The 57,671-nt window shown below is 39.6% G+C and carries 48 protein-coding genes, 1 tRNA gene, 1 pseudogene and 2 riboswitches; of the genes and pseudogenes, 43 read left to right on the plus strand and 7 right to left on the minus strand.

What is annotated here, in order from left to right; translation table 11 throughout:
• Nucleotides 1-1,487: MucBP domain-containing protein (locus tag DSY56_RS00005; RefSeq protein ID WP_160109901.1), on the plus strand; the 1,487-nt coding region annotated here is incomplete at its 5' end.
• A 521-nt stretch (nucleotides 1,488-2,008) separates the two neighbouring features.
• On the opposite strand, the gene DSY56_RS00010 is transcribed toward DSY56_RS00005, so the two are convergent.
• Complete coding sequence (locus DSY56_RS00010) at nucleotides 2,009-2,350, minus strand: type II toxin-antitoxin system RelE/ParE family toxin (protein WP_112443418.1); 342 nt, start codon at nucleotides 2,348-2,350, stop codon at nucleotides 2,009-2,011.
• On the minus strand, nucleotides 2,340-2,627 hold the full coding sequence (relB, locus tag DSY56_RS00015) for a type II toxin-antitoxin system RelB/ParD family antitoxin (protein WP_112443419.1): 288 nt from the start codon (nucleotides 2,625-2,627) through the stop codon (nucleotides 2,340-2,342). Before relB ends, DSY56_RS00010 begins: the two co-directional genes overlap by 11 nt.
• A gap of 325 nt (nucleotides 2,628-2,952) precedes the next feature.
• On the opposite strand from relB, the gene DSY56_RS00020 reads away from it, so the two are divergent.
• From DSY56_RS00020 to DSY56_RS00035, 4 genes are all read left to right on the plus strand, one after another.
• The gene (locus tag DSY56_RS00020; RefSeq protein ID WP_112443420.1) at nucleotides 2,953-3,945 is read left to right on the plus strand and encodes an ABC transporter ATP-binding protein; all 993 of its coding nucleotides are present in this window, start codon (nucleotides 2,953-2,955) and stop codon (nucleotides 3,943-3,945) included.
• Between the two features lies 1 nt (nucleotide 3,946).
• Nucleotides 3,947-4,765, plus strand: a complete 819-nt coding sequence (locus DSY56_RS00025; protein ID WP_112443421.1) for an ABC transporter permease — start codon at nucleotides 3,947-3,949, stop codon at nucleotides 4,763-4,765.
• A 1-nt stretch (nucleotide 4,766) separates the two neighbouring features.
• Nucleotides 4,767-5,552, plus strand: a complete 786-nt coding sequence (locus DSY56_RS00030) for an ABC transporter permease (protein WP_112443422.1) — start codon at nucleotides 4,767-4,769, stop codon at nucleotides 5,550-5,552.
• Nucleotides 5,553-5,652: 100 nt separating this feature from the next.
• A tRNA-Thr gene (locus DSY56_RS00035) sits at nucleotides 5,653-5,725 on the plus strand.
• Between the two features lie 190 nt (nucleotides 5,726-5,915).
• On the opposite strand, the gene DSY56_RS12140 is transcribed toward DSY56_RS00035, so the two are convergent.
• Nucleotides 5,916-6,056, minus strand: a complete 141-nt coding sequence (locus tag DSY56_RS12140; protein WP_234990534.1) for a hypothetical protein — start codon at nucleotides 6,054-6,056, stop codon at nucleotides 5,916-5,918.
• A gap of 478 nt (nucleotides 6,057-6,534) precedes the next feature.
• Between DSY56_RS12140 and DSY56_RS00040 the strand changes: the two genes are divergently transcribed.
• Complete coding sequence (locus DSY56_RS00040; protein WP_112443423.1) at nucleotides 6,535-13,104, plus strand: S8 family serine peptidase; 6,570 nt, start codon at nucleotides 6,535-6,537, stop codon at nucleotides 13,102-13,104.
• A 481-nt stretch (nucleotides 13,105-13,585) separates the two neighbouring features.
• Nucleotides 13,586-13,894, plus strand: coding sequence for a hypothetical protein (locus tag DSY56_RS00045; RefSeq protein WP_112443424.1), 309 nt, complete (start codon nucleotides 13,586-13,588; stop codon nucleotides 13,892-13,894).
• An 82-nt stretch (nucleotides 13,895-13,976) separates the two neighbouring features.
• On the opposite strand, the gene DSY56_RS00050 is transcribed toward DSY56_RS00045, so the two are convergent.
• The gene (locus tag DSY56_RS00050; protein ID WP_112443425.1) at nucleotides 13,977-14,336 is read right to left on the minus strand and encodes a DUF3397 domain-containing protein; all 360 of its coding nucleotides are present in this window, start codon (nucleotides 14,334-14,336) and stop codon (nucleotides 13,977-13,979) included.
• Between the two features lie 91 nt (nucleotides 14,337-14,427).
• On the opposite strand from DSY56_RS00050, the gene DSY56_RS00055 reads away from it, so the two are divergent.
• From DSY56_RS00055 to DSY56_RS00135, 17 genes and pseudogenes are all read left to right on the plus strand, one after another.
• Nucleotides 14,428-15,384, plus strand: coding sequence for a TIGR01212 family radical SAM protein (locus DSY56_RS00055; protein ID WP_112443426.1), 957 nt, complete (start codon nucleotides 14,428-14,430; stop codon nucleotides 15,382-15,384).
• Entirely contained in the window at nucleotides 15,368-15,925 is a 558-nt protein-coding gene (locus DSY56_RS00060) for a tRNA (mnm(5)s(2)U34)-methyltransferase (protein WP_200832301.1), read from the plus strand. The genes DSY56_RS00055 and DSY56_RS00060 overlap by 17 nt, the downstream gene beginning before the upstream one ends.
• A complete protein-coding gene (locus DSY56_RS00065) occupies nucleotides 15,918-16,172 on the plus strand; it encodes a hypothetical protein (RefSeq protein WP_000361085.1) in 255 nt (84 codons plus the stop codon). The genes DSY56_RS00060 and DSY56_RS00065 overlap by 8 nt, the downstream gene beginning before the upstream one ends.
• Nucleotides 16,173-16,183: 11 nt before the next feature.
• The gene (locus tag DSY56_RS00070) at nucleotides 16,184-18,238 is read left to right on the plus strand and encodes a cation:proton antiporter (protein ID WP_112443428.1); all 2,055 of its coding nucleotides are present in this window, start codon (nucleotides 16,184-16,186) and stop codon (nucleotides 18,236-18,238) included.
• Between the two features lie 178 nt (nucleotides 18,239-18,416).
• On the plus strand, nucleotides 18,417-19,277 hold the full coding sequence (locus DSY56_RS00075) for a YihY/virulence factor BrkB family protein (RefSeq protein WP_200832303.1): 861 nt from the start codon (nucleotides 18,417-18,419) through the stop codon (nucleotides 19,275-19,277).
• A 210-nt stretch (nucleotides 19,278-19,487) separates the two neighbouring features.
• Nucleotides 19,488-20,198 carry a thiol-disulfide oxidoreductase-associated membrane protein CcdA2 gene (gene ccdA2, locus DSY56_RS00080; protein WP_112443430.1) on the plus strand — a complete coding sequence of 237 codons (711 nt, stop codon included), beginning with the start codon at nucleotides 19,488-19,490 and terminating at the stop codon, nucleotides 20,196-20,198.
• 19 nt (nucleotides 20,199-20,217) lie between these two features.
• Nucleotides 20,218-20,784: a TlpA family protein disulfide reductase gene (locus DSY56_RS00085; protein ID WP_050105147.1), complete on the plus strand. Its 567-nt coding sequence runs from the start codon at nucleotides 20,218-20,220 to the stop codon at nucleotides 20,782-20,784.
• 10 nt (nucleotides 20,785-20,794) lie between these two features.
• Nucleotides 20,795-21,907, plus strand: coding sequence for a peptide-methionine (R)-S-oxide reductase MsrB (gene msrB / locus DSY56_RS00090; protein WP_112443431.1), 1,113 nt, complete (start codon nucleotides 20,795-20,797; stop codon nucleotides 21,905-21,907).
• A gap of 70 nt (nucleotides 21,908-21,977) precedes the next feature.
• Nucleotides 21,978-22,715, plus strand: a complete 738-nt coding sequence (locus DSY56_RS00095; RefSeq protein ID WP_112443432.1) for a response regulator transcription factor — start codon at nucleotides 21,978-21,980, stop codon at nucleotides 22,713-22,715.
• The gene (locus DSY56_RS00100; RefSeq protein WP_112443433.1) at nucleotides 22,712-24,403 is read left to right on the plus strand and encodes a cache domain-containing sensor histidine kinase; all 1,692 of its coding nucleotides are present in this window, start codon (nucleotides 22,712-22,714) and stop codon (nucleotides 24,401-24,403) included. The genes DSY56_RS00095 and DSY56_RS00100 overlap by 4 nt, the downstream gene beginning before the upstream one ends.
• A gap of 115 nt (nucleotides 24,404-24,518) precedes the next feature.
• Nucleotides 24,519-25,082, plus strand: a complete 564-nt coding sequence (locus DSY56_RS00105) for a TIGR01440 family protein (protein ID WP_200832305.1) — start codon at nucleotides 24,519-24,521, stop codon at nucleotides 25,080-25,082.
• A 21-nt stretch (nucleotides 25,083-25,103) separates the two neighbouring features.
• On the plus strand, nucleotides 25,104-31,058 hold the full coding sequence (locus tag DSY56_RS00110; protein WP_112443435.1) for a ZmpA/ZmpB/ZmpC family metallo-endopeptidase: 5,955 nt from the start codon (nucleotides 25,104-25,106) through the stop codon (nucleotides 31,056-31,058).
• A gap of 69 nt (nucleotides 31,059-31,127) precedes the next feature.
• Entirely contained in the window at nucleotides 31,128-32,849 is a 1,722-nt protein-coding gene (gene pabB, locus DSY56_RS00115; protein ID WP_112443436.1) for an aminodeoxychorismate synthase component I, read from the plus strand.
• Entirely contained in the window at nucleotides 32,850-33,467 is a 618-nt protein-coding gene (locus tag DSY56_RS00120) for an alpha/beta fold hydrolase (RefSeq protein ID WP_112443437.1), read from the plus strand. It begins immediately after the preceding gene.
• Nucleotides 33,468-33,516: 49 nt separating this feature from the next.
• Nucleotides 33,517-34,203 (plus strand): annotated as a pseudogene (locus tag DSY56_RS12625) (excalibur calcium-binding domain-containing protein); the annotation flags it as partial.
• 116 nt (nucleotides 34,204-34,319) lie between these two features.
• A complete protein-coding gene (locus DSY56_RS00130; RefSeq protein WP_112443439.1) occupies nucleotides 34,320-35,279 on the plus strand; it encodes an ROK family glucokinase in 960 nt (319 codons plus the stop codon).
• Between the two features lie 96 nt (nucleotides 35,280-35,375).
• Nucleotides 35,376-36,215: a thymidylate synthase gene (locus tag DSY56_RS00135; protein WP_112443440.1), complete on the plus strand. Its 840-nt coding sequence runs from the start codon at nucleotides 35,376-35,378 to the stop codon at nucleotides 36,213-36,215.
• A 47-nt stretch (nucleotides 36,216-36,262) separates the two neighbouring features.
• On the opposite strand, the gene DSY56_RS00140 is transcribed toward DSY56_RS00135, so the two are convergent.
• A complete protein-coding gene (locus DSY56_RS00140) occupies nucleotides 36,263-36,433 on the minus strand; it encodes a DUF3042 family protein (RefSeq protein ID WP_001051780.1) in 171 nt (56 codons plus the stop codon).
• A gap of 120 nt (nucleotides 36,434-36,553) precedes the next feature.
• On the opposite strand from DSY56_RS00140, the gene miaA reads away from it, so the two are divergent.
• The 5 genes from miaA to DSY56_RS00165 are packed head-to-tail and all read left to right on the plus strand — an operon-like array spanning nucleotide 36,554 to nucleotide 41,005.
• The gene (gene miaA, locus DSY56_RS00145) at nucleotides 36,554-37,438 is read left to right on the plus strand and encodes a tRNA (adenosine(37)-N6)-dimethylallyltransferase MiaA (protein ID WP_112443441.1); all 885 of its coding nucleotides are present in this window, start codon (nucleotides 36,554-36,556) and stop codon (nucleotides 37,436-37,438) included.
• Complete coding sequence (gene hflX / locus DSY56_RS00150; protein WP_112443442.1) at nucleotides 37,431-38,669, plus strand: GTPase HflX; 1,239 nt, start codon at nucleotides 37,431-37,433, stop codon at nucleotides 38,667-38,669. Before miaA ends, hflX begins: the two co-directional genes overlap by 8 nt.
• Nucleotides 38,662-39,285 (plus strand): cystathionine beta-lyase, encoded by a 624-nt coding sequence (locus DSY56_RS00155; protein ID WP_112443443.1) that lies wholly within the window; start codon nucleotides 38,662-38,664, stop codon nucleotides 39,283-39,285. The genes hflX and DSY56_RS00155 overlap by 8 nt, the downstream gene beginning before the upstream one ends.
• Nucleotides 39,286-39,299: 14 nt before the next feature.
• The gene (rnz, locus tag DSY56_RS00160) at nucleotides 39,300-40,229 is read left to right on the plus strand and encodes a ribonuclease Z (protein WP_112443444.1); all 930 of its coding nucleotides are present in this window, start codon (nucleotides 39,300-39,302) and stop codon (nucleotides 40,227-40,229) included.
• A gap of 20 nt (nucleotides 40,230-40,249) precedes the next feature.
• Complete coding sequence (locus DSY56_RS00165) at nucleotides 40,250-41,005, plus strand: SDR family NAD(P)-dependent oxidoreductase (RefSeq protein WP_112443445.1); 756 nt, start codon at nucleotides 40,250-40,252, stop codon at nucleotides 41,003-41,005.
• A gap of 53 nt (nucleotides 41,006-41,058) precedes the next feature.
• Here DSY56_RS00165 and DSY56_RS00170 read toward each other — a convergent pair whose 3' ends face one another.
• A complete protein-coding gene (locus tag DSY56_RS00170; protein WP_049501939.1) occupies nucleotides 41,059-41,967 on the minus strand; it encodes a LysR family transcriptional regulator in 909 nt (302 codons plus the stop codon).
• 63 nt (nucleotides 41,968-42,030) lie between these two features.
• Here DSY56_RS00170 and DSY56_RS00175 point away from each other — a divergent pair, with 63 nt between their 5' ends.
• Nucleotides 42,031-42,300, plus strand: a complete 270-nt coding sequence (locus DSY56_RS00175) for a YqgQ family protein (RefSeq protein ID WP_112443446.1) — start codon at nucleotides 42,031-42,033, stop codon at nucleotides 42,298-42,300.
• Complete coding sequence (locus DSY56_RS00180; RefSeq protein ID WP_112443447.1) at nucleotides 42,300-42,683, plus strand: rhodanese-like domain-containing protein; 384 nt, start codon at nucleotides 42,300-42,302, stop codon at nucleotides 42,681-42,683. The genes DSY56_RS00175 and DSY56_RS00180 overlap by 1 nt, the downstream gene beginning before the upstream one ends.
• A gap of 33 nt (nucleotides 42,684-42,716) precedes the next feature.
• Here the strand turns inward: DSY56_RS00180 and DSY56_RS00185 are convergent, their stop codons facing one another.
• On the minus strand, nucleotides 42,717-43,442 hold the full coding sequence (locus DSY56_RS00185) for a 16S rRNA pseudouridine(516) synthase (RefSeq protein WP_112443448.1): 726 nt from the start codon (nucleotides 43,440-43,442) through the stop codon (nucleotides 42,717-42,719).
• Between the two features lie 161 nt (nucleotides 43,443-43,603).
• Here DSY56_RS00185 and typA point away from each other — a divergent pair, with 161 nt between their 5' ends.
• The 12 genes from typA (at nucleotide 43,604) to thiE (ending at nucleotide 57,366) form a co-directional block, all read left to right on the plus strand.
• Nucleotides 43,604-45,445, plus strand: coding sequence for a translational GTPase TypA (gene typA / locus DSY56_RS00190; protein WP_000164111.1), 1,842 nt, complete (start codon nucleotides 43,604-43,606; stop codon nucleotides 45,443-45,445).
• 19 nt (nucleotides 45,446-45,464) lie between these two features.
• Nucleotides 45,465-45,719, plus strand: coding sequence for a DUF3165 family protein (locus DSY56_RS00195; protein WP_112443449.1), 255 nt, complete (start codon nucleotides 45,465-45,467; stop codon nucleotides 45,717-45,719).
• Nucleotides 45,720-45,833: 114 nt separating this feature from the next.
• Complete coding sequence (gene murD, locus DSY56_RS00200) at nucleotides 45,834-47,186, plus strand: UDP-N-acetylmuramoyl-L-alanine--D-glutamate ligase (protein WP_112443450.1); 1,353 nt, start codon at nucleotides 45,834-45,836, stop codon at nucleotides 47,184-47,186.
• 1 nt (nucleotide 47,187) lies between these two features.
• Nucleotides 47,188-48,246 (plus strand): UDP-N-acetylglucosamine--N-acetylmuramyl-(pentapeptide) pyrophosphoryl-undecaprenol N-acetylglucosamine transferase, encoded by a 1,059-nt coding sequence (locus tag DSY56_RS00205; RefSeq protein ID WP_060627867.1) that lies wholly within the window; start codon nucleotides 47,188-47,190, stop codon nucleotides 48,244-48,246.
• A gap of 9 nt (nucleotides 48,247-48,255) precedes the next feature.
• Nucleotides 48,256-49,476, plus strand: coding sequence for an FtsQ-type POTRA domain-containing protein (locus tag DSY56_RS00210; protein WP_112443451.1), 1,221 nt, complete (start codon nucleotides 48,256-48,258; stop codon nucleotides 49,474-49,476).
• Between the two features lie 232 nt (nucleotides 49,477-49,708).
• Nucleotides 49,709-50,404 carry an orotidine-5'-phosphate decarboxylase gene (gene pyrF, locus DSY56_RS00215; RefSeq protein ID WP_112443452.1) on the plus strand — a complete coding sequence of 232 codons (696 nt, stop codon included), beginning with the start codon at nucleotides 49,709-49,711 and terminating at the stop codon, nucleotides 50,402-50,404.
• 39 nt (nucleotides 50,405-50,443) lie between these two features.
• Nucleotides 50,444-51,076: an orotate phosphoribosyltransferase gene (gene pyrE / locus DSY56_RS00220; RefSeq protein WP_112443453.1), complete on the plus strand. Its 633-nt coding sequence runs from the start codon at nucleotides 50,444-50,446 to the stop codon at nucleotides 51,074-51,076.
• A 372-nt stretch (nucleotides 51,077-51,448) separates the two neighbouring features.
• Nucleotides 51,449-52,939, plus strand: a complete 1,491-nt coding sequence (gene lysS / locus DSY56_RS00225; protein ID WP_112443454.1) for a lysine--tRNA ligase — start codon at nucleotides 51,449-51,451, stop codon at nucleotides 52,937-52,939.
• Nucleotides 52,940-53,563: 624 nt separating this feature from the next.
• Entirely contained in the window at nucleotides 53,564-54,700 is a 1,137-nt protein-coding gene (gene lctO / locus DSY56_RS00235) for an L-lactate oxidase (protein ID WP_049531486.1), read from the plus strand.
• 148 nt (nucleotides 54,701-54,848) lie between these two features.
• Nucleotides 54,849-54,937, plus strand: a riboswitch (TPP riboswitch).
• A gap of 217 nt (nucleotides 54,938-55,154) precedes the next feature.
• Nucleotides 55,155-55,823: a TenA family protein gene (locus tag DSY56_RS00240; protein ID WP_112443455.1), complete on the plus strand. Its 669-nt coding sequence runs from the start codon at nucleotides 55,155-55,157 to the stop codon at nucleotides 55,821-55,823.
• Between the two features lie 129 nt (nucleotides 55,824-55,952).
• On the plus strand, nucleotides 55,953-56,735 hold the full coding sequence (thiM, locus tag DSY56_RS00245; protein WP_200832307.1) for a hydroxyethylthiazole kinase: 783 nt from the start codon (nucleotides 55,953-55,955) through the stop codon (nucleotides 56,733-56,735).
• A gap of 1 nt (nucleotide 56,736) precedes the next feature.
• On the plus strand, nucleotides 56,737-57,366 hold the full coding sequence (thiE, locus tag DSY56_RS00250; protein WP_112443457.1) for a thiamine phosphate synthase: 630 nt from the start codon (nucleotides 56,737-56,739) through the stop codon (nucleotides 57,364-57,366).
• A gap of 209 nt (nucleotides 57,367-57,575) precedes the next feature.
• Nucleotides 57,576-57,664, plus strand: a riboswitch (TPP riboswitch).
• Nucleotides 57,665-57,671: the final 7 nt, after the last annotated feature.

Here is a 57,671-nt window from a genome sequence, read left to right on the forward strand (position 1 = left end):
ATACAACAGTAAACTTTAATAAAGGCGATGAAGAAGTTGAGCTTGATAAATCTACTCTGACATTAGTTGATAAAACTGGTAAAGAAGTGAAAGAAGTTGTAGTTCCAGGAGAAGGAACATATGTACTTAAGGATGGAGTCGTTGAATTTACACCAGAAAAAGATTTCGTAGGCAAGGCAACTCCAGTAACAGTTCAAGTGAAAGACGTCAATGGTAAAGTAGTTTCTGAAACTTATACTCCAACTGTGCGTCCTGTAACGGAGTTTAAAGACACAGATGGGAATGTTGTTTCAGGAAGTACTACAGAAGATGGCAAAGTTGATAAGAAGGACTTCCCGGGCTATAGATTTGTTGAAACTAAAGTTGATAACAAAGGTAATACAACTCATATTTATGAAAAAGTAACAACAACATTCAAGGATAAGGAAGGCAATCTTATTACTGTTGATAAAGACAACAATCCTGTGAAATCAACAGAAAAAGGAGAAATCCTAGCTAAAACGATCCCAGGTTATAAATTCGTAGAAACGAAGAAATTACCAAATGGTGATATTGAGCATATCTATGAAAAAGTAACAACAACATTCAAGGATAAGGAAGGCAATCTTATTACTGTTGATAAAGACAACAACCCTGTGAAATCAACAGAAGAAGGAGAAACCCCAGCTAAAACGATCCCAGGTTATAAATTCGTAGAGACTAAGAAACTTCCAAACGGAGATATCGAACACATCTACGAAAAAGTAACAACTTCATTCAAAGATAAAGACGGAAACGAGATTCCAAACTATCCAAGTGAGCCAGGTACAGTCGATAAGAAAGACATTCCAGAATACAGATTCGTAGAGACTAAGAAATTACCAAATGGTGATACTGAACATATCTACGAAAAAGTAAGTACCTTCTTCAAAGATAAAGAAGGCAAAGAGATTCCAAACTATCCAAGTGAGCCAGGTACAGTCGATAAGAAAGACATCCCAGGCTACCGCTTCGTAGAGACTAAGAAACTGTCAAATGGAGATACTGTTCATGTTTATGAAAAAGTAACACCACCAGCTCCAACACCTTCACCTGTTCCTCAACCAAATCCAGGTAAGCAAAATACAACTACTTGGACTGATGAGAATGGAAATCCATTGAAACCAACTGAGCCAGGTTCTAAAGAACCGGGAACAATTCCAGGTTACGAATATGTGAAGACTGTGACAGATTCAAATGGAAATATCAGACATATCTTCCGTAAAGTTGAGATGCCAACTCCAACACCGGTTGAACCGACTCAACCAGCACAACCGGTAGAGCCAGCAACTCCAGCAATACCTGAACAGCCAGCTAAACCTCAAATGCCAGCAACACCTAAATATGTTGATGGTCAAAAAGAATTGCCTAACACAGGTACAGAAGTTAACGCTAGCCTCGCAGCACTTGGACTTCTTGGAGTTTTGAGTGGATTTGGATTTCTTGCTCGCAAGAAGAAAGAAGACTAATCTTTCTAATGGGTATAATTTGTTTGCAATGAACAGATTGTCCTTAATGAGGATGGGCAAAAACTTCATTTCAGGATAAAATGAAGTAAATATTCCCACAATAAAACGCATAGTATCAAGTTTCAAGACCTGATATTATGCGTTTTTTAATTTTACAGACTTTTTTCAGTCTCACTTATTGTACAGTGAAATGAGATAAAAAATGGACAAGTTGATTGGGGGATTTAAACCAATTTCTAACAATGTTTTAGAAAACTCGGCGGACTATTCCAGATTCAATCAACTAGAATGTTAAAAGTTATTGGGCCTGTAGAGGTTCCACAATCTCGTCATTTTGAGTCTAAAAAGAGAATGGTTTCCATGCTGTGATTGCTGCTCTCTACAAACGTGAGCTTGTGCATGAGTCGAACGTTGGGGAGCTCCTCGATATGTTAGAGGATTGGGAGTTTTAAAAAATCCTTGTTTATGTTTTTTTATATGCAATTGATTTACAGTAGATAAAAAGACTGAGGGATTACTTCTCAGTCTTGGATATGTTGAAAGAGGTGGTCGAGTTGGTTTAGGTAGTCGGTGCGTGAGTTGATAATTCTCAGGATATGGACTTCTTTTTCATGAATGAGGTAAAAGAGTAGGTATTGTTTAGAGACAATCATTCTGAGAGTGTTTCCTGAATAGAGGGAGTATCCGATTTTATGGTCAAAGTTAATACCGCCCTCTGGTGAGAAGGTAAGTAGGTTGCTGGTTTGTTGGAGGCGAGTGATGACTTTCTTGGCTATGTTTTCACTGAACTCTGTGGAGTAGTAGATGAAGATAGCGTCCAAGTCTTGTCTGGCTTGTTCTGTGAAGCCTACTTTATAGTCCATACTTTGAAAAGACCTCGTCTGCGTCGTAGAGACGCCCCTCGATGATGTCTTGGTAGCCTTTATCTAGTTCTGCTTTGAGTTCTCCTAGGAAGATTTCTGCTTTGAGTTGGTCGGCTGTTTTAATTGGGAGACCTTTTTCAAGGACGATTTGTTCTACAAAGAGGTTGAGGGCATCTGAAAGGCTGATGTTTTGGCTTTCTAGGATGGTTTTTGCTTCTTCAAATAGTTGAGTATTGACGCGGAAGTTATAAACTCGGTCTCGTGTAAGTGTTGACATGGCATTTCTCCTTGTAATGATATTGTATTGCACATATCTTACAAAAAAAGATAGAGAAAGTCAAGGGATGTTTTAGTAGGGAAGGGTGGAAGGTTGGTAATTCAAATTATTAAACAGAATTTTTGATTAAAAGTATTATTTTAAGAGAAAAATTTTCAATTTCACAAATTTTAGGCAAACGCTTGCATTCTATTTTTTATTAGATTATAATAGGTTGGTATAAAGCCTTCTGTAGTAATAAAATGTAGAAGGTGTAGAAAGTAAGGATTTAGAATATTTGTAGTCAAAAGACAATGTTGCAATTCCTTACCATAGGGGGATAGATATGGCAATGATAGAAGTGGAACATCTTCAGAAAAATTTTGTGAAGACTGTTAAGGAACCGGGCTTGAAGGGGGCTTTACGTTCCTTTATTCATCCTGAAAAGCAGACCTTTGAAGCGGTTAAAGATTTGACTTTTGAGGTACCAAAGGGGCAGATTTTAGGCTTCATCGGGGCAAATGGTGCTGGGAAGTCGACAACCATTAAAATGCTGACAGGGATTTTGAAACCAACATCTGGTTTTTGTCGGATTAACGGCAAGATTCCCCAGGACAATCGCCAAGATTATGTCAAGGATATTGGAGTCGTTTTCGGACAACGCACCCAGCTATGGTGGGATTTGGCTTTACAAGAGACCTACACGGTCTTAAAAGAGATTTATGATGTGCCAGACTCGCTCTTTCATAAGCGTATGGACTTTTTGAATGAAGTCTTGGATTTGAAGGACTTTATCAAGGATCCCGTGCGGACTCTTTCACTAGGGCAGCGCATGCGGGCGGACATTGCAGCTTCTTTGCTTCACAATCCCAAGGTTCTCTTTTTAGATGAGCCGACCATTGGTTTGGACGTTTCGGTCAAGGATAACATTCGTCGGGCAATTACTCAGATCAATCAGGAGGAAGAAACAACCATTCTCTTGACCACTCACGACCTGAGCGATATTGAGCAACTCTGTGATCGAATTTTTATGATTGATAAGGGGCAGGAGATTTTTGATGGGACGGTTAGCCAGCTCAAGGATACCTTTGGCAAGATGAAAACTCTCTCCTTTGAACTGCTACCAGGTCAAAGTCATCTCGTCTCTCACTATGAAGGCCTGCCTGATATGATTATTGATAGACAGGGGAATAGCCTCAACATTGAATTCGATAGTTCCCGCTACCAGTCAGCTGATATTATCAAGCAAACCCTGTCTGATTTTGAAATCCGCGATTTGAAGATGGTGGATACGGATATCGAGGATATTATCCGTCGCTTCTATCGAAAGGAGCTCTAAGATGGTCAAATTGTGGAGACGTTATAAACCTTTTATCAATGCAGGTGTTCAGGAATTGATTACCTATCGAGTCAACTTTATTCTCTATCGGATTGGGGATGTTATGGGGGCTTTTGTGGCTTTTTATCTCTGGAAGGCTGTCTTTGATTCCTCACAGGAGTCCTTGATTCAGGGCTTCAGTATGGCGGATATCACCCTTTACATTATCATGAGTTTTGTGACCAATCTTCTGACTAGGTCGGATAGCTCCTTTATGATTGGGGAGGAGGTCAAGGATGGTTCCATTATCATGCGCTTACTGAGACCAGTACATTTTGCGGCTTCTTATCTCTTTACCGAGCTTGGCTCCAAGTGGCTGATTTTTATCTCTGTTGGCCTGCCATTTTTAAGTGTCATTGTCTTGATGAAAATCTTATCTGGGCAAGGGATTGCAGAAGTGCTGGGATTAACTGTCCTTTACCTCTTTAGTTTAACGCTGGCCTATCTGATTAACTTTTTCTTTAATATCTGTTTTGGTTTTTCAGCCTTTGTGTTTAAAAATCTTTGGGGGTCCAATCTACTCAAGACTTCCATAGTGGCCTTTATGTCGGGAAGTTTGATTCCCTTGGCTTTCTTTCCAAAGCTTGTTTCAGATATTCTCTCCTTTTTGCCTTTTTCATCCTTGATTTATACTCCAGTTATGATCATTGTTGGGAAATACGATGCCAGTCAGATGATTCAGGCGCTCGCTTTGCAGTTCTTCTGGCTCTTAGTGATGGTGGGCTTGTCTCAGTTGATTTGGAAACGAGTCCAGTCATTTATCACCATTCAAGGAGGTTAGTATGAAAAAATATCAGCGTATGCATCTGATTTTTATCAGACAATATATCAAGCAAATCATGGAATACAAGGTGGATTTTGTAGTTGGTGTGCTGGGAGTTTTTTTGACTCAAGGCTTGAATCTCTTGTTTCTCAATGTCATCTTTCAACACATCCCATCCCTAGAAGGTTGGACTTTTCAAGAAATTGCCTTTATCTATGGTTTTTCTTTGATTCCCAAGGGTTTGGACCATCTCTTTTTTGACAATCTTTGGGCTCTGGGACAGCGCTTAGTGCGAAAAGGTGAGTTTGACAAGTATCTGACTCGTCCTATTAATCCCCTCTTTCATATTCTAGTTGAGACCTTTCAGATTGATGCCTTGGGAGAACTCTTGGTCGGTGGAATTTTACTAGCGACAACAGTATCAAGCATTGATTGGACTCTTCCAAAATTCCTGCTTTTCCTAGTTTGTATTCCATTTGCGACCTTGATTTATACTTCCTTGAAAATCGCGACAGCTAGTATCGCTTTTTGGACCAAACAGTCAGGGGCTATGATTTACATCTTCTATATGTTCAATGATTTTGCCAAGTATCCGATTTCGATTTACAATTCTCTTCTTCGTTGGTTGATTAGCTTTATCGTGCCTTTTGCCTTTACGGCCTACTATCCTGCCAGCTATTTTTTGCAGGACAAGGATGTAATCTTTAACATCGGAGGTTTGATGTTGATTTCTCTGGTTTTCTTTGTCATTTCCCTTAAACTTTGGGACAGGGGCTTGGATTCTTATGAAAGTGCTGGGTCCTAAGAAGAAGAAACTCAAAGCCTTGTCTCAGGACAGGCTTTTTCTAATAGAGATGAAAATTCCTTGACATCTATTCTCAGAGTGCTATACTGTAAGTGTAATAGCCGATTTAGCTCAGTTGGTAGAGCAAGGCACTCGTAAAGCCTAGGTCACAGGTTCGATCCCTGCAATCGGCAAAGTGAAGAAGTCTCATCAGGCTTCTTTTTCTTTTTAAAGAAAATCAGACCACTTAGACCGGTATAGAGACCAGATAGGCAAACGAACTTGTTCTTGAAACTGACCTCTGCTATAATAATTTTTGTAAGGGACGTGAGTATTCATACTCTTCGAAAATCTCTTCAAACAAAGTCAGCTTCACCTTGCCGTTTATATGTGACTGACTTCGTCAGTTCTATCCACAACCTCAAAGCAGTGCTTTGAGCTGACTTCGTCAGTTCTATCTGCAACCTCAAAACAGTGTTTTGAGCAGCCTACGGCTAGCTTCCTAGTTTGTTTTTTGATTTTCATTGAGTATTAGTTGCTAGAGCAAGGCACTCGTAAAGCCTAGGTCACAGGTGAACATATGACTGAAGATTTGAAAAAATAGATATGTATAAATAACCGTTAAGCCTTATTCTTAGCGGTTATTTATATTGTTTAATAGCGCTGATATTTCATCAATGATGTTTGACTTTGTGATTTTGGTAGTGGTTCAATTTGATTGCTACTATTTTTGATGGTATGAATGTGCTTATAATGTATCCCCGTTAAGTACGAAACTTTTGCATCATTTATTAACATGCGTTAAAAATAAAATTAACCAGCCTTAATTTTTCTTGACTTAAATTTTTAAAATGATATACTATTTTTATGGAGAGCTAACAATTATATATAAATGTACTACTCTATTTCCTAGATAATACTTAGTAAAACTTTTTATAACAAAGGCTAGCAAAGTTAAAGTTTTCTATCTATTGGAAGTTAAATAAATATGTAAGGAATTAAAATGAAAAAAAGTACAGTATTGTCATTAACCACAGCTGCAGTTATTTTAGCAGCCTATGCCCCTAATGAGGTAGTCTTAGCAGACACATCTAGCTCTGAAGATGCTTTAACTATCTCTGATACAGAAAAAGTAGTAGTAGATAAGGAAGCAGAAAATAAAGAAAAACATGAAAATATTCATAATGATATAGAAACTTCCAAGGATACTGAAGAGAAGAAAACAACGGTTATTGAGGAAAAAGAAGTTGTTAGTAAAGAATCTGTGATAGATAACAAAACTAGCAATGAAGAAGCAACAATCAAAGAAGATTCCAATCAATCCAAAGAAGATAAAGCGGACTCGTCTGCAAGTAAAGACCCAGAAAGTCCCAAAAAAGAGGATAAACTTGTCTATATTGCTGAATTTAAAGATAAAGAATCTGGAGAAAAAGCAATCAAGGAATTATCCAATCTTAAGGATACAAACGTTTTATATACCTATAATACGATTTTTAATGGTGTTTCAATAGAAACAACTCCAGATAATCTGGATAAAATTAAACTAATAGAAGGTATTTCATCGGTTGAACGGTCACAAAAACTCCAACCCATGATGAATCATGCCCGAAAGGAAATTGGAGTTGAGGAGGCTATCGATTACCTAAAGGCCATTAATGCTCAATTTGGGAAAAACTTTGATGGTAGAGGTATGGTCATTTCAAATATCGATACCGGGACAGATTATAGGCATAAGGCCATGAGGATTGATGATGATGCTAAAGACTCAATGAGATTTAAAAAAGAAGACTTAAAAGGTACTGATAAAAATTTCTGGTTGAGTGATAAGATTCCTCATGCTTTCAATTATTATAATGGTGGTAAAATTACTGTAGAAAAAGCTGATGATGGAAGTGATTATTTTGATCCACATGGAATGCATATTGCAGGGATTCTTGCGGGAAATGATACTGAAAAAGACATCAAGAACTTTAATGGAATAGATGGAATTGCTCCTAATGCACAGATATTCTCTTATAAAATGTACTCTGACGCAGGATCTGGCTTCGCAGGAGATGAAACAATGTTTCATGCTATTGAAGATTCGATCAAACACAATGTCGATGTTGTTTCGGTATCATCTGGCTTTACAGGAACAGGTCTTGTAGGTGAGAAATATTGGCAAGCTATTAGAGCATTAAGAAAAGCAGGCATTCCAATGGTTGTAGCTACGGGTAACTATGCGACTTCTGCTTCAAGTTCTTCTTGGGATTTAGTGGCAAATAATCATCTGAAAATGACCGACACTGGAAATGTAACGCGAACAGCAGCACATGAAGATGCGATAGCGGTTGCATCTGCTAAAAATCAAACAGTTGAGTTTGATAAAGTTAAGATTGGAGGAAAAAGTTTTAAATACAGAAATATAGGAGCCTTTTTCGATAAGAATAAAATCACAACAAATGAAGATGGTTCAAAAGCTCCTGATAAATTGAAATTTGTATATATAGGCAAAGGCCAAGACCAAGAGTTGATAGGTTTGGATCTTAAGGGCAAAATTGCAGTAATGGATAGAATTTATACAAAGGATTTAAAAAATGCTTTTAAAAAAGCTACGGATAAGGGCGCACGCGCCATTATGGTTGTAAATACTGTCAATTACTACAATAGAGATAATTGGACAGAGCTTCCAGCTATGGGATATGAAGCGGATGAAGGGACTAAAAGTCAAGTATTTTCAATTTCAGGAGATGATGGTGTAAAGTTATGGAACATGATTAATCCTGATAAAAAAACTGAGGTTAAAAGAAATAGTAAGGAAGATTTCAAAGATAAATTGGAGCAATACTATCCAATTGATATGGCAAGCTATAATTCTAATAAACCGAATGTAGGTGACGAAAAAGAGATTGACTTTAAGTTTGCACCTGACACAGACAAAGAATTGTATAAAGAAGATGTCATCGTTCCAGCAGGATCCACATCTTGGGGACCAAGAATAGATTTACTTTTAAAACCCGATGTTTCAGCACCTGGTAAAAACATTAAATCTACTCTCAATGTCATTAATGGGAAATCAACTTATGGCTATATGTCAGGAACTAGTATGGCAACTCCAATCGTAGCAGCTTCTACTGTTTTGATTAGACCGAAGTTAAAGGAAATGCTTGAAAGACCTGTATTGAAAAATCTTGAGGGAGATGACAAAATAGATCTTACAAGTCTTACAAAAATTGCTCTACAAAATACTGCGCGACCGATGATGGATGCAACGTCTTGGAAAGAAAAAAGTCAATACTTTGCATCACCTAGACAACAGGGAGCAGGGCTAATTAATGTGGCCAATGCTTTGAGAAATGAAGTTGTAGCGACTTTCAAAAACAAGGATTCTAAAGGTTTGGTAAACTCTTATGGTTCTATTTCTCTTAAAGAAATAAAAGGAGAAGAAAAATATTTTACAATTAAGCTTCACAATACATCAAACAGACCTTTGACTTTTAAAGTTTCAGCATCAGCGATAACTACAGATGCTCTAACTGACAGACTAAAACTGGATGAAACATACAAAGATGAAAAATCTCCAGATGGTAAGCAAATTGTTCCAGAAATCCACCCAGAAAAAATCAAAGGAGCAAATATCACATTTGAGCATGATACTTTCACTATAGGCGCAAATTCTAGCTTTGATTTGAATGCGGTTATAAATGTTGGAGAGGCTAAAGACAAAAATAAATTTGTAGAATCATTTATTCATTTTGAGTCAGTAGAAGAAATGGAAGCTCTAAACTCTAACGGGAAGAAAATAAACTTCCAACCTTCTTTATCAATGCCTCTAATGGGATTTGCTGGGAATTGGAACCACGAACCAATCCTTGATAAATGGGCTTGGGAAGAAGGATCAAAATCAAAAACAATGGGAGGTTATGATGATGATGGTAAACCGAAAATTCCAGGAACCTTAAATAAGGGAATTGGTGGAGAACATGGTATAGATAAATTTAATCCAGCAGGAGTTATACAAAATAGAAAAGATAAAAATAGAACATCCCTAGATCAAAATCCAGAATTATTTGCTTTCAATAACGAAGGGCTAAATGCATCATCAAGTGGTTCTAATATTGCTAACATTTATCCTTTAGATTCAAATGGAAATCCTCAAAAGGCTCAACTTGAAAGAGGATTAACACCTTCTCCACTTGTATTAAGAAGTGCAGAAGAAGGATTAATTTCAATAGTAAATACAAATAAAGAGGGAGAAAATCAAAGAGACTTAAAAGTCATTTCGAGAGAACACTTTATTAAAGGAATTTTAAACTCTAAAAGCAATGATGCAAAGGGAATCAAATCATCTAAACTAAAAGTTTGGGGTGACTTGAAGTGGGATGGACTCATCTATAATCCTAGAGGTAGAGAAGAAAATGCACCAGAAAGTAAGGATAATCAAGATCCTGCTACTAAGATAAGAGGTCAATTTGAACCGATTGCGGAAGGTCAATATTTCTATAAATTTAAATATAGATTAACTAAAGATTATCCATGGCAGGTTTCCTATATTCCTGTAAAAATTGATAACACAGCCCCTAAGATTGTTTCGGTTGATTTTTCAAATCCTGAAAAAATTAAGCTGATCACAAAGGATACTTATCACAAGGTAAAAGACCAATACAAGAATGAAACCCTATTTGCGAGAGATCAAAAAGAACATCCTGAAAAATTTGACGAGATTGCAAACGAAGTTTGGTATGCTGGCGCCGCTCTTGTTAATGAAGATGGAGAGGTTGAGAAAAATCTTGAAGTAACTTATGCAGGTGAGGGTCAAGGAAGAAACAGAAAACTTGACAAAGACGGAAATACTATTTATGAAATTAATGGTGCAGGAGATTTAAGAGGAAAAATCATTGAAGTCATTGCATTAGATGGCTCTAGTAATTTCACAAAGATTCATAGAATTAAATTTGCTGATCATGCTGATGAAAAGGGGATGATTTCTTATTACCTAGTAGATCCTGACAAAGATGCTTCTAAATATGAAAAACTTGGTGAAATTTCTGAAGATAAACTCAAAAATGCAAAGAGCTCAGAGGAAAATACCAATAATAATCAAGCTAAGGATGAAGATTCAAAACCAGATGAAGAAAGTTCAGTTGAGGGAGAAGCTAGCCTTGAAATAAATAAAACTATTTCAACAATTAGAAACTTTGAAAATAAAGACCTAAAGAAACTCATTAAAAAGAAATATAGGGAAGAAGAGGACTTTGTAAATGGTGGTACAAGAACAGTAGAACTTGATTATCGATATGACGATAAAGGAAATATAGCTGCCTATGACGATGGTAGCGCCTTAGAATATGAAACTGAAAAACTTGACGAAATCAAATCAAAAATTTATGGTGTTCTAAGCCCGTCTAAAGATGGACACTTTGAAATTCTTGGAAAGATACGTAATGTGTCTAAAAATGCCAAGGTATATTATGGAAATACCTATAAATATATAGAAATCAAAGCGACCAAGTATGATTCCAATTCAAAAACGATGACATTTGATTTATACGCTAATATTAATGATATTGTGGATGGATTAGCTTTTGCAGGAGATATGAGATTCTTTGTTACAGATGATGGTCAGAGAAAAGCTGAAACGAAGATTAGAATGCCTGAAAAAAATAGGGAAACTAAGACAGAATATCTCTATGCATCAAGTTATGGGAATATAATAGAATTAGGGGAAGGAGATCTTTCAAAGAACAAACCAAACAATTTAACTGAAATGGAATCTGGTAAAATCTATTCTGATTCAGAAAAACAACAATATCTATTAAAGGATAATATCATTCTGAGAAAAGGCTATGCACTAAAAGTGACTACCTATAATCCTGGAAAAACGGATATGTTAGAAGGAAATGGAGTCTATAGCAAGGAAGATATAGCAAAAATACAAAATTCCAATCCTAATCTAAGAGCCCTTTCAGAAAAAATAATTTATTCTGACAGTAGAAATGTTGAAGATGGAAGAAGTACTCAAGCTGTATTAATGTCGGCTTTGGACGGCTTTAACATTGTAAGGTATCAAGTGTTTAGATTTAAAATGAACGATAAAGGGGAGGCAATCGATAAAGATGGAAATCTTGTAACAGATCCTTCTAAACTTGTATTATTTGGTAAAGATGATAAAGAGTACACTGGAGAGGATAAGTCCAATGTAGAAGCTATAAAAGAAGATGGCTCTACGTTATTTATTGATGCAAAACCAGTAAACCTTTCAATGGACAAGAACTACTTTAATCCATCTAAATTTAATAAAATTTATGTACGAAATCCAGAGTTTTATTTAAGAGGTAAGATTTCTGATAAGGGTGGTTTTAACTGGGAATTGAGAGTTAATGAATCTGTTGTAGATAATTATTTAATCTACGGAGATTTACACATTGATAACACTAGAGATTTTAACGTTAAGCTTAATGTTAAAGACGGTGACATCATGGACTGGGGAATGAAAGACTATAAAGCAAACGGATTTCCAGATAAGGTAACAGATATGGATGGAAATGTTTATCTTCAAACTGGCTATAGCGATTTGAATGCGAAAGCGGTTGGAGTACACTATCAATTTTTATATGATAATGTTAAACCAGAAGTAAACATTGATCCTGAGGGAAATACTAGTATCGAATATGCTGATGGAAAATCTGTAGTCTTTAACATCAATGATAAAAGAGATAATGGATTCAATGGTGAGATTCAAGACAAACATATTTATGTAAATGGAAAAGAATATAAATCATTTGATGATATTAAACAACTAACAGATAAGACACTAAATATTAAGATTCTTGTAAAAGATTTCGCAAGAAATACAACCGTAAAAGAATTCATTTTAAACAAAGATACGGGAGAGGTAAGAGAACTAAAACCTCATAGGGTAACTGTGACCATTCAAAATGGAAAAGAAATGAGTTCAACGATAGTGTCGGAAGAAGATTTCATTTTACCTGTCTATGAGGGTGAATTAGAAAAAGGATATCAATTTGATGGCTGGGAAATTTCTGGTTTCGAAGGGAAAAAAGACGTTGGCTATGTTCTTAATCTATCAAAAGATACCCTTATAAAACCTGTATTCAAGAAAATAGAGGAGAAAAAGGAGGAGGAAAATAAACCTACTTTTGATGTATCGAAAAAGAAAGATAAGGTACAAGCAAATCATAGTCAATTAGATGAAAATTACAAAAAGGAGGATTTACAAAGAGAACATCATTCACAAAAACCTGATTCAACTAAGGATGTCAAATCTACAGTTTCTGTACAAGTAAATTATAGTCAATTAGATGAAAGTCAAAGATCTGATTCAACTAAGGATGTTACAGCTCCAGTTCCTGATAAAAATGATAAAAACTTTGAAAATAAGAAGGAAGTTTATCTTAATGAACCAGAGAATATAGCTAATAAACATACCAATATCGATAGTAAATCGGATACTAACAATTCTGATAGATTGCCAAAAACCGGAACAGTTAGAGAAGGTTTTACACCATTCATTGCTGGAATAATGTTTACCTTAGGTGCATTTCTTGGATTAAAGAAAAAAGATCAAGATTAAGACAAAAGCTATAGAAAAATGGTTTGTGTACTGAGATAGTATGATGATGAAACAGTTTTGTAAAAATAGCTATTTATAACTTAATTATTTAGTTTACTTTACTATTGATACTCTTTTTTGGATCTATTAATAGACTTAGTTTCGATAACTAATGAATTGATTGAAAGGGTTAGTATTGACAATATTGGTCATATTGATTAGAAAATAGAGTCTATCAAAATTTAAAGGCTAATAGAGGTGATGAGACAATTTCAAGGAATTAAGGCGTTTGGTTGCTTAATTCCTTTTTATTTGGAAGGAAGTTTTTCACCTATTTCCTTATTTTACGGCTATTATTGAGCCACTTAGACCGAGATTGAGACCAGATAGGCAAAAGACCTTGTTCTTGATAAACTCCTCTGCTATAATGATTTTTGTAAGAGACGTGAGGCATCGATACCAGGTAACTCAAGTTCCTAAAAAAGAAATTGGAGATAAAGAAATGAAAAAATTATTGGGGATTGTCTTTTTACTAGTAGCAGCGACAGTATTGTATTTTGGTTCTGTTGGCTGGCCAAGTTTGGATGTCAACCTCTGGTCATTGATTCCGGTAGGCTTGTTCCTCTTTTTCACTCTAGAGAATCTTTTGAAAAAGGATTACAAGGCTAGTCTGATGTGTTTAATTATTGCCTTTATCATCGCGAATGCAATTTTGGACCTGTTGCCAATTTCAAGTGGCTTGGTCATTGGAGCAGGTGTGCTAGCTTGTGTAGGTATTGGTTATCTCTTTCCTGATAAAGAAGGAAAATAGGAATTGATGAAAAAATAGATAAAGAAAAAACACTTCAATCACTGTATTTCAGCTTGATTGAGGTGTTTTCAATTTCATTTTTTCATTTCTGAGCCATCAATTCAACAATCATCTCGATATACATGACAAGGGTTAATAAGAATCCTGCACGCCAGAAGAATTTGATGAATTTAGGATAGTAAAAGCTGCGTTTTTTAAAAAGGAAGAAAAAGACGAGAATAATGGCTAGGACTGAGAGGGCTAGGCCCAGTCTAGGGAGGAAATTATGGGTAAAGGTTTTAGCTGTAATAAGGTAATATTCAAATACCAAGACTGGAAAAGCCAAATCCGCAAAGTTTCGTCCTAGTTTTTTTAATCTAAAAAGTTTGGTTATGATAATGCAGACTACTAAAGTCAGTATCAATAATAAAATAGATGCTAATTTCATTAAAATCATACCCATATTGTATCATAAAAAATCGCTAAAGGAAACGAGAAACAGAGGAATTTATAGGAAAGTCAGGCTTTTGAGATTGTGGGTGTTTTTTGTTATAATGAAAGTTATGAAATCTTATAATACCTTGAATGATTATTATCGAAAACTCTTTGGAGAAAAGACCTTTAAAGTCCCTATTGATGCGGGGTTTGACTGTCCCAATCGTGATGGGACTGTGGCTCATGGAGGCTGTACTTTTTGTACGGTTTCAGGTTCTGGAGATGCTATCGTAGCACCAGATGCGCCTATCCGTGAGCAATTTTATAAGGAAATTGACTTTATGCACCGTAAGTGGCCGGATGTTCAGAAGTATCTGGTTTATTTTCAAAATTTTACCAACACCCATGAAAAGGTGGAAGTCATCCGAGAGCGCTATGAGCAGGCTATCAACGAGCCAGGTGTAGTAGGAATCAATATTGGAACGCGCCCAGACTGTTTACCAGATGAAACTATTGAATATTTGGCTGAGTTATCGGAGCGAATGCATGTGACGGTTGAATTGGGCTTGCAGACCACTTTTGAAGTAACCTCTGACTTGATTAACCGTGCCCATTCCTATGAATTGTACGTGGAAACGGTCAAGCGTTTGAGAAAGTATCCCAAGATTGAGATTGTTTCTCATTTGATTAATGGACTTCCTGGTGAAACCCATGAAATGATGATTGAAAATGTCCGTCGCTGTGTCACGGATAACGATATTCAAGGAATTAAACTGCACTTGCTTCACCTGATGACCAATACGCGTATGCAACGAGATTACCACGAAGGACGTTTGCAGTTGATGAGCCAGGACGAATATGTAAAGGTCATCTGTGACCAATTGGAAATCATTCCCAAGCATATCGTTATCCATCGAATTACAGGAGATGCACCTATAGATATGCTGATTGGGCCTATGTGGAGCCTCAATAAATGGGAAGTCCTCAATAGTATTGAGATGGAGATGCGACGTCGCGGAAGTGTTCAAGGATGCAAGGCTGTAAAACAGGAGTTTGAAAATGAAAAGACCACTTGAGATAGCACATGATTTTTTGGCTGAGGTAGTGACAAAAGAGGATATCGTGGTGGATGCGACTATGGGAAATGGTCATGACACGCTTTTTCTAGCCAAGTTAGCTAAGCAAGTCTATGCCTTTGATATTCAGGAGCAAGCTTTGGAAAAGACCCAAGAGCGTTTACATCAGGCTGGCCTGACAAATGCCCAGTTAATCTTGCAAGGTCATGAAACACTGGACCAGTTTGTGACAGAAGCCAAGGCAGGGATTTTCAATCTGGGCTATCTGCCGTCAGCTGATAAGTCAGTCATTACCAGACCACAGACAACGATTGAAGCATTAGAAAAGCTGTGTCATTTGCTTGTCAAAGGGGGACGGATTGCCATTATGATCTACTATGGTCATGAAGGAGGCGACCTCGAGAGGGATGCTGTCTTGGATTTTGTTAGCCAGTTGAACCAACAAGAGTACACAGTTGCCATTTACCGAACTTTAAACCAAGTCAACAACCCACCGTTTTTAGTAATGATTGAAAAATTAGAGAGATATAGACATGGATAAACAATACCTACGTGAAAAGCTGGATGCCATGCGCCAGAATTTTGTTGAATCAACTCACCACGAACGAGCGGTGGGTGTGTTAGACCAAGCACACATGAGCAAAAAAATGCTTAAAATCAAGAAAAAATTAGTTGCTCTTGAAATGGAACGGTGCCAGAGAAAAATTGAGCACAAAGATTGTTCCAAGATTGACCAAAAAATCAAAGAGCAGAAGGAGATATTTGAATCCTGTTGTAAAAAAGATTAAGGAGGACGTGCGTGGAATTACTGATTTACCTAATCTTATTTTTACTGGTCTTGATTGTCTCGAGTACAACCAATAAGCTCCTGCCCTTTTTGCCTCTTCCTTTGGTGCAAATTCTTTTGGGAATTGTGATTGGTCTCTTTTTACCCAATACCGACTTTCACCTTAATACAGAGTTGTTTTTGGCATTGGTTATTGGGCCCTTGCTTTTTCGAGAGTCGGAGGAAGCAGATATTACGGCTATTTTAAAACACTGGCGAATCATTATTTACCTCATATTTCCAGTGATTTTTATCTCGACTCTGAGTTTGGGTGGCTTGGCCCATCTTCTTTGGTTCAGCCTCCCCTTAGCGGCTTGTTTGGCTGTTGGGGCAGCCCTTGGACCTACGGATTTGGTGGCCTTTGCCTCTCTTTCGGAGCGCTTTAGCTTTCCTAAGCGCGTGTCCAATGTCCTTAAGGGTGAAGGACTTTTGAATGATGCTTCTGGTTTGGTTGCCTTTCAGGTAGCTTTGACAGCTTGGACAACAGGAGCTTTTTCCCTTGGGCAAGCTAGTAGTTCGCTCATCTTTTCAATCCTAGGCGGTTTTTTGATTGGTTTTTTAACAGCCATGACCAACCGGTTCCTCCATAGCTTCTTGCTGAGTGTGCGCGCAGCGGATATTGCCAGCGAACTTTTATTAGAATTGAGTTTGCCTCTGGTGACCTTCTTTCTAGCAGAAGAGGTACACGTTTCAGGGATTATCGCCGTTGTGGTTGCTGGGATTTTAAAGGCAAGTCGCTTCAAGAAAATTACGCTCCTCGAAGCCCAAGTGGATACGGTGACTGAGACGGTCTGGCATACAGTGAATTTTATGCTCAACGGTTCTGTCTTTGTGATTTTAGGGATGGAGTTGGAAATGATAGCAGAGCCTATCTTGACCAATCCAATCTATAATCCCTTACTTTTATTGCTATCTCTTATAGCCCTTACCTTTGTCCTCTTTGCCATTCGTTTTGTCATGATTTATGGCTATTATGCCTATAGGACTAGACGTCTTAAGAAAAAACTGAATAAGTATATGAAGGACATGCTTCTCTTGACTTTCTCAGGTGTTAAGGGAACCGTGTCGATTGCGACGATTCTTTTGATACCAAGTAATCTAGAGCAGGAGTATCCTCTCTTACTTTTCCTTGTCGCAGGTGTGACGCTTGTAAGCTTTTTAACAGGTCTCTTGGTTCTGCCTCATCTTTCTGATGAAGAGGAAGAAAGCAAGGACTATCTCATGCATATCGCCATTTTGAATGAAGTAACGCTAGAGTTGGAAAAAGAGTTGGAAGATACCAGAAATAAACTTCCCCTCTATGCGGCTATTGACAATTACCATGGACGTATTGAAAATCTCATTTTAAGCCAAGAAAACCAGGATGATCAAGAAGACTGGGCTGCTTTGAAACTCTTGATTCTTAGTATTGAAAGTGATGGATTGGAACAGGCCTATGAAGAGGGGAACATTAGCAATCGTGCTTACCGAGTTTACCAACGTTATCTGAAAAATATAGAACGAGGCATCAATCGTAAATTTGCATCACGATTGACCTATTATTTCCTTGTTTCTTTGCGGATTTTACGTTTTCTCCTTCATGAAGTTTTTACTCTCGGAAAGACCTTCCGTAGTTGGAAGGACAAGGAGCAAAGCCGTCTCCGTGCTCTTGATTATGACCAAATAGCAGAGCTCTATCTTGCTAATACAGAGATGATTATTGAAAGTTTGGAAAACCTGAAGGGAGTCTATAGACGCTCTTTGATTAGTTTTATGCAGGAGTCTCGTCTTCGTGAAACAGCTATTATCAGCAGTGGTGCCTTTGTCGAACGGGTTATCAATCGCGTCAAGCCCAACAATATCGATGAAATGCTGAGAGGATATTATCTGGAGCGTAAATTGATTTTCGAATATGAAGAAAAACGATTGATTACGACCAAGTATGCCAAGAAGTTACGACAAAATGTCAATAACTTAGAGAACTATTCTCTGAAGGAAGCTGCCAATACCCTGCCTTATGATATGGTGGAATTGGTAAGAAGAAATTAGTTAATACTCTTCGAAAGTCTCTTCAAACCACGTCAGCGTCGCCTTGGATTATATATGTGACTGACTTCGTCAGTTTCATCTACAACCTCAAAGCAGGGCTTTGAGCAACCTGCGGCTAGCTTCCTAGTTTGCTCTTTGATTTTCGTTGAGTATAAGATTATAAGTGAAGGAGTATGACATGAAAAAGTGGTGGAAAGAGCTGATAGACAAGCCTCTATTAAAAGCTTTTTTGCATTATTATCAAGCATCAGATAGTGAGTTGACCAGTGTCGCAGTAGCCTACTATTGGTTGATTTCGATTTTTCCCCTGCTTTTGGTGGTGGTCAATATCCTCCCCTATTTTCAGATTCCTGTGGGAGAATTTCTGGGATTTGTGAAAGACGTCCTGCCCCCAAGCCTCTATGAAGGTGTGGAAAAAATAGCCAGAGAAGTCTTGACCCAACCTTCAACAGGTTTGTTGAGTTTTTCTGTTTTATCGGCGTTATGGAGTTTTTCAAAATCTATGAATTTCTTGCAAAAAGCTTTTAACAAGGCTTATGGCGTCGAAAAGAGTCGTGGGCTTATTTCCCATCAGATGGTGAGTCTCCTAGTCAGTTTTGGCTTGCAGCTCCTCTTTGCGTTTGCCTTGTTTTTGAGCTTATTTGGGCAGATGATTTTGGATTTACTTGCTCATTATTGGACAAAAGATGGTATTATCTATCAGGCTTTACAAGGTTTGGCAGGTCCTCTGACTTACGCCCTCCTCTTTGCTATCTTGGTCATGCTTTATTATTTTCTTCCCAATCTATCTAACAGGAAAATTAGCTATACCCTACCAGGCAGTGCCTTTGTTCTCTTAGTGATTTTAGTTCTACTAACTCTGTTCTCTAGTTATCTCAATTACTATGTCCATCATTTAGTGGACGTCCGAATTTTAGGTTCCGTTCTTCTTGTTGTTATGATGTTTTGGTTTATCTTGATTGCTAAAATTGTTATCCTAGGAGCGGTGATCAATGCCAGTGTTCAGAGTTTGAAAGATCCGAGCTTTAGAAAAGATTAACTATTTATCTATTACAAAAGCGCATAGTATCAAGGTTTTATAAAGCCTTGATACTATGCGCTTTTGTGCTTTGACAGTTTTTTGTATAGTTTTTGTCCAAGATTTCTAAATCATCTGATTAAATTCCTATTTTTCCCTATCATTGTCCCTGTTTTTTCGAAAATGGAAGGAGTATAATAAACCTATCAATAAAATGATAGGAGGAACTTTATGGGTCATATTTTCTTTTTTCTAAGTGTCTTTTTGGCAGGGATTCTATCCTTCTTTTCTCCTTGTATCTTACCCTTGTTACCAGTTTATGCAGGGGTGTTACTAGATGATAAGGATGGTGCTCAGGCTTCTAGCAACAAATTTTCAATCTCAGTTACTAGTTTATTGCGAACGCTGGCCTTTATAGCGGGGATTTCCTTTATCTTTATTTTGTTGGGCTATGGAGCTGGTTTTTTAGGCGATTTGCTTTATGCTTCTTGGTTCCAATATGTGACGGGTGCGGTTATCATTCTCTTAGGCTTGCACCAGATGGAGATTCTACACTTTAAGGGGCTTTATAAGGAAAAGAGGTTACAACTGCAAAGACAGGGGCAACATGGTAAGGGCTATAGTCAGGCATTTTTATTGGGTTTGACCTTTAGTTTTGCTTGGACGCCTTGTGTAGGGCCGGTTCTTGGCTCTGTTTTAGCCTTGGCGGCTTCAGGTGGTTCAGGAGCTTGGCAGGGAGCGGGTCTCATGTTGGTGTACACGTTGGGTTTGGCGCTACCATTCTTGCTTCTAGTTCTAGCCTCTAGTTATGTTTTGAAACATTTCCGAAAACTTCATCCCTATCTCGGAATCCTCAAAAAAGTGGGTGGTTTTCTCATTATTGTGATGGGACTCTTGGTTCTATTTGGAAATGCTTCAATTTTAAGTCAATTATTTGAATAAAATGGAAAGGAATATCAGTATGAAAAAATGGCAAACATGTGTTCTTGGAGCAGGTTCGCTCCTTTGTTTGACGGCTTGTTCAGGCAAGTCCATGACCAGTGAACACCAAATGAAAGATGAGATGAAGATGGAGCAGACAGCTAGTAAAACAAGCACGGCTAAAGGGAAAGAAGTGGCTGATTTTGAGCTAACTGGAGTAGATGGCAAGACCTACCGCTTGTCTGATTACAAGGGAAAGAAAGTCTATCTCAAATTCTGGGCGTCTTGGTGCTCCATCTGTCTGGCTAGTCTTCCAGACACGGATGAAATCGCTAAGGATGCTGGTGATGATTATGTGGTCTTGACAGTAGTATCACCAGGACATAAGGGAGAGCAATCTGAAACGGACTTTAAGAACTGGTATAAGGGATTGGATTATAAAAATTTCCCAGTCCTAGTTGACCCATCAGGCAAACTTTTGGAAACTTATGGCGTTCGTTCCTACCCAACTCAAGCCTTTATAGATGGTGAAGGAAAATTGGTCAAAACCCAACCAGGTTTTATGGAAAAAGATGCGATTTTGCAAACTTTGAAGGAATTAGCCTAGGAGGTGTCCTATGAATGATAAGCTAAAAATCATCTTGTTGCTAGGAGTATTTTTCCTAGCCATAACCGGTTTCTATTTTCTATTGATGCGAAATGCAGGGCAGACAGATGCCTCGCAAATTGAGAAAGCGGCAGTCAGCCAAGGAGGAAAAACAGTGAAAAAAACAGAAATTAGTAAAGACGCAGACTTGCACGAAATTTATCTAGCTGGAGGTTGTTTCTGGGGAGTGGAGGAATACTTCTCCCGCGTTCCCGGAGTGACAGATGCCGTATCAGGCTATGCAAATGGTAGAGGGGAAACAACCAAGTACGAATTGATCAACCAAACAGGACATGCGGAAACCGTCCATGTTACCTATGATGCCAATCAAATTTCCCTCAAGGAAATCTTGCTTCATTACTTCCGCATTATCAATCCAACCAGCAAAAATAAACAAGGAAATGACGTAGGGACCCAGTACCGTACCGGTGTTTATTACACAGATGACAAGGATTTGGAGGTAATCAACCAAGTCTTTGATGAGGTGGCTAAGAAATACGATCAACCTCTAGCAGTTGAAAAGGAGGTCTTGCAGAATTTCGTGGTGGCTGAGGATTACCACCAAGACTATCTCAAGAAAAATCCAAATGGCTACTGCCACATCAATGTCAATCAGGCTGCCTACCCTGTCATCGATGCCAGCAAATACCCAAAACCAAGTGATGATGAATTGAAAAAGACCTTGTCACCTGAGGAGTATGCAGTTACCCAGAAAAATCAAACAGAACGGGCTTTCTCAAACCGTTACTGGGATAAATTTGAATCTGGTATCTATGTGGATGTAGCAACTGGCGAACCCCTCTTTTCATCAAAGGACAAGTTTGAGTCTGGTTGCGGTTGGCCTAGTTTTACCCAACCCATCAGTCCAGATGTTGCTACCTACAAGGAAGATAAGTCCTACAATATGACGCGTATGGAAGTGCGGAGCCGAGTTGGAGATTCTCACCTTGGCCATGTCTTTACGGATGGGCCACAGGACAAGGGCGGCTTGCGCTACTGTATCAATAGTCTTTCCATCCGCTTTATTCCTAAAGATCAAATGGAAGAAAAAGGCTATGCTTATTTACTAGATTATGTCGATTAAGAAGGCTTTCCTAAGCAGTTAGAGGAGAATTTTGCTATACTGATACTAGTAAGTGACAAAGGAGAGAAGCATGACCTACACAATCTTAATCGTAGAAGATGAATATCTGGTAAGACAAGGCTTGACCAAGCTGGTTAATGTAGCAGCCTACGATATGGAAATCATCGGTCAGGCTGAAAATGGAAGGCAGGCTTGGGAATTGATTCAAAAGCAGGTGCCAGACATTGTTTTAACCGATATCAATATGCCTCAGCTGAATGGCATCCAGTTGGCCAGTCTGGTTCGAGAAACCTATCCTCAGGTGCATCTAGTTTTTTTAACAGGCTACGATGATTTTGATTATGCCTTGTCTGCTGTCAAACTAGGCGTGGACGACTACCTGCTCAAGCCCTTTTCTCGTCAGGATATTGAGGAAATGTTGGGGAAAATCAAGCAAAAGTTGGGTAAAGAAGAAAAGGAAGAGCAGTTACAAGATTTATTGACTGATAAGTTTGAGGGAAATATGGCTCAGAAAATCCAGTCCCATCTGGCTGATAGCCAGTTTAGTTTAAAGTCTTTGGCCAGTGACTTGGGCTTTAGTCCGACTTATCTGAGTTCCTTGATTAAGAAAGAGTTGGGACTACCTTTTCAGGATTATCTGGTGAGAGAACGTGTCAAACAAGCCAAGCTTTTGCTTCTGACCACAGATTTAAAGATTTATGAGATTGCAGAAAAGGTTGGTTTTGAAGATATGAACTATTTTACCCAACGCTTTAAGCAGATTGCAGGTGTGACACCTCGTCAGTTTAAGAAGGGGGAAGGTCGATGAAGCGTTCTTCTCTCCTAGTCAGAATGGTTATTTCCATCTTTCTGGTCTTTCTCGTTCTCCTAGCTCTGGCTGGGACTTTCTATTATCAATCTAGTTCATCAGCCATTGAAGCTACCATTGAGGGCAATAGCCAGACGACTATCAGCCAAACTAGCCACTTTATCCAGTCTTATATCAAAAAATTAGAAACCACCTCGACTAGTTTGACCCAGCAGACGGATGTCCTAGCCTATGCTGAGAATCCCAGTCAAGACAAGGTCAAGGGAATTCGAAATCTGTTTTTGACCATCTTAAAGGCAGACCGGGACTTGAAAACTGTTGTGCTGGTGACCAAATCCGGTCAGGTCATTTCTACAGATGACAGTTTACAGATGAAAACTTCCTCTGATATGATGGCTGAGGATTGGTACCAAAAGGCCATTCATCAGGGAGCCATGCCCGTTTTGACTCCAGCTCGTAAATCAGATAGTCAGTGGGTCATTTCTGTCACTCAAGAACTTGTTGATGCAAAGGGAGCCAATCTGGGCGTGCTTCGTTTGGATATTTCCTACGAAACTCTGGAAGCCTATCTCAACCAACTTCAGTTGGGGCAGCAGGGATTTGCCTTTATTATCAATGAAAAACATGAATTTGTTTACCATCCTCAACATACAGTTTATAGCTCAGCTAGCGAAATGGAGGCCATGAAACCTTACATCGAGACGGGTCAGGGCTATACTCCTGGCCACAAATCCTACGTCAGTCAGGAACAGATTGCAGGAACAGATTGGACGGTCCTTGGCGTGTCTTCGCTGGAGAAGTTAGACCAGGTTCGGAGTCAGCTCTTGTGGACCTTGCTTGGGGCTAGTGTCACATCTCTTCTTGCTTGTCTCTGCTTGGTGTGGTTCAGTCTCAAGCGCTGGATTGCTCCTTTGAAGGATTTGAGAGATACCATGCTGGAGATTGCCTCTGGTGCTCAGAATCTTCGTGCCAAGGAAACTGGTGCCCATGAACTGAGAGAAGTGACTCGCCAATTTAATACCATGTTGGATCAGATTGATCAGCTGATGGCAGATGTGCGCAGGCAGGAAGAAACGACCCGTCAGTACCAACTTCAAGCACTGTCCAGCCAGATTAACCCACATTTCCTCTATAACACCTTGGACACCATCATCTGGATGGCTGAATTTCAAGATAGTCAGCGAGTGGTGCAGGTGACCAAGTCTTTGGCGACCTATTTTCGCTTGGCACTCAATCAAGGCAAGGACTTGATTTGCCTGTCTGATGAAATCAATCATGTCCGCCAGTATCTCTTTATCCAGAAACAACGCTATGGAGATAAGCTGGAATACGAAATTACTGAAAATCCTGCCTTTGATCATCTAGTCTTGCCCAAGCTGGTTTTGCAACCTCTGGTGGAAAATGCTCTTTACCATGGCATCAAGGAGAAGGAAGGTCAGGGACATATTAAAGTCTCTGTCCAGAAACAGGATTCAGGGTTGGTTATCCGTATTGAGGATGATGGCGTTGGTTTCCAAGCTGCTGGTGATAGTAGTCAAAGTCAACTCAATCGTGGAGGAGTTGGTCTGCAAAATGTTGATCAGCGACTCAAACTTCATTTTGGAGACAATTACCAGATGAAGATTGATTCTAGGCCCCAAAAAGGGACGACAGTTAAAATATACATAAATGGAATAGAAACTAGCTAACTCCCAGTCAATTCTGGGAGTTTTATGCGTAATTGGGCAAGCTTTCTAGGTTGTCTATCTTGCTAAAAACAAGAAAAAACGGTATGATAGAAGGGTGACAAAAGAGGTGACAGAGATGAACGAGACACAGATTCAAAGAGAAACACGTCAGATAGTAGAAGATGTTTTAGAAAAGACCAATTTGAAGCAGGGGGCCCTTTTTGTTTTAGGTCTATCTTCTAGTGAGGTGATAGGTGGTCAGATTGGGAAAGAATCCAGTCAAAAGATTGGTGAGCTGATAGTGGAGACTGTCTTGGGTATTCTAGGTAGTAGAGGTATCCATTTAGCCGTTCAAGGCTGTGAGCATGTCAATCGTGCCCTCGTTGTTGAACGTCAGGTGGCAGAGCAGTTTGGTCTGGAAATTGTCAATGTCCTTCCTACACTTCATGCAGGAGGTTCGGGGCAGTTAGCAGCCTTCAAGTTTATGCAGGATCCAGTTGAGGTTGAATTTATCAAGGCTCATGCTGGATTGGATATCGGAGACACTGCAATTGGCATGCATGTTAAGCATGTTCAGGTTCCGATTCGCCCTCTTTTGAGAGAGATTGGCCATGCCCACGTAACGGCTCTTGCTAGCCGTCCAAAATTAATTGGAGGTGCGCGTGCGCACTATCCGCAAGACTCTATTAGAAAGTCGTGAGAATGAATAAAGGAGATGAAAGTGTTTAAAAAAGACCGTTTTTCAATTCGTAAGATTAAGGGAGTTGTAGGTTCTGTATTTCTTGGAAGCCTTTTGATGGCTCCTTCTGTAGTGGACGCAGCCACCTATCACTATGTAGATAAAGAAGTTATTTCACAAGAAGCTAAGGATTTAATCCAGACAGGAAAGCCTGATGGGAATGAAGTTGTCTATGGTTTGGTGTATCAAAAAGACCAGCTGCCACAAACAGGGACAGAAGCATCTGTTTTGACAGCTTTTGGTTTGCTGACTGTTGGGAGCTTGCTTTTAATCTACAAGAGAAAGAAAATTGCCAGCGTCTTTCTAGTTGGAGCTATGGGATTGGTAGTTCTTCCTAGTGCAGGGGCTGTAGACCCAGTTGCGACCCTAGCACCGGCTAGTCGAGAGGGTGTTGTTGAAATGGAGGGCTATCGCTATGTTGGTTATCTATCAGGTGACATCCTCAAAACGCTTGGCTTGGACACTGTTTTAGAAGAAGCCTCAGCTAAACCTGGAGAGGTGACTGTAATCGAAGTTGAGAATCCCCAAGTAACAATAAATCAGGAGCAAGCTAAGCCAGAAAACCAAGCAGTAGAGACAGAGGAAGCTCCAAAAGAAGAAGCACCTAAAACAGAAGAAAGTCCAAAGGGAGAACCAAAATCGGAGGTGAAACCTACTGACGAACCCCTCCCTAAAGGAAAAGATGAAAAAGAAGCTTCAGCAGAACTAGCTCCAGTTGAAGAAGTAAGTGGAGTAGTTGATTCAAAAACAGATGAACAAACACCAGTCAAACCGGAAAGTCAACCATCAGACAAACCAGCTGAGGAATCAAAAGTTGAACCACCAGTAGAACAACCAAAAGTCCCAGAACAACCCGTGCAACCTACACAACCGGAGCAACCAAGGATACCAAAAGAATCATCACAACAAGAAGATCCTAAAGAAGATAGGGGAGCGGAAGAGACACCGAAACAAGAAGATGCACAGCTAGAAGTAGTAGAAACAAAAGATGAGGCTGCTAATCAACCTGTTGAAGAACCAAAAGTTGAAACGCCTGCTGTAGAAAAACAAACGGAACCAGCTGAGGAACCAAAAGTTGAACAAGCAGGTGAACCAGTCGCGCCAAGTGAAGGCGAAAAGGCACCAGTCTCTCCAGAAAAGCAACCAGAAGCTTCTAAAGAAGAGAAGACTGCGGAAGAAACACCGAAACTAGTAGAAGTCTCTCCAGAGACCAAGGCTGAAGAAACTGTAGAACCAAAAGAGGAGACCAAAACAGCTAAGGGGACGCAAGAAGAAGGTCACGTGGGTGAGGCTCTTGCTCAAGAACAATTACCTGAGTATAAAGTGACCGAAGGAACACTTGTTGAAGAATCAACTACAGAACTTGACTATAAAACTGAAACGACTGATGATCCAACTAAGTATACAGATGAAGAAACTGTCCTACGAAATGGTGAAAAAGGAAGTCAAGTTACAAAAACAACCTATAAAACGGTAGAAGGTGTCAAAACTGACCAAGTTCTTTCAGCCAGTACGGAAGTGACCAAGGAGCCTGTAAATCAACAGGTAAGCCGTGGTACGAAACCAATTGAAGGGACTCTTGTAGAAGAAAGTCTTGAAAAGATTCCATTTAAGGAAGTTGTTAAAGAAGATGACCAACTGAAAAAAGGCTTAGAAGTTGTAGCTCAAGAAGGAAAAGAAGGCCAGAAAAAAATCACCAAGACCTTTAATACCATTAAGGGAGTTAAAACAGAAGACGCTCCAAAAGTTACAGAGGAAATCCTTGAGGAACCTCAAGACAAAATTTTGAAACGTGGTACCAAGAGCTTTGAAAAACCAGTATTGACCATCACAGCAATTGAATCTAAGGATTTGAAGCGTACCTCAGATGTTAAGTATAGTCTAGAAAATCCAAGTAAGGCAGCCATTAAATCTATTACCCTAACTCTGAAAAAAGGTGATGAGATTGTCAAAACCTTGAATGTTTCACCAGACGACTTGACAACTACCCTGATAGATTTGCAGTACTACAAGGATTATAAACTTGAAACGAAGATGGTTTATGACCGTGGTGAGGGTGATGAGGAAGAAGTTCTGAATGAAGAATCTTTAAGAATTGACCTTAAGAAAATTGAGATTAAAGATATTAAGTCTACGAAACTAATACAAGTTAATGAAAACAAAGAAGAAATAGATGATACTAATTTTACAACAATTCCTACAGATAAAAGTAATTATTATTTAAAAATTACAACAAATGATAATAAGACAAATAGATTAGCAGTAAAATCTATTATAGAAGAAACAGTAAATGGAGAAAACTTTTATAAGATTACTGCAGAAGCAACTGATTTAATTCAACATAATAAAGAAGAACAAATCAAAAATGAATATACTTACTATATAGCAAAACCGAAACAAAAAGAAAACAATGTATACTATGACTTTGGAGAATTAGTTGAAGCTATTCAAAATAATCCAGAAGGAGAATATAAAATCGGACAAAGCTTAAATGCTACTAATGTTAAACCAAAAGGGAAATCTTATATAACAAAAAAATTCAAAGGAACTTTAACGAGTACTGATGGAAACAAGTTCGCTATACATAACTTAGCTAATCCATTATTTAATGAAATGGAAAATGCTACAATAAAAGATTTGATTTTTTCTAATGTAAATATAAACAAACCAGACACAGAACAAATAGCAACATTAGGTAAAGATGCAACAAATACAACAATTGAAAACATTAAGATTACTGGAAGTATTGTAGGTAGTAATGATGTAGCTGGTGTTGTCAACAATTTAAAAGATAGAAGTAGAATGAAAAATGTTGCTGTTATAGGAAAACTACATACAGAGGGTAAAAAAGGTTGGAGTATATCTGGATTAGTTAATAATCAAAAAAAAGCAAATATTGAAAAGGTTTATACAGATGTAGAGATTACAGGAGAAAAAGCCAGAGGTTCAGCTTTAGTTTCCACATTAGACAGAGGAATGGATCCAATGGATGTGAGAGCTAATGGACACATTAAAAAGGCTGTAGCAAAAGGTTCAATTAATTTGAAATCTAATGTAGATACAGGTGGAGTCATCACTAAAAACTGGCCGTATGGATATTTGGAAGATGTGATTAGTTATGTAAAAGTAAATAATGCTGAAAAACTATATGGGTCAAGAGACATTGAAGATGATGACTTTGGTTATCCTTATTTAAGTAGAGTTGTTAGCGTAGCTGGTGAAGCGACTGGTAATGTAACAAGAAAAAATGCTAACAAACTTCAAGAAATCTCTAAAGAAGAAGCGGACAAACGATTGAAAAGTTTTGACATTACAGCCAAAGATTTTGAAGCACCAACATTATTAGTAGATAAATTAAATAATAATATACCGAAAGATGATGAATATAAAACAACACAAGATTATGATAAAACAAGAGAACAAGCATATAGAAATATTGCTAAATTACAACCTTTTTATAATAAAGAATGGATAGTAAACCAAGGAAACAAATTAACTAATGAAAACTTACTAAATAAAAAAGTTATATCTGTTATTGGAATGAGAGATAATGAGTTTATTACAGACTTATCAGAAGCAAACAAAATATTAGTTCATTATTCAGATAAAACAAAAGATATTTTTACAGTTTCTTCAAAAGAATCAAATGTAAGTCAAATTAAGGAGTATAGTATTAATGAATTAAAAGACATTGTTTACACTCCTAATATGATAGAAAAAGATAGAACCTCTATAGCAAGTAAAATTAAGGAAAAATTAAACTCTGTTGAATTACAATCTGACGGAATATATAATTTAATGGAAAAACGTAGAACTCCACAAGAAAACACAACAGAAAGACGAAAAGGCTATGTTAAAGATTTATTCTTAGAAGAAAGCTTTGAAGAAGTTAAAAATAATTTAGATAGCTTAGTTAACAAAATGTTATTAAATTACGATTTCCAATTAAATAATAGTACACCTTCTGAAGATGTTTTACTTCAAAAAATAGAAAACAACAAAGAGAAAATAATGTTAGGTTTAGCTTACTTAAATCGATATTACGGAATTAACTTTAGTAATATGAATATTAAAGAAATTATGTTATTCAAACCTGATTTTTACGGTAAAAATGTTAACTTTTTAGATTTCTTAATTAAGATAGGTTCAAGTGAAAGAAACGTTAAAGGAGATAGAACTTTAGAAGCTTATCGTGAAACTATTGGTGGTACACTTGGAATAGATGAATTAAATGGATTTTTACATTATAATATGAATCTATTGACAGAATTCACAGATATTAATGAGTGGTTTAAAGACGCAACTAAGAAAAATGTTTATATTGCTGAACCAGAAACTTCAATTGAAGATTTCAAAAACAAAAAACATAGAGCCTATGATGGATTAAATAATGATGTCCACAGTAGAATGATTTTACCATTGTTAAATCTTAAAAAAGCACATATATTCTTGATTTCAACATATAATACAATGGCTTATAGTGCTTTTGAGAAATATGGCAAAAATACAGAAGAAGCAAGAAATGAATTCAAGAAAGAAATTGACAAAGTAGCTAAAGCACAACAAAATTATTTAGATTTCTGGGGTAGATTAGCTTCTGATAAAGTAAGAAATCAATTACTAAAAAGTCAAAATGTAGTTCCATCACCTGTCTGGGATAATATGAATGCACCAGGATATGGTTGGTTGGATAAATATGGACACAAAGATGGCTCAGTTGACTATGCTCCTTCAAGAGAGTTATTTGGACCTACTGGTAGATATTATCCACCAAATTGGAATATGGGGGCGATGGCGAAGATTTGGACAGATCCATACAAAGAAGACTCGGTTTACTATATGATTACAGATATGATCAGTGATTTTGGTATCTCAGCTTTCACTCACGAGACAACACATATTAATGATAAAATGGTTTATCTTGGAGGATGGAGACATAGAGAGGGGACATTTGTTGAAGCGTTTGCTCAAGGAATGCTACAATCTCCATCAGTTTCTAATCCTAATGGTGAATATGGTGCTCTTGGTCTTAATATGGCCTACGAAAGAGAAAACGATGGAAAACAATGGTATAATTATAACCCTAATAAATTAAGAAATAGACAAGAAATTGATGATTATATGAAACGATATAATGAAGCAATGATGTTATTAGATTATGTTGAAGCCGAAGCTGTTTTAAGTAAAAACTTAACAGATAACAGTCAATGGTTTAAAAAAGTTGACAGAAAAATGCGTGAGAAAGGAAGCTATAACAATAATTTAGTCGCTCCTAACCAATGGGATTTAGTTAGAGATTTAAATGATAATGAAAAAGCAATTAAATTGAATACTATAGCAGACTTGGTAAACAATAACTTTGCTACTAAACACGGTGTAGGAAATGGTGTATTTAAACCAGAAGACTTTACTCCAAACTCTGCTTATGTAACAGTTAATATGATGGCGGGAATCTACGGTGGAAACACAAGTGATGGAGCTGTTGGAGCGTTATCTTTCAAACATAACACATTTAGAATGTGGGGCTACTTCGGTTATCTTGATGGATTCTTAGGATACGCTTCAAACAAATACAAAGATACAGCTAACAGAGAAAACAAAGGCTTACTAAGTGATAAATTGATTATTCAAAAAGTTTCAGGTGGTAGATTTAATACTCTTGAAGAATGGAAAAACACTTGGTACCAAGAAGTTCACAATAAGGCTACATCTAAAGGCTTTGTTCCTATAACTATTGATAATGAACAAATTACAACTTATGAGAGATTGAAACAATTGTTTAATAAAGCAGTTCAAAAAGATTTAGATGAATTATCTGATAATAAAGTTAAAAATAAATATAGACATACTGTTTCATTAAAAGAAAAAGTTTTCAAACAATTACTTAAAGAATCTGACGGTTTCTCTAGTGATCTATTTACTGCACCACAAGCATAGGGATGAATAAAGTCGTAAAAAGGTAGATTAAGTTTTTCTTGATCTGCCTTTTTATGCTATACTTGAAATATGCATAGAAAAACAGTGATTGATTTTAGGGCTTTGGGGGAGCGATACATCTTTACCCAGCCTATCAAAGAGTTAAAAACGAGAGATTTAGCGGAAGTAACAGCCTTGCTGGCACAAGTGGAAAGCTACCAAGAGCAAGGCTATTATGTGGTGGGTTATGTCAGCTACGAGGCTGCACCTGCTTTTGAGGAAAAATTAGCAGTTCATAAGGCTCCTCTACTGGGCGAGTACTTGCTTTACTTTACTGTTCATGATAGGGTAGAGACCTCCCCTATTCCTTTGACTTATGATGAGGTTGATTTGCCTTCAAATTGGCAGGAAGTAACGCCTGCAGAGGACTATGAAAAGGCCATTGCACAGATTCACCATCATTTGCGACAGGGAGACACCTATCAGGTCAACTACACCGTCCAACTCAAGCAGGACTTAAGTGCCAATCCTTTTGCCATCTACAATCGTATGGTAGTAGAGCAGGAGGCGGGCTATAATGCCTATGTGGAACATGACGATATGGCAGTGATTTCCATGAGTCCAGAGCTCTTTTTTGAGCAAAATGACCGTGAATTGACAACGCGACCAATGAAGGGAACGACTCAGCGTGGCATGACTGACCAAGAAGACTTGGAGCAGGCCAGTTGGTTGGAGCAGGATCCTAAAAATCGCTCTGAAAATATGATGATTGTGGACCTCTTGCGCAATGATATGAACCGTATTTCTGAAGTGGGGAGCGAGTACGTGGAGCGTCTGTGTCAGGTAGAGCAGTATTCAACTGTTTGGCAGATGACTTCGACCATCAAGAGTCGGTTGCGAGAGGATGTGGACCTTGTTGCAATCTTTCGCTCTCTCTTTCCTTGCGGTTCCATAACGGGCGCTCCCAAAATTGCGACTATGGAAATCATTAAGGACTTGGAGCCACAACCGCGTGGAGTCTACTGTGGAACGATTGGTCTCTTGCTTCCAAATGGACGACGGATTTTTAATGTGGCCATTCGGACGATTCAACTGTATCAAGGGAAAGCCATATATGGAGTGGGTGGAGGCATTACATGGGATAGCACCTGGGAGTCTGAATACCGTGAAGTTCATCAAAAGGCTGCTGTTCTCTATCGGAAACAAGCTCGTTTTCAGCTGATTACTACTGGAAAGATCAGCCAGAAGAACTTTCTGTTTGAAGAACAACATCTTGAAAGATTGAGCAAAGCTAGTCGATATTTTGCTTTTCCTTTGGATTCAAAAGACTTGAGACACAAGATTGAAGCAGAGTGTCAAACTTGTGATGCTAATCAAGATTACCGCTTGCGAATCAGCATTAGCAAATCTGGAGAGATAGAAGTCAATCGTCAAGTATTAACACCTCTTAGTCCAAGCTTTTGTCAGGCCAAACTTTGTCTGCAGGAAGCTAATTTGCAACAAGCCTTTACCTATTTTAAAACAAGCCACCGACCGCATTTGAGCCTAGGGGAACAAGAGAAGATTTACCACAATAAGTCTGGAGAGCTACTTGAAACCTCTATTGGAGATTTGGTTCTGAAAATCGCTGGAAAACTCTACACACCGCCTATTCGACTGGGAATTTTACCAGGAATTTACCGTCAGCATTTGCTGGAAACAGGACAGGTAGAAGAGAAAGTCTTGACCTTGGCAGATTTAGATAAAGCTGAAGCTATTTACGGCTGTAACGCAGTGCGAGGCTTGTATGAGTTAATCTTACAGGAGAACTAGATGAAACTGATATTTTTACATGGACTAGGCCAGTCAGCGGAGAGTTGGAAAGAAGTTCAGAATCTACTGACAGATTATCCTTCTGAGGCTATCGAGTTGTTTCCTTCTGGAGTTAGCAACTATCAACAAGCCAAGGAGCGCATTTATCAGCACTTATCAAAGGAGACAGAACCTTTTGTCCTAATCGGTTTGTCCTTAGGGGCTGTCCTTGCATTGGAGCTTTCAAGTTCTGATATACCAACCCTTCAGGCTTTGGTTTTGTCAGGTTGTCCATTGAAACTAGCAGGTAATATTCCTTTTTATTTTCAAACACTGGTATTTAAACTACTCCCAAAAAGGATATTTGAGAAACAGGGAGCAGATAAATCGCTTCTGGTTGGTGTTTCTGAGGAATTAAAAACACTTGATTTAAGAGAGATTGCAAAGAATTGTTCCTATCCAAGCTTGTTAATTTGTGGTAGTAAGGATAAGCCAAATCTTAGTTCTATGAAAGGTATTCAAGAACTGATACCAAATTCCCAGTTCCAGATTATCCCTGATGGTCCTCATGTTCTGAATAGAGCTAAACCAAAAGAGTTTGCAGAAATAACCAGAAGTTTCCTTGAATTGCTGAAATAAGTTTGATAAAATAATAGTGAAATCGATAACATCGTTATAGGAGAAAGAAATGAACAAACGTCTATTTTTAAAAATGAGTCTGGCTACCTTGCCAGTTTTAGCCTTGTTTTCACAACCTGTGTTAGCAGAGGAAAATATTCATTTTTCTAGCTGTAAGGAAGCTTGGGCGAATGGATACGCAGATATTCACGAGGGAGAACCTGGTTATTCTGCCAAGTTAGACCGCGATCATGATGGTGTGGCTTGCGAATTGAAAAATGCTCCTAAGGGTGCTTTTAAAGCAAAACAAGAGGCTACAACTCAAACTGATACAAGTTCAGCAACAACAAGTGGCTGGGTTAAGCAGGATGGTACTTGGTATTACTTTGATGGAAATGGCAATCCAGTGAAAAATGCATGGCAGGGAAGCTATTACCTGAAAGAAGATGGTCAAATGGCACAGAGCGAATGGATTTATGATTCTTCCTATCAAGCTTGGTATTATTTGAAATCAGATGGATCTTATGCAAAGAATGCATGGCAAGGAGCTTACTACCTTAAGTCAAACGGTAAAATGGCACAAGGTGAGTGGGTTTATGACTCTTCTTATCAAGCCTGGTATTACTTGAAATCTGATGGTTCTTATGCTCGCAATGCATGGCAAGGAAATTACTATTTGAAATCAGATGGTAAAATGGCTAAGAATGAGCGAGTTGATGGAGGCCGCTACTATGTAGATGCCTCAGGTCTCTGGAAACCATAAATCAGATAAAATTCAGAAAGTTAATGCAAACCTTTGCATAAGTAAATGAATTTTGTTATACTATAACTGTAAGCATTTTCAATTACTATACAATGAAAAAGGAGAATATGATGAGTCAAAAGATTATTGGGATTGACCTTGGTGGAACTTCTATCAAATTTGCAATCTTGACAACAACAGGAGAAATCCAAGAAAAATGGTCTATCAAGACTAACATCTTGGATGAGGGAAGTCATATCGTTGATGATATGATTGAGTCTATTCAACATCGTTTGGACTTGCTTGGATTGGCAGCAGCGGACTTCCAAGGAATTGGGATGGGATCACCAGGTGTGGTTGACCGCGAAAAAGGAACTGTTATTGGTGCCTACAACTTGAACTGGAAAACCCTTCAACCAATTAAAGAAAAAATTGAAAAAGCCTTGGGTATTCCATTCTTCATTGATAATGATGCCAACGTGGCAGCTCTTGGTGAGCGCTGGATGGGGGCTGGAGATAACCAACCAGACGTTGTCTTTATGACACTCGGTACTGGTGTTGGTGGCGGTATCGTTGCAGAAGGCAAATTGCTTCACGGTGTTGCAGGTGCAGCAGGTGAGCTTGGCCACATCACTGTTGACTTTGACCAACCAATCGCATGTACTTGTGGTAAAAAAGGATGTCTTGAGACAGTGGCTTCTGCAACAGGAATTGTCAACTTGACTCGTCGCTATGCGGATGAATACGAAGGCGATGCAGCCTTGAAACGTTTGATTGATAACGGAGAAGAAGTAACTGCTAAGACTGTCTTTGATCTCGCAAAAGAAGGAGACGACCTTGCTTTGATTGTTTACCGTAACTTCTCACGTTACTTGGGAATCGCTTGTGCTAACATTGGCTCAATCCTAAACCCATCAACAATCGTCATCGGTGGCGGTGTGTCAGCTGCAGGAGAATTCCTTCTACAAGGTGTTCAAAAAGTCTATGATGAAAATAGTTTCCCACAAGTACGCACATCCACTAAATTGGCTCTTGCAACTCTAGGAAATGATGCTGGGGTTATCGGAGCAGCATCACTTGTTTTACAATAAGATAGAAAAAGGGGAAAAATGCTAACCTAGAGTTAGTAATGTTCCTCTTTTCTTTTTTATGCTATACTAGTTAGGAAATAAATGAGGTGAGAGTAAATGACAAAAGCAGATACGATTTTTAAAGAGAATATTGAACGAATCCTCAAAGACGGTGTCTTTTCTGAGCAGGCCCGTCCCAAGTACAAGGATGGGACAGTTGCTAACTCCAAGTATGTAACAGGTGCCTTTTCCGAGTATGACTTATCTAAAGGGGAATTCCCCATCACAACTTTGCGTCCCATTGCCATCAAATCCGCTATCAAAGAAGTTCTCTGGATTTACCAAGACCAGTCAAATAGCTTAGAAGTGCTTAATGACAAGTACAATGTTCACTACTGGAATGACTGGGAAGTGGGAGATACAGGAACCATTGGTGAGCGTTACGGGGCGGTCGTTAAGAAACACGATATCATCAATAGGCTTCTCAAACAGTTGGAAGCCAACCCTTGGAACCGCCGCAATATTATTTCTCTCTGGGATTACCAAGCTTTTGAGGAGACAGACGGCCTTCTTCCGTGCGCCTTTCAGACCATGTTTGATGTCCGCCGTGTAGATGGAGAAATCTATCTGGATGCGACCTTGACCCAGCGTTCTAACGATATGCTGGTGGCCCACCACATCAATGCTATGCAGTATGTGGCTTTGCAGATGATGATTGCCAAGCATTTTGGCTGGAAGGTTGGGAAGTTCTTTTACTTTATCAACAACCTCCATATCTATGACAATCAATTTGAACAAGCTCAGGAATTGCTTCGTCGTGAGCCGTCAGATTGCCAACCTCGTTTGGTCTTAAATGTGCCAGATAAGACCAATTTCTTTGATATTAAAGCAGAAGATTTTGAGTTGGTGGATTATGACCCTGTCAAGCCACAGTTGAAGTTTGACCTAGCTATTTAAAAGAATAGAAAAAAGAAGTTGAGAATAATCCCAACTTCTTTTGTTTCTTAACGTGATACGCGGCGACGAGCTGCTTTTTTACGGTTTTCTTCGATGAAAGCTGCTTTTTGCTCTTCTGGTTCAATCACTTTCTTTTTAAATGCGTATACTGCACCTGCAACGGCAGCGACAGTTCCTGCGACACCTGTTACAAGACCTTTAGCGAATCCTTTAGCCATGAGTCTTCCTCCTTTATATTCTCAATCAGCCAGCCTCCTCAAGAGGTCACATTTTTCTGACTGACCTTTTTGTGTTATAATAATAGTAACGAAAAAATGGGAATTTTTCAAGGAAAAAAGATGAAAACAAAAATAATTGTGATTGTTGGACCGACTGCAGTTGGAAAGACGGCTCTAGCCATTGAAGTGGCCAAGCGTTTTAATGGCGAAGTGGTTAGTGGAGATAGCCAGCAAGTCTATCGAGGACTTGATATTGGGACGGCTAAGGCTAGTCCAGAAGAGCAGGCAGCTGTTCCTCATCATTTAATCGATGTTAGAGAGGTAACCGAGTCTTACTCGGCTTTTGATTTTGTTTCAGAAGCTAAGATGGCTATTGAGGATATTCATAGTCGGGGCAAGCTAGCTATTATTGCTGGTGGGACTGGGCTTTATATCCAGAGCTTGCTAGAAGGTTATCACCTGGGGGGGGAGACTCCCCATGAAGAGATTTTGGCCTATCGGGCTAGTTTGGAGCCATATTCAGATGAGGAATTAGCTCATCTGGTGGAGCAAGCAGGTCTTGAGATTCCCCAGTTTAATCGTCGTCGTGCTATGCGTGCCTTGGAAATTGCCCATTTTGGTCAGGATTTGGAAAATCAAGAGACCTTGTATGAACCATTGATTATCTGCTTGGATGATGAACGCAGTCAATTATATGAACGAATCAATCATCGAGTGGATTTGATGTTTGAGGCTGGGCTTTTAGATGAGGCCAAGTGGCTTTTTGACCATTACCCTGATGTGCAGGCTGCTAAAGGGATTGGATACAAGGAACTCTTTCCATATTTCCGTGGAGAGCAGACCTTGGAGGAAGCTCGTGAGAGTCTCAAACAGGCGACCCGCCGTTTTGCCAAGCGTCAGTTGACCTGGTTCCGTAATCGCATGCAGGTCACCTTTTATCAGATCGGAGAGTCTGGTGTGCAGGAGCGTATTTTTAGCCAGATTGAGGAGTTTTTAGATGATTGATACGGAAAAAAAAGAGGAGCGAGTCCTGCTCATAGGTGTGGAATTGCAGGGCATGGATAATTTTGACCTCTCCATGGAAGAATTGGCCAGTCTAGCTAAGACAGCTGGGGCAGTCGTTGTAGATAGCTACAGACAAAAACGTGAAAAGTATGATTCCAAGACCTTCGTCGGCTCTGGTAAGTTAGAAGAAATTGCGCTTATGGTGGATGCAGAAGAAATCACTACTGTCATTGTCAACAACCGTCTGACCCCAAGGCAAAATGTCAATCTAGAGGAAGTTCTGGGTGTTAAGGTCATTGACCGTATGCAGTTGATTTTGGATATCTTTGCCATGCGAGCTCGAAGCCATGAAGGGAAGCTCCAAGTGCATTTGGCTCAGCTCAAGTATCTCTTGCCTCGCTTGGTTGGTCAGGGAATTATGCTTAGCCGTCAGGCAGGGGGAATTGGTTCTCGTGGACCTGGTGAAAGCCAGTTGGAGCTGAACCGTCGTAGCGTTCGCAACCAAATCACGGATATCGAGCGCCAGCTCAAGGTGGTTGAGAAAAATCGGGCGACAGTTCGAGAAAAACGTCTGGAGTCTAGCACCTTTAAGATTGGTTTGATTGGTTATACCAATGCTGGGAAATCAACCATCATGAACACCTTGACCAGTAAAACCCAGTATGAGGCTGATGAGCTCTTTGCGACTCTGGATGCGACGACTAAGAGTATCCATTTGGGGGGCAATCTCCAAGTAACTTTGACAGATACCGTGGGCTTTATCCAGGATTTGCCGACAGAGTTGGTATCCAGTTTCAAGTCAACCTTGGAAGAAAGCAAGCATGTAGACCTTCTGGTTCATGTTATCGATGCCAGCAATCCTTACCACGAAGAGCATGAAAAAACAGTCTTGTCTATCATGAAAGACTTGGATATGGAGGATATTCCTCGCCTGACCCTTTATAATAAAGCGGATTTGGTGGAGGATTTCACGCCTACCCAAACGCCCTATGCCCTCATTTCTGCCAAGTCTGAGGATAGTCGTGAGAAATTGCAGGCACTATTTTTAGAGAAAATCAAGGAGATTTTTGAGAGATTTACCCTGCGCGTGCCTTTTTCTAAGTCCTACAAGATTCATGATTTAGAAAGTGTTGCGATTCTTGAAGAACGTGATTATCAAGATGATGGGGAAGTCATTACAGGCTACATTTCCGAGAAAAATAAATGGAGGTTAGAGGAATTTTATGACTGATATTAAAACGTTGGCTCTAAAATATGGGGGCTATACAAGTCTGGACAAGGTCTATCTGGATCAACTTCTAGCTGGCAAGACAGAGCAGGAGCAGTTGGCTCTCATTACTCCTCCGCCTAGTGTGGTCAATGCCTACTTTGCAGAACTCTACCAGAAAAAGAGTCCTGAGGCTGCGACGGATTATTTTGCAGAAGTCAGTCAGGAACTGAATCTTTACAATGTTGAGCCAAGTTTCACTCTCGAAAACAAACCTTTTATTCGCCTTAACCTGTCTGGCAAATCCTTTGGTTTTTGTTATGAGAGTGAGGGTCTTGGTCGGATTTTCTCTGAAAATAAAGAGGTTATTTCAGAAAACTTGCTCTTTGAAATTGCGCAAATTTTCCCCCATCAACTAGTCTTTGAAGAGTCTGGCAAGATTTATATGAAGGATGTCGGAGATGAGGAAGTTGTTGGCATGGAGAGTCTAACAGCTTTGACTGATTTGGAAAGCTTGGCTGATGGTCGCAAGCGTCTCAAAGGCTACAGCCAAGAGGAGTTATTACAAGAAGCTACTGCTTTTTCTGGCAAGCGCTATTTCCGATCGGAAAACCGCACAGCCATGTTATATATTGATTAATTAGAAAGTATCGAATGGATATTCAATTTTTAGGAACGGGGGCTGGTCAGCCCTCTAAAGCCCGTAATGTCTCTAGTCTCGCCCTGAAACTCTTGGACGAGATTAACGAAGTCTGGCTCTTTGACTGTGGAGAAGGTACGCAAAATCGCATTCTGGAAACCACAATTAGACCACGTAAGGTCAGCAAAATCTTTATCACTCACTTGCATGGAGACCACATTTTTGGTCTGCCAGGTTTCCTTTCTAGCCGTGCCTTTCAGGCCAATGAAGAGCAGACAGATTTGGAAATCTATGGACCGCAAGGGATTAAGTCCTTTGTCTTAACCAGCCTTCGTGTGTCAGGTTCGCGCCTGCCTTACCGCATTCATTTTCATGAGTTTGACCAAGATTCTCTAGGAAAAATCCTTGAGACCGATAAATTCACTGTGTACGCGGAAGAATTGGATCACACTATTTTCTGTGTTGGTTACCGTGTCATACAAAAGGATTTGGAAGGAACGCTGGATGCTGAAAAACTCAAGGTGGCAGGTGTCCCATTTGGCCCACTTTTTGGGAAAATCAAAAACGGTCAGGACGTAGTTCTCGAAGACGGTACTGAAATCAAGGCAGCAGACTATATCTCAGCGCCACGTCCAGGTAAGATTATTACCATTCTTGGTGACACCCGCAAAACCAATGCTAGTGTGCGTCTGGCTGTCAATGCCGATGTCCTTGTCCATGAATCGACTTATGGCAAGGGTGATGAAAAAATTGCTCGTAATCATGGCCACTCTACTAACATGCAAGCTGCACAAGTTGCAGTAGAAGCAGGTGCCAAACGCCTCTTGCTCAACCATATCAGTGCCCGTTTTCTCTCAAAAGATATTAGCAAACTCAAAAAAGACGCTGCTAGTGTTTTTGAAAATGTCCATGTGGTCAAAGACTTGGAAGAAGTGGAAATCTAGCAGTCACAGAAAGGATAAGTATGCCTACTATTCTCATTACCGGGGCTAGCGGTGGCCTAGCCCAAGAAATGGTCAAACTTTTGCCGAATGACCAACTGATTTTGTTAGGTAGAAACAAGGAAAAATTAGCCCAACTCTACGGAAATCATCCTCATGCAGAATTGATTGAAATCGATATTACCGATGACTCAGCTTTAGAAACTCTGATAGAAGACCTCTATCTCCGCTATGGCAAGATTGATGTCTTGATAAACAACGCTGGTTACGGGATTTTTGAGGAATTTGACCAGATTTCTGACCAAGATATTCACCAGATGTTTGAGGTCAATACCTTTGCTCTGATGAATCTGTCTCGTCGCCTTGCGGCCCGTATGAAAGAGAGTCGAAAAGGCCATATCATCAATATCGTCAGCATGGCAGGTTTAATCGCTACTGGCAAGTCCAGTCTCTACTCAGCGACCAAGTTTGCGGCTATTGGTTTTTCAAATGCTCTGCGACTCGAACTTATGCCCTATGGAGTCTATGTGACAACAGTCAATCCAGGTCCAATCCGCACAGGATTTTTTGACCAAGCGGACCCAGATGGGACTTATCTTAAGTCGGTTGATCGCTTCCTGTTGAAACCAGATGCAGTGGCTAAAAAGATTGTCAAGATTATAGGAAAAAACAAACGAGAACTCAATCTTCCTGTTTTGTTGAATCTAGCCCATAAGTTTTATACTCTCTTTCCCAAGCTAGCTGATAAGTTGGCAGGGGAAACTTTTAATTATAAGTAAAAAGAACCAATATGCAGGTTGTTGCTAGCCTACATATTGGTTCTTATCATTTCTCAACTATCAAACTGGACTTCTTCTAGTAGATAGTCGATAAAGCGTTCGCCCATCTTAGATAGGCTGGTTTTCTCATGCTGGATATAGACCAGTTCAATTGGGTCGTCAATATCCAGTGGGATGGAAACAATATTGTCTCCGTTGAGGTTGCTGTTCAAAATCCCTGTTGCGATCGTGTATCCGTCCAGACCAATCAAGAGATTAAAGAGGGTGGCACGGTCACTAACCACGATGGATTTCTTGTGGTGCTCTTGGGAAAGAATTTCTTCTGAGAAGTAGAAGGAATTGTGCGTCCCTTGGTCATAGCTGAGATAAGGGAAGTTTTCTAAATCAGATAGTTTGACCTTGTCTTTTTTTGCCAGAGGATTGGTCTTGCTGACAAAGATATGCGGTTGTGCTGTGAAGAGATGGTGAGCCAGCAGGTGATTGTCATCCAGCATTTTCGTTAAAACATCACGGTTGTAGCTGTTAAAAAATAGGACACCGACCTCACTACGGAAGTTCTTGACGTCGTCGATAATTTCCCAAGTACGAGTTTCACGAAGGAAGAGCTCGTATTTCTCCATATCACTTTTCTTGAGCAGAGAGACAAAGGCATTGACCACAAAGGCATAGTGTTGAGAGGAAACGCTAAAGAGTTCACGGTGGGCGACAGGATTTTTATAGCGTTCCTCCAGAAGCTGGGTCTGCTCGACAACCTGACGGGCATAAGAGAGAAACTCCATCCCATCACGGGTCAAGGTGATCCCCTTGGGATTGCGGATAAAGATTTCAATGCCCATTTCATTTTCCAAATCTCTCACTGCATTGGAAAGACTCGGTTGGGTAATAAAGAGTTGCTTGGCTGCCTCATTCATGGAGCCAGTTTCGACGATTTTGATAATATAGTGTAATTGTTGAATTCTCATGTTTTTATTGTACCACACTTGCGTCAGAATCGCCAAAGAAGATAGGAAAATCAGGGGGAGAGTATGAGTCTCTTCTTGAAAAAAAGACAAAAATTTGCTAGAATGAGTCTTATGAAAACATTCTATGATGTGCAGCAATTCCTCAAACGATTTGGTATTATTGTTTATATGGGAAAACGCTTATATGATATTGAACTGATGAAGTTGGAACTCTCTCGGATTTATGATGCAGGGTTGATGGACAAATTAGACTATCTAGAAGCAGAAGCGGTTCTTCGCAGAGAGCACAAGGTAGAATTGGATTATATTGAGAAAAATGGAGAAAAGAACTAATGGTTACTTGGATTTTGTGGGCACTTATACTAGCAATGTTGGCGTGGATGGGCTTTAACTATTTTCGTATTCGCCGTGCGGCTAAAATTGTGGATAATGAGGAATTTGAAGCCTTGATTCGTACAGGTCAATTGATTGATTTGCGAGACCCAGCAGAATTCCACAGAAAACATATCCTTGGTGCACGCAGTATTCCTTCAAGTCAGTTGAAAACTAGTCTTGCAGCCCTTCGTAAAGATAAACCTGTCCTTCTTTACGAAAACCAACGTGCGCAACGGGTTACAAATGCAGCCCTTTATTTGAAAAAACAAGGTTTTTCTGAGATTTATATCCTTTCTTATGGATTGGATTCTTGGAAAGGGAAAGTCAAAGTTGAGAAATAAGAAAACGAGCTTGGATATTTCCGAGCTCATTTTTTAACCACTTTTTCTGAGAAATTCACGAATGCTTGCCAACTCTTCTGAGTTAAGGGGGCGGTAGTCTCCTTCTTGAAGATTGTCATCCAAACTCCAAGGCCCAAAATGAGTGCGTTTGAGTGAGGTCACCTTGACACCAACCGAGAGGAACATTTTTTTTACCTGATGAAATTTCCCCTCTGAAATGGTAATAGAGGCTTGACTGTGGGAAGGACTTGCAGATAGAATCTCTAGTCTTGCAGGTTTACAGATAGTGCCATCTAAAAAGACAATTCCCTTTTGAAAGGCTTGGATATGGTCAGGTGTCAGAAGTCCATTAACCTGGACTTGATAAGTCTTATCGACATGATATTGGGGATGGAGGAGCTGAAAGCCCAAGGGACCATTATCGGTCAAGAGGAGGAGTCCTGTCGTATCTCGATCCAGTCGGCCGACGGCATAGAGCCTGTTAGACTGGATGTCAGGCGGAAGGAGGTCCATGACGGTTGGAAGTTCTCTGTCTTTATTGGCTGTCACGACACCAACAGGCTTATGAAGCATCAGATAGGTGTGCTCATAGCCTTGAATGATTCGGTCCTGAAAAAGGAGTTCCTGTAGTCCTGTATCGATATTTTGGGCTAGGGAGCGGGCTGGGCAACCATCGACGAGAATATCCCCTTTGAGTAAGGCTTGCTTCATGGCCTTTCGGCTAACTTTTTCTTGGGCTAATAAATTATCTAAACGCATACTGTGCCTATCTTATCATAAGTCGCTTGCTTTGAAAAGGCTTGACGTGAAAAGAAAAGCATAGTGAAAACATTTACACTTGCTTGAGTTATGTTATTTACTTGAAATTATGGTATAATCGTTCAGTTAGAAAATAAATTTTGAATATTATAGAGGAAATCATGACAAAATTAAGAGAAGATATCCGTAACATTGCGATTATCGCCCACGTTGACCACGGTAAAACAACCCTCGTTGACGAATTATTGAAACAATCAGAAACGCTTGATGCACGTACTGAATTGGCTGAGCGTGCTATGGACTCAAACGATATCGAAAAAGAGCGTGGAATTACCATCCTTGCTAAAAATACAGCCGTTGCCTACAACGGAACTCGTATCAACATCATGGACACACCAGGACACGCGGACTTCGGTGGAGAAGTTGAGCGTATCATGAAAATGGTTGACGGTGTTGTCTTGGTCGTAGATGCCTACGAAGGAACCATGCCACAGACTCGTTTTGTATTGAAAAAAGCTTTGGAACAAGATCTTGTCCCAATCGTGGTTGTTAATAAAATCGATAAACCATCAGCTCGTCCAGCTGAAGTAGTGGACGAAGTCTTGGAACTTTTCATCGAGCTTGGTGCAGATGATGACCAGCTTGACTTCCCAGTGGTGTATGCTTCAGCGATCAACGGAACTTCTTCATTGTCAGATGATCCAGCTGACCAAGAAGCTACTATGGCACCAATCTTTGACACGATTATCGACCATATCCCAGCTCCAGTAGATAACTCAGATGAGCCTTTACAGTTCCAAGTGTCACTTTTGGACTACAATGACTTCGTTGGACGTATCGGTATCGGTCGTGTCTTCCGTGGTACTGTTAAGGTTGGGGACCAAGTTACCCTTTCTAAACTTGACGGCACAACTAAAAACTTCCGTGTTACAAAACTCTTTGGTTTCTTTGGTTTGGAACGTCGTGAAATTCAAGAAGCCAAAGCAGGTGACTTGATTGCCGTTTCAGGTATGGAAGATATCTTTGTCGGTGAAACCATTACTCCGACAGATGCAGTAGAAGCTCTTCCAATCCTACACATCGATGAGCCAACTCTTCAAATGACTTTCTTGGTCAACAACTCACCATTTGCTGGTAAAGAAGGTAAATGGGTGACTTCTCGTAAGGTAGAAGAACGCTTGCAGGCCGAATTGCAAACAGACGTTTCCCTCCGTGTTGACCCAACTGATTCACCAGATAAATGGACTGTTTCAGGACGTGGAGAATTGCACTTGTCAATCCTTATCGAAACAATGCGTCGTGAGGGTTATGAACTTCAAGTATCTCGTCCAGAGGTTATCGTAAAAGAAATCGATGGTGTTAAATGCGAACCATTTGAACGTGTTCAAATCGACACTCCAGAAGAATACCAAGGTTCTGTTATCCAAAGCCTTTCTGAACGTAAGGGTGAAATGTTGGATATGATTTCAACTGGTAACGGTCAAACTCGTTTGGTCTTCCTTGTTCCAGCGCGTGGTTTGATTGGATACTCAACTGAGTTCTTGTCAATGACTCGTGGTTACGGTATCATGAACCATACCTTCGACCAATACTTGCCATTGATTCCAGGGGAAATTGGTGGACGTCACCGTGGTGCCCTTGTTTCTATCGATGCTGGTAAGGCTACAACTTACTCAATCATGTCTATCGAAGAACGCGGTACGATCTTTGTCAACCCAGGTACTGAGGTTTATGAAGGAATGATCATCGGTGAAAACTCTCGTGAAAATGACTTGACAGTTAACATCACTAAGGCGAAACAAATGACCAACGTTCGTTCAGCTACTAAGGACCAAACAGCTGTTATCAAGACACCTCGTATCTTGACACTTGAAGAGTCTCTTGAGTTCTTGAACGACGATGAGTACATGGAAGTAACGCCTGAGTCTATCCGTTTGCGTAAACAAATCCTTAACAAAGCAGAGCGTGAGAAAGCTAACAAGAAGAAAAAATCAGCTGAATAAGAGCTAGAAAGAGAGAAAGATGGTCTATTTAGTCCTAGGAATTTTACTGCTCCTACTCTATGTATTTGCGACACCAGAAAGCATTAAAGGGACAGTCAATATCGTCCTTGTCGTCTTTGCTTTTGTAGCACTCTTGATTTTGCTCATGTTGTCTGTTCTGCAAATTTTTCAGCTACCGACAGAATTCTTTATCGCAATCGCCATGCTCTTCTTAGCATACTTTAGCTTGCGAGATATTACCCTCATGTCGGTTAATAAAAGTAAAAGAAGATAAAAAGAGAGTTTCGGCTCTCTTTTTGCTTGTTAGAATGCTGAATCTGAGCATTTTCGTTTAGAATTATTTCCATAAAAATGGTAAAATAGTAAGAGTAGAAATGGAGTTTGAGACATGAAAGTAATAGATCAATTTAAAAATAAGAAAGTCCTTGTTTTAGGTTTGGCCAAGTCTGGTGAATCCGCAGCTCGTTTGTTGGATAAGCTGGGTGCCATTGTGACAGTAAATGACGGGAAACCATTCGAGGACAATCCAGCTGCGCAAAGTTTGCTGGAAGAAGGGATCAAGGTCATTACAGGTGGCCATCCTTTGGAACTCTTGGATGAAGAGTTTGCCCTTATGGTGAAAAATCCAGGTATCCCCTACAGCAATCCCATGATTGAAAAGGCTTTGGCCAAGGGGATTCCAGTTTTGACTGAGGTGGAATTGGCTTACTTGATTTCAGAAGCACCGATTGTTGGTATTACTGGTTCAAATGGTAAAACAACCACAACGACTATGATTGGGGAAGTTTTGACTGCTGCTGGGCAACATGGTCTTTTATCAGGAAATATAGGCTATCCAGCTAGTCAAGTGGCCCAAACTGCGTCAGACAAGGACACGCTTGTCATGGAACTTTCTTCTTTCCAACTCATGGGCGTTCAAGAATTCCATCCTGAGATTGCGGTTATTACTAACCTCATGCCAACTCATATCGACTACCATGGCTCTTTTGAAGAGTATGTAGCAGCCAAGTGGAATATCCAGAACAAGATGACAGCGGCTGATTTTCTTGTCTTGAACTTTAACCAAGACTTGGCAAAAGAATTGGCTAGCAAAACACAAGCTACTGTTGTACCATTTTCAACACTTGAAAAGGTTGATGGAGCTTATCTGGAAGATGGTCAGCTCTTCTTCCGTGGTGAAGTGGTCATGGCAGCGAATGAAATCGGTGTTCCAGGTAGCCACAATGTGGAAAATGCTCTTGCGACGATTGCTGTAGCCAAGCTTCGTGGTGTAGACAATCAAACCATCAAGGAAACTCTTTCAGCCTTTGGTGGTGTCAAACACCGTCTCCAATTTGTGGATGAAATCAAGGGTGTTAAATTTTATAACGACAGTAAGTCAACCAATATCTTGGCTACTCAAAAAGCATTGTCAGGATTTGACAACAGCAAGGTTGTCTTGATTGCAGGTGGTTTGGACCGTGGCAATGAGTTTGACGAACTGGTTCCAGATATTACTGGACTCAAGAAGATGGTCATCCTTGGTCAGTCTGCAGAACGTGTCAAACGGGCAGCAGACAAGGCTGGTGTGTCTTATGTGGATGCGACTGATATTGCTGATGCGACCCGCAAGGCCTATGAACTTGCGACTCAAGGAGACGTGGTTCTTCTCAGTCCTGCCAATGCCAGCTGGGATATGTATGCTAACTTTGAAGTACGTGGCGACCTCTTTATCGACACAGTAGCGGAGTTAAAGGAATAATATGAAAAAAATTGTCTTTACAGGTGGGGGGACGGTTGGACACGTCACCCTCAATCTTTTGTTAATGCCCAAGTTCATCGAAGATGGTTGGGAAGTCCACTATATCGGGGACAAGCGTGGTATTGAACACCAAGAAATCCTCAAGTCGGGCTTGGATGTCACCTTCCATTCCATTGCAACTGGAAAATTGCGTCGCTATTTCTCTTGGCAAAATATGCTGGACGTCTTCAAAGTTGGCTGGGGAATTGTCCAATCGCTCTTTATCATGTTGCGACTTCGTCCACAAGCTCTTTTTTCAAAGGGAGGATTTGTCTCAGTGCCGCCTGTTATCGCAGCGCGTGTGTCAGGAGTGCCAGTCTTTATTCACGAATCGGACCTGTCTATGGGATTGGCCAATAAAATCGCCTATAAATTTGCGACGAAGATGTATTCAACCTTCGAACAAGCTTCAAGTTTGTCTAAGGTCGAGCATGTGGGAGCAGTTACCAAGGTTTCAGACCAAAAAAATCCAGAACCAGATGAATTGGTGGATATTCAAACCCACTTTAATCCTAAATTGCCAACTGTATTGTTTGTCGGTGGTTCTGCGGGCGCTCGTGTCTTTAACCAATTGGTGACAGACCATAAGAAAGAACTGACAGAACGCTACAATATTATCAATCTAACTGGAGATTCTAGTCTGAACGAGTTGAGCCAAAATCTCTTTCGTGTCGACTACGTGACCAATCTCTATCAACCCTTGATGGAATTGGCTGATATTGTTGTGACACGTGGTGGTGCCAATACGATTTTTGAGCTCTTGGCCATGGCAAAATTGCATGTTATTGTGCCACTTGGTCGTGAAGCTAGTCGTGGTGACCAGATTGAAAATGCAGCTTACTTTGTAAAAAAAGGCTATGCAGAAGAGCTTCAAGAAAGCGATTTGACCTTGGATAGTTTGGAAGAGAAGCTTTCTCACTTACTAAGTCACAAGGAAGATTACCAAGCCAAGATGAAGGCTTCAAAGGAATTGAAATCTCTAGCAGATTTTTATCAATTGTTGAAAAAAGATTTATCATAAGGAAAGTAAATGTCAAAAGATAAGAAAAATGAGGGCAAAGAAATCCTCGAAGAATTGAAAGAGTTATCAGAATGGCAGAAACGAAACCAAGAATACCTAAAAAAGAAGGCTGAAGAAGAGGCAGCCTTAGCTGAGGAGAAGGAAAAGGAAAGACAAGCTCGAATGGCTTCAAAATCCGAAGAGTCAGATGAAACTGAGAACCAGAAGAGTGAATTTGATCCAAAAGACCCAGAATCAGCTAAGGGAGAGTCTGACGAAAAAGTAGCATCCTCAGAGGCTGACAAAGAGGAAGAAGAGATAGAAGAATCAGGGTCTAAAGAGAAGGAGGAACAGGATAAAAAGCTTGTTAAAAAGGCTACTAAGGAAAAAACAGCCAAAGCAAAGATTCCTGGCATCCATATCTTACGAGCCTTAACGATTTTATTTCCAAGTCTGCTTTTATTGATTGTCTCTGCCTACTTGCTCAGCCCTTATGCGACTATGAAGGATATCCGTGTTGAGGGAACAGTGCAAACTACGGCTGATGATATTCGACAGGCTTCAGGCATTCAGGATTCGGATTATACGATTAACCTTCTGCTAGATAAGGCAAAATATGAAGAGCAGATTAAGTCTAACTATTGGGTTGAATCAGCTCAGCTTGTTTATCAATTTCCAACCAAGTTCACTATCAAGGTCAAGGAATACGATATTGTGGCCTACTATGTTTCTGGTGAAAATCATTATCCTATTCTTTCCAGCGGTCAGCTTGAGACTAGTTCTGTGAGCCTGGTCAGTCTGCCAGAAACTTATATATCAGTTTTCTTTAATGACAGCGAACAAATCAAGGCTTTTGTCTCAGAACTTGCTCAAATTAGCCCAGAACTCAAGGCAGAGATCCAAAAGGTGGAACTAGCCCCAAGCAAGGTGACTTCCGATTTAATTCGATTGACCATGAATGATTCGGACGAAATCTTGGTTCCCCTTTCTGAAATGAGTAAGAAATTGCCTTATTACAGCAAGATTAAGCCACAATTGTCAGAACCAAGTGTGGTCGACATGGAAGCTGGAATTTACAGTTACACTGTGGCGGATAAATTAATTATGGAGGCTGAGGAAAAAGCCAAACAAGAGGCTAAGGAAGCCGAGAAAAAGCAGGAAGAAGAACGTAAACGTTTAGAAGAAGAACAGAAAAAACAAGAGGAAGAGAGCAATCGAAATCAAACAAATCAGCGTTCATCGCGTCGTTAGGTTTAGCTTTTCTCCTATAGCCCTTTAGTTTCCATGTTTTTACTTGACAAGTGCTAGTAGAAATAATAGAATAGTAAAAAACCTTTAAAGCAGTCCAGAGAGGCAGCTAAGGTTAGACGGTGAAAGGGTGGAGACTACCTATTTTTCGTGGAACCTTGCTGTTGGCAGGTTCCTTTTTTCGTGGCTTCTTGTGGCCAGACTCTCTCACTAGCAAAGGTAAAAGGAGAAACCTATGCGAGAACATCGTCCAGTCATTGCTCTTGATTTTCCTAGTTTTGAGGCGGTCAAGGAATTTTTAGCTCTTTTCCCAGCAGAAGAAAGCCTTTATCTAAAGGTAGGGATGGAGCTTTATTACGCAACGGGGCCTGAGATTGTGTCTTACTTGAAAGATCTGGGTCACAGTGTCTTTTTGGATCTCAAACTTCATGACATTCCCAATACAGTTAAGTCAGCCATGAAGGTCCTGTCTCAGCTTGGTGTGGACATGACCAATGTTCATGCGGCTGGGGGTGTAGAGATGATGAAGGCTGCGCGTGAAGGTCTTGGAATCCAAGCCAAATTGATTGCAGTGACTCAGCTGACCTCAACGTCAGAAGCCCAGATGCAGGATTTTCAAAATATCCAAACCAGCCTGCAAGAATCTGTCATTCATTATGCTAAGAAGACAGCTGAAGCGGGTTTGGATGGTGTCGTTTGCTCGGCTCAGGAAGTGCAAGTCATCAAGCAGGCTACCAATCCAGATTTTATCTGTCTAACACCGGGCATTCGTCCGGCCGGAGCTGCTGTTGGAGATCAAAAACGCGTTATGACACCTGCTGATGCCTATCAAATCGGTAGTGACTATATCGTAGTGGGACGTCCCATTACTCAAGCTGAGGATCCTGTTGTAGCTTATCATGCTATCAAGGATGAATGGAACCAAGACTAGAATTAAAGAAATAGATTAGAAAAACAAAAGGAGAAGACCATGACACTTGCTAAAGATATCGCTAGCCACCTCTTGAAAATTCAAGCCGTTTACCTCAAACCAGAGGAGCCTTTCACTTGGGCATCTGGTATCAAGTCACCGATTTATACGGATAACCGTGTGACCCTTGCCTATCCAGAAACTCGTACCTTAATTGAAAATGGTTTTGTAGATGCTATCAAAGAAGCCTTTCCTGAGGTTGAAGTGATTGCAGGAACTGCGACAGCTGGGATTCCACACGGAGCTATTATTGCTGACAAGATGAATCTGCCATTTGCCTATATCCGTAGCAAACCAAAAGATCATGGCGCTGGTAATCAAATCGAAGGTCGCGTAGCTCAAGGTCAAAAAATGGTAGTGGTTGAAGACCTCATTTCAACTGGTGGTTCTGTTCTTGAAGCTGTAGCAGCTGCTAAACGAGAAGGAGCAGAGGTTCTCGGTGTTGTAGCGATTTTCAGTTACCAATTGCCAAAAGCAGATAAGAACTTTGCGGATGCTGGTGTGAAATTGGTAACACTTTCAAACTATAGCGAGCTTATCCATCTAGCCCAAGAAGAAGGCTATATCACACCAGAAGGACTTGATCTTCTAAAACGCTTTAAAGAAGACCAAGAAAATTGGCAAGAAGTGTAAAAAATCAAAAGACTAAAAGGTTAAAAATTATACTATTCTGTCATATCAGGTATATGAATGACAAGATTGAAGTTGTTAATGTTTTTTACGTCAATTGTTTCAGTTTTAGATTTGCTTGGCTTGCTCTTATATAAAAAGTAGCACACGTCATGAAAGTTACAAGGGTTAAAGTATAATCCATAAACATGGTCAGATCCCTTTTCTGAGATGTTGAAATTTCTTGCTTATCCCAGTTTTTTCAGTGATTTTAGCGTCAAGTTCTTTTTAGTTTTGAAAGATTATCCGTGAATTTCTTGGTTATTTATGATAAAATGGGAGTATCGCAAAAAATGACTCATCGTATTCAATTTTGAGTAAAACTAGGAGGATCCCATGTCAACAGAACATATGGAAGAACTAAATGACCAGCAGATCGTTCGCCGTGAAAAAATGGCTGCGCTCCGTGAACAAGGAATCGATCCTTTCGGAAAACGCTTTGAACGTACTGCAAATTCACAAGAATTAAAAGATAAATATGCCGACCTCGATAAAGAACAATTACATGATAAAAACGAAACAGCTACTATCGCAGGACGCTTGGTAACCAAACGTGGTAAAGGAAAAGTTGGCTTTGCCCACCTTCAAGACCGCGAAGGTCAAATCCAAATCTACGTTCGTAAGGATGCTGTCGGTGAAGAAAACTACGAAATCTTCAAAAAAGCAGACCTTGGTGACTTCCTTGGTGTCGAAGGTGAAGTGATGCGTACGGATATGGGAGAACTCTCTATCAAGGCTACTCACATCACACACTTGTCTAAGGCTCTTCGTCCTCTTCCTGAGAAATTCCACGGTTTGACAGACGTTGAAACAATTTACCGTAAACGTTACCTTGACTTGATTTCGAACCGTGAAAGCTTTGAACGCTTTGTCACTCGTTCAAAAATCATCTCTGAAATCCGTCGTTATCTTGACCAAAAAGGTTTCCTTGAAGTGGAAACGCCTGTTCTTCATAACGAAGCTGGTGGTGCTTCTGCCCGTCCATTTATCACCCACCACAATGCCCAAAACATTGACATGGTACTTCGTATCGCGACTGAGCTTCACTTGAAACGCCTTATCGTGGGTGGTATGGAACGCGTCTATGAAATTGGCCGTATCTTCCGTAACGAAGGAATGGACGCTACTCATAACCCTGAGTTTACTTCTATCGAAGTCTACCAAGCTTATGCTGACTTCCAAGACATCATGGACTTGACGGAAGGCATTATCCAACATGCTGCTAAAGCTGTTAAAGGTGATGGTCCAGTCAACTATCAAGGTACTGAAATCAAGATCAACGAACCATTTAAACGTGTTCACATGGTGGATGCTATCAAAGAAATTACTGGTGTCGATTTCTGGCAAGATATGACTTTGGAAGAAGCTAAAGCTATCGCTGCTGAGAAGAAAGTTCCAGTTGAGAAACACTACACTGAAGTTGGTCACATTATCAATGCCTTCTTTGAAGAGTTTGTTGAAGAAACTTTGATCCAACCAACCTTTGTCTATGGACATCCAGTAGCTGTATCTCCACTTGCTAAGAAGAATCCTGAAGACCAACGCTTTACTGACCGTTTCGAGCTCTTCATCATGACTAAGGAGTACGGTAATGCCTTTACTGAGTTGAACGATCCAATCGACCAACTTAGCCGCTTTGAAGCCCAAGCTAAAGCCAAAGAACTTGGTGATGATGAAGCGACTGGCATCGACTATGACTACATTGAAGCCCTTGAATATGGTATGCCACCAACAGGTGGTTTGGGAATCGGTATCGACCGTCTCTGCATGCTCCTCACGGATACAACTACTATCCGTGATGTATTGCTCTTCCCAACAATGAAATAAACGCTTATCCTCTGGTACTTGTCAGAGGATTTTTTTGATGCAAAAAGAGACTGAATTTAAGGAGAAAATGAAGTATAGTGTGTTGAAGTTGAAATAGTACACTTTGATTTCTAAGACATTGTTAGAAATTGGTTTAAATTCCCTAATCAATTTGCGCATGTTTTATTTCATTTTACGATAGTATGCTGAAACTTTTCAAAAAGTACTAGAAATTGACTTGGATCCCCCAATTGATTTGTTCAGATTCACTATAAATAAAAAATTAATAAGTGGGATAGGAAGTTAGCGTCAACTAGGATAGTATCTTGCTTAAACAGTATATATGGGACTGATATAAGTCCATAGGCCCTATTAGAGGATGTTCTGGTGTCTTATTCATTTGTTTTTTATAGCATTAGTAGATAGAATCATCAAATAAAAAAGTAGTTCAAATGTCTGGCAGCAAAAAATCTCAACGATTCACTTAATATAGACTAAAGTTTAGAGTTTAAGGAAAGTAGGGATAGTATATTGTATGAAAAAATAAGATGGTTTTTAAGCAAAACTCTTGAAAATGATTGAAAAAAGAGTTATTATAGTTGTATAGTAAAAAGCAAACGCTTACTTAATCAAGGAGGACAGTTTATGTCATACAAAACAAGCAATGCAGAAGGTCATGTAGATTTCATCAATACCTATGATTTGGAGCCAATGGCGCAACAAGTGATCCCTAAAGCAGCCTTTGGTTATATCGCCAGTGGAGCAGAGGATACTTTCACTTTAAGAGAGAATATCCGCGCCTTTAACCACAAACTCATTGTTCCTCATACGCTTTGCAATGTAGAAAATCCAAGCACAGAGATTGAATTTGCAGGTGAAAAACTATCTTCTCCAATCATTATGGCACCTGTTGCGGCTCATAAATTAGCAAATGAACAGGGGGAAGTGGCGACTGCGCGTGGTGTGCATGAGTTCGGTTCTCTTTACACAACCAGTTCTTACTCTACTGTTGACCTTCCAGAGATTTCTGAAGCCCTCCAAGGGACACCTCATTGGTTCCAATTTTACTTTAGTAAAGATGACGGGATTAACCGCCACATCATGGACCGTGTGAAGGCTGAAGGTTATAAAGCGATTGTCTTGACGGCAGATGCTACTGTAGGGGGTAATCGTGAAGTGGATAAGCGTAATGGTTTTGTCTTCCCAGTTGGCATGCCGATTGTTGAAGAATACCTGCCAGAAGGTGCTGGTAAATCAATGGACTTTGTTTACAAATCAGCTAAACAACGCTTGTCTCCACGTGATGTAGAATTTATCGCTGAATACTCTGGACTTCCTGTTTATGTTAAGGGACCACAATGCCGTGAGGATGTTGAACGTTCGCTTGCTGCGGGAGCTTCTGGTATCTGGGTAACCAACCACGGTGGTCGTCAAATCGACGGTGGACCAGCTGCCTTTGACTCGCTTCAAGAAGTGGCAGAAGCAGTTGACAAACGTGTGCCGATTGTCTTTGACTCTGGTGTTCGTCGTGGTCAACATGTCTTTAAAGCCTTGGCCTCAGGAGCAGACTTGGTAGCTATTGGCCGCCCTGTTATCTATGGCTTGGCTCTCGGAGGTAGTGTCGGTGTACGTCAAGTCTTTGAACACTTGAATGCGGAATTGAAGACAGTTATGCAGTTGTCTGGAACTCAGACTATTGAAGATGTCAAACACTTCAAGCTCCGTCACAATCCATACAACCCAACCTTCCCAGTTGACCCACGTGACTTAAAATTGTATTGATAAAAGAGATTGCCTCCACTGAATGTGGAGGTTTTTCTTCGTGTATTGGAAGAATAAATCGCTATCAAAAACTATATAAAGATATTTTTCGGTCAAATATCTTGCTAGAGCTTTCATTTTTTGCTATACTGGTGCAGTAATTAAATAATAAAGACATTTGGGGTGCTTTAAGCTGAGATGATACCCATTGAACCTGATACAGTTAAGACTGGCGAAGGGAAATGTGAACAGTTTTTTTCGTGTGGTGAAATGAACGATCTAATCTTGTAAGTCAACTCTAATTCTTGATTGTAATTGGAGTTTTTTTGTTTATATAAAACTGGATAGGCTTGTTTAGGTAGCTCTCTGCAAATGCCCTAGATTTTCTTTAAAAGGGTCAAGTAAAACTAGGATTTTGCTTGGTATCTCTTGGTATTTTATTGATTACTAAGGAGTAAAGAGAGGAAAAATAAATATGGAAACACAGATTTATGCATTTCAGCCAGGTTTGACTGTTGGAGAATTATTAAAAAGTAGTCAGAATGATTGGCAGGCTGCTGTCAATCATCGTTTTGTCAAGGAACTTTTTACAGGGACAATTAAGAATAAGGTCTTAAAAGACTACCTAATTCAAGATTATCACTTCTTTGATGCCTTCTTATCCATGCTGGGTGCCTGCGTAGCTCACGCAGACCAGCTTGAATCCAAACTTCGTTTTGCCAAGCAACTAGGCTTTCTTGAAGCAGATGAAGATGGTTATTTCCAAAAGGCTTTCAAAGAGTTAAAAGTATCTGAGAATGATTATCTGGAAGTGACCTTGCACCCTGTAACAAAAGCCTTTCAGGATCTTATGTATTCGGCAGTGGCTTCATCAGACTATGCCCATCTTTTGGTCATGCTGGTCATTGCAGAAGGTCTCTATTTAGACTGGGGTTCTAAAGATTTGGCTCTACCTGAAGCCTATATTCATTCGGAATGGATCAATCTCCACAGAGGTCCTTTCTTTGCAGAGTGGGTTCAATTTCTGGTTGACGAACTCAATCGTGTCGGGAAAGGTCGAGAAGATTTGACAGAACTTCAGCAACGCTGGAATCAAGCGGTCGCTTTAGAATTAGCCTTTTTTGATATTGGTTATGACGCCTAGAGAAAGTTTAGGATATTTACAAATTTGATGAGGTAAATCATTCAATGTAAATGAAAAAAATTTCTTAACAAAAGATAGAGATAAATCGAAATCAGTATATCGTATAAAGTGAAAAGGAAGGATTTCAATATGACAAGTTTAAAATTATTAAAAGAAAAAGCACCTTTGGTCATTTGCATAACCAATGATGTAGTAAAAAATTTCACAGCAAATGGATTAGTAGCACTGGGTGCCTCACCAGCTATGAGCGAGTACCCAGCAGACTTAGAAGATCTATTAAAATATGCTGGAGGATTATTGATTAACATTGGGACTTTAACGGATGATAATTGGAAATTATACCAAGCTGCTCTGAAAATTGCAGAGAAATATAATGTCCCAGCAGTTTTAGATCCTGTAGCCTGTGGAGCAGGAGAATATAGAAAAAAAGTAGCAGATGATTTAATCAACAATTACAAACTAGCTGCGATTAGGGGAAATGCTGGCGAGATTGCTTCTTTAGTAGGTATAAATGTGGCATCTAAAGGAGTAGATAGTGCTGGTGTGGATAATATTGATGAGATTGCTCTAGCAGCCAACGATAAGTTTCATATTCCAATAGTAGTGACTGGAGAAGTTGATGCGATTGCTGTTAATGGAGAAGTGGTAACGATTCATAATGGTAGTGCCATGATGCCAAAAGTCATTGGGACAGGATGTTTATTAGGGGCAGTGGTAGCAAGCTTTATCGGACTAGAAAAAGGTCAAGAATTGAAATCATTAGAAACAGCAATGTTGGTTTACAATATCGCTGGAGAAATGGCAGAAAAACGTCCAAATGGACATCTTCCTGGAACATTTAAAGTTGAATTTATGAATGCCTTATACGAGATTTCAGATGAAGATGTAAAGGAATTCAAAAGAGTGAAGTAAAATGTTTCATAAAGAATTACTAAAACTATATTTTATTTGTGGAACGACTACTTGCCAAGGAAAAGATCTATTTATGGTCGTTGAGGAAGCCTTAAAAGGTGGTATAACCTTATTTCAATTCCGTGAAAAAGGTGAGGGAGCCCTGGAAGGTAAAGAAAAAGTCGAATTAGCAATTAAACTACAGGATCTTTGTAAAAAATACAATGTTCCATTTATCGTTAATGATGATATTGATTTGGCGATGGAAATTGACGCTGATGGCGTACATGTAGGACAAGATGACCTTGGAGTTGATGAAATTAGAAAATTGATGCCAGATAAAATAATTGGTCTTTCTATAAAAAACGAGAAAGAATTTCAACAGTCAAAAGTTGAATATGTAGATTATGTTGGTGTTGGTCCTGTATTTGATACCCAGTCAAAAGATGATGCTGGTGGCGCTATAGGTTATGAAGGTCTTAAATTGATGAGAAAACTATTGCCACAAATGCCCTTAGTTGCAATTGGTGGGATACAGACGCAACATATTAAAGACATTATGAAGACCAATGTTGACGGTGTTTCAATCATTTCAGCAATATCGTATGCAAAAAATATAGAAAAAACTGTTCGAGAAATGAGTGAACAATAGGTATCTATCCTTGGATTCTAAGTAAGTGGAAGTTTTCCTTTTCTAAAAAGATATGTCCAGATTCAGTTTAAATAGCTAATCTATCAAACAAGACATTTGGTTTTTGCAAAAGAAAGATCTGCTGTCTTTGTGAGTGCAAGGCTGTATTTCCAGTTCAATTTCTTGAACTAGTATAAAATGTGTGTTATAATAATCATACAATTAAATAATAAAGACATTTGGGGTGCTTTAGGCTGAGATGATACCCATTGAACCTGATACAGTTAAGACTGGCGAAGGGAAATGTGAAAAGTTTTTTTCGTATG

Source organism: Streptococcus sp. 596553 (genome assembly GCF_900411395.1).
Taxonomy (GTDB): Bacteria; Bacillota; Bacilli; order Lactobacillales; family Streptococcaceae; genus Streptococcus; species Streptococcus mitis_BA.

Coding starts and splice junctions, on each gene's coding strand:
- DSY56_RS00195 (WP_112443449.1), top strand. CDS start 45,465: ATGGTCTATTTAGTCCTAGGAATTTTACTGCTCCTACTCTATGTATTT.
- DSY56_RS00105 (WP_200832305.1), top strand. CDS start 24,519: ATGAACGAGACACAGATTCAAAGAGAAACACGTCAGATAGTAGAAGAT.
- DSY56_RS00120 (WP_112443437.1), top strand. CDS start 32,850: ATGAAACTGATATTTTTACATGGACTAGGCCAGTCAGCGGAGAGTTGG.
- DSY56_RS00170 (WP_049501939.1), bottom strand. CDS start 41,967: ATGAGAATTCAACAATTACACTATATTATCAAAATCGTCGAAACTGGC.
- rnz (WP_112443444.1), top strand. CDS start 39,300: ATGGATATTCAATTTTTAGGAACGGGGGCTGGTCAGCCCTCTAAAGCC.
- thiE (WP_112443457.1), top strand. CDS start 56,737: ATGTTTCATAAAGAATTACTAAAACTATATTTTATTTGTGGAACGACT.
- DSY56_RS00040 (WP_112443423.1), top strand. CDS start 6,535: ATGAAAAAAAGTACAGTATTGTCATTAACCACAGCTGCAGTTATTTTA.
- DSY56_RS00100 (WP_112443433.1), top strand. CDS start 22,712: ATGAAGCGTTCTTCTCTCCTAGTCAGAATGGTTATTTCCATCTTTCTG.
- DSY56_RS00175 (WP_112443446.1), top strand. CDS start 42,031: ATGAGTCTCTTCTTGAAAAAAAGACAAAAATTTGCTAGAATGAGTCTT.
- DSY56_RS00065 (WP_000361085.1), top strand. CDS start 15,918: ATGGATAAACAATACCTACGTGAAAAGCTGGATGCCATGCGCCAGAAT.
- DSY56_RS00240 (WP_112443455.1), top strand. CDS start 55,155: ATGGAAACACAGATTTATGCATTTCAGCCAGGTTTGACTGTTGGAGAA.
- pyrF (WP_112443452.1), top strand. CDS start 49,709: ATGCGAGAACATCGTCCAGTCATTGCTCTTGATTTTCCTAGTTTTGAG.
- DSY56_RS00055 (WP_112443426.1), top strand. CDS start 14,428: ATGAAAGTTATGAAATCTTATAATACCTTGAATGATTATTATCGAAAA.
- DSY56_RS00045 (WP_112443424.1), top strand. CDS start 13,586: ATGAAAAAATTATTGGGGATTGTCTTTTTACTAGTAGCAGCGACAGTA.
- DSY56_RS00185 (WP_112443448.1), bottom strand. CDS start 43,442: ATGCGTTTAGATAATTTATTAGCCCAAGAAAAAGTTAGCCGAAAGGCC.
- DSY56_RS00095 (WP_112443432.1), top strand. CDS start 21,978: ATGACCTACACAATCTTAATCGTAGAAGATGAATATCTGGTAAGACAA.
- DSY56_RS00025 (WP_112443421.1), top strand. CDS start 3,947: ATGGTCAAATTGTGGAGACGTTATAAACCTTTTATCAATGCAGGTGTT.
- DSY56_RS00155 (WP_112443443.1), top strand. CDS start 38,662: ATGACTGATATTAAAACGTTGGCTCTAAAATATGGGGGCTATACAAGT.
- DSY56_RS00140 (WP_001051780.1), bottom strand. CDS start 36,433: ATGGCTAAAGGATTCGCTAAAGGTCTTGTAACAGGTGTCGCAGGAACT.
- murD (WP_112443450.1), top strand. CDS start 45,834: ATGAAAGTAATAGATCAATTTAAAAATAAGAAAGTCCTTGTTTTAGGT.
- DSY56_RS00165 (WP_112443445.1), top strand. CDS start 40,250: ATGCCTACTATTCTCATTACCGGGGCTAGCGGTGGCCTAGCCCAAGAA.
- lctO (WP_049531486.1), top strand. CDS start 53,564: ATGTCATACAAAACAAGCAATGCAGAAGGTCATGTAGATTTCATCAAT.
- DSY56_RS12140 (WP_234990534.1), bottom strand. CDS start 6,056: ATGAAAATCAAAAAACAAACTAGGAAGCTAGCCGTAGGCTGCTCAAAA.
- pabB (WP_112443436.1), top strand. CDS start 31,128: ATGCATAGAAAAACAGTGATTGATTTTAGGGCTTTGGGGGAGCGATAC.
- DSY56_RS00060 (WP_200832301.1), top strand. CDS start 15,368: ATGAAAAGACCACTTGAGATAGCACATGATTTTTTGGCTGAGGTAGTG.
- DSY56_RS00075 (WP_200832303.1), top strand. CDS start 18,417: ATGAAAAAGTGGTGGAAAGAGCTGATAGACAAGCCTCTATTAAAAGCT.
- ccdA2 (WP_112443430.1), top strand. CDS start 19,488: ATGGGTCATATTTTCTTTTTTCTAAGTGTCTTTTTGGCAGGGATTCTA.
- DSY56_RS00180 (WP_112443447.1), top strand. CDS start 42,300: ATGGTTACTTGGATTTTGTGGGCACTTATACTAGCAATGTTGGCGTGG.
- DSY56_RS00205 (WP_060627867.1), top strand. CDS start 47,188: ATGAAAAAAATTGTCTTTACAGGTGGGGGGACGGTTGGACACGTCACC.
- miaA (WP_112443441.1), top strand. CDS start 36,554: ATGAAAACAAAAATAATTGTGATTGTTGGACCGACTGCAGTTGGAAAG.
- DSY56_RS00030 (WP_112443422.1), top strand. CDS start 4,767: ATGAAAAAATATCAGCGTATGCATCTGATTTTTATCAGACAATATATC.
- thiM (WP_200832307.1), top strand. CDS start 55,953: ATGACAAGTTTAAAATTATTAAAAGAAAAAGCACCTTTGGTCATTTGC.
- DSY56_RS00085 (WP_050105147.1), top strand. CDS start 20,218: ATGAAAAAATGGCAAACATGTGTTCTTGGAGCAGGTTCGCTCCTTTGT.
- msrB (WP_112443431.1), top strand. CDS start 20,795: ATGAATGATAAGCTAAAAATCATCTTGTTGCTAGGAGTATTTTTCCTA.
- relB (WP_112443419.1), bottom strand. CDS start 2,627: ATGTCAACACTTACACGAGACCGAGTTTATAACTTCCGCGTCAATACT.
- DSY56_RS00135 (WP_112443440.1), top strand. CDS start 35,376: ATGACAAAAGCAGATACGATTTTTAAAGAGAATATTGAACGAATCCTC.
- lysS (WP_112443454.1), top strand. CDS start 51,449: ATGTCAACAGAACATATGGAAGAACTAAATGACCAGCAGATCGTTCGC.
- DSY56_RS00020 (WP_112443420.1), top strand. CDS start 2,953: ATGGCAATGATAGAAGTGGAACATCTTCAGAAAAATTTTGTGAAGACT.
- DSY56_RS00050 (WP_112443425.1), bottom strand. CDS start 14,336: ATGGGTATGATTTTAATGAAATTAGCATCTATTTTATTATTGATACTG.
- DSY56_RS00210 (WP_112443451.1), top strand. CDS start 48,256: ATGTCAAAAGATAAGAAAAATGAGGGCAAAGAAATCCTCGAAGAATTG.
- DSY56_RS00010 (WP_112443418.1), bottom strand. CDS start 2,350: ATGGACTATAAAGTAGGCTTCACAGAACAAGCCAGACAAGACTTGGAC.
- hflX (WP_112443442.1), top strand. CDS start 37,431: ATGATTGATACGGAAAAAAAAGAGGAGCGAGTCCTGCTCATAGGTGTG.
- typA (WP_000164111.1), top strand. CDS start 43,604: ATGACAAAATTAAGAGAAGATATCCGTAACATTGCGATTATCGCCCAC.
- pyrE (WP_112443453.1), top strand. CDS start 50,444: ATGACACTTGCTAAAGATATCGCTAGCCACCTCTTGAAAATTCAAGCC.
- DSY56_RS00130 (WP_112443439.1), top strand. CDS start 34,320: ATGAGTCAAAAGATTATTGGGATTGACCTTGGTGGAACTTCTATCAAA.